A 57671-nucleotide genomic window follows, 5' to 3' on the forward strand; every position below is an offset into this window, starting at 1 on the left:
TTTCAATATCAACCAGCAACTCGTCCCGGGTAACGGAATCCCCAGGTTTTTTATGCCATGTAGCAATATTTCCCTCCTGAACGGATTCAGGGAAAGTAGGTGCCTTAATTTCAATGCTCATTTTTTATCATTTCCTTGGTCAAGGATGGTTTTTGGCGGCTAAAAGCTCAACGCTTCATTAACAAATTTTGCCTGTTCCTCAAGGTGTGCCGACATGTAACCCGCAGCCGGCGCTGCTGAGGCAGGACGACCGACATAACGAAGGGCTAAATCCCCATTATAACGATCGAGTACACTGCGCATATGATGTTGACTGCTGTACCAGGCGCCCTGATTGATGGGCTCTTCCTGACACCAGACCACCTCTTCTAAACTGGTGTACTCACTGAGCACATTTAACAAGTCTTCATCGGGAAATGGATAGAGCTGCTCGATACGCACCATGGCAATATCGTCAATTTTGCGCTCCATCCGCTCCTCCAGCAGATGGTAATAAACTTTTCCTGAACACAAGATTAGACGGCGCGCCTTCTTCGGCGCCACCTCTCGCTCGGGAATCACTGGCATAAAATGCCCATCGGCAAGATCTTCCAGAGAGGAAGTTGCAAGCTTGTGCCGAAGTATCCATTTTGGACTCATGACTACCAGTGGACGACGCATTGGCCTGATCGCCTGACGTCGAAGCATATGGTAGACCTGAGCAGGGGTCGTCGGAATGCAAACCTGAATATTGTGCTCGGCACAGAGCTGTAGAAAACGCTCGAGCCTGGCTGATGAGTGTTCCGGGCCCTGCCCTTCATAACCGTGTGGCAACAACATGGTGAGGCCACACAAACGTCCCCACTTGTGTTCACCACTGGTGATAAACTGATCGATGACGACCTGGGCACCGTTCGCAAAATCCCCAAACTGCGCTTCCCATATCACCAGACCAGAGGGTGCCGTTGTAGAATAGCCGTACTCAAATGCCAGAACAGCCTCTTCTGACAGAAATGAATCATAGATATCGAACTGGGGTTGATTTTCTGAAAGATGCTTGAGCGGCGTGTAGGTTTCGGCATCTTTCTGGTTATAAAGCACTGCGTGACGGTGAGAGAATGTACCGCGGCCGATATCCTGGCCAGTCATACGAATAGGGTATCCCTGCTCTAATAGTGTTGCATAAGCCAGAAGTTCCGCCATGCCCCAATTCAGCTCCAAAGCCCCAGCCGCCATTTTCAGCCGGTCGTCGTAAATTTTTTCCACCTGTCGCTGCAACACAATACCTTCCGGCACCCGACACATTCTGGTTGCCAGATCTTTCAGCTTGGCCAATGGGTAAGACGTATCCGCTGGTGTTACCCATTCGTGCCCCAAATAGGGAGACCAGTCGACAAACAGTGCATCATCTGGCTCTGAGACCAGCTTGTTCACGACGTTATGTCCCTTGTCCAGAATGTTCCGGTAATCTGCAAGCAGATTGTCTGCAGCAGACTCATCAAGCACACCTTCACTTGCAAGCCTGTCAGCATAAAGGGCCCTGGTGGTTTTGTGCTTCTTGATAACCTTGTACATCAGGGGCTGGGTAGAAGATGGCTCATCAGTTTCGTTATGGCCTCTGCGACGGTAGCAGAACAGGTCAATAACAATATCCCTCTTGAACTGATAACGGTAATCTGCAGCTAGTGAGGTAGCGAACATTACCGCATCTGGATCATCTGCATTAACATGAATGATCGGGGCCTGAACCATTTTTGCCACATCGGTACAGTATTCCGTCGAACGGGCATCTTCCTTGCGGCTAGTCGTAAAACCTACCTGATTATTAATTACGAGATGAATGCTTCCACCCGTTTTGTAGGCGCGGGTCTGAGACATCTGGAACGTTTCCATCACCACACCCTGGCCAGCAAAAGACGCATCGCCGTGGACAATGACAGGGACGACCTGGTCGCCCTCTGGATCTTCCCTACGGTCCTGACGCGCTCTGGCCGAGCCCACGACTACCGGAGAGGCAATTTCCAGGTGGGAGGGGTTGAAAGCTAGCGCCAGATGCACTTCTCCGCCCGGCGTCATGACATTCGAAGAAAAACCCTGGTGGTACTTCACGTCCCCCGAGGTATCAACATGCCGCTTGCCCTCAAATTCAGCAAACAGATCAGCCGGGCTTTTGCCCAATACGTTCACCAGAACATTAAGTCGTCCGCGATGGGCCATGGCCAGTACAATTTCTTTGGCACCGTACTCCCCGACCCTTTCAATCAGGCCATCCAGCATGGGAATCAGTGATTCTGCGCCCTCCAGACCAAATCGCTTGGTACCGGGATACTTGGAGTCCAGATGCCGCTCCAGCCCTTCTGCGGCTGTCAGTCGCTGCAATACGTGTTTCCGCGTTTCAGTATCATAAACGGGCTTCGAACGGACGCTCTCAAGACGTTGCTGAAACCACTGCTTTTCGGCCAAATCAGTGATGTGCATCAGCTCAACACCAACGTGGCGACAGTAAGTCTCCTCCAAAGCAGAGATAATCTCCTTCAGCGTGGCTTCCTGCTTACCGATGAACAACGTGCCACATTGAAAGGTCGTATCAAGATCGGCTTCCGTCAAACCATGGTAAGAAAGTTGCAGATCTGGAACCGTCTCCCGCTTCATTATGCCCAAAGGATCAAGGCTTGCTTGCTGATGACCGCGGTTGCGGTAGGAACTAATGAGATGGAGTACTTTAACCTGCTTCCGCTCATGTTCTATATTGACGCCACCGGAACCAGGTGCGGGAACAGGCCTTGCCCTGCGACGACCGAGCAACTCAAAGTGCTCCTGAATAGTCGCATGGGATACATCAAGCCCATTATGTCCGTTAACACCGGGAAGTGAGCTGAAGAAAGAGCGCCACTCGTCAGGCACTGCATTCGGGTCGTGTAGATAGGTTTCGTACAAACCTTCGATATATGCAGCATTCCCACCGGAAAGATGAGAAGTGCGCAAAAATTGCTGCATGATGCTTTCAGGCATCGAAATGTTTCCTGTAGTCAGTCAGATCACAAAATCACCAAGACTCCCCCCCAGGGAAGCCTTGGCAGATTGTACTGTAATGTACTTTAAGTAGCACTTCTCAGTAGCATATTTCTGATATGACCAATTGCTTTAGTTGGGTTCAACCCTTTGGGACAAACCGCCACACAGTTTTGAATTCCGTGACAACGGAAAACACTAAACGGATCGTCCAGATTGGCAAGTCGTTGCTCAGTATCCGTGTCACGGCTATCCACCAGAAAACGATAGGCCTGTAGCAAGCCTGCAGGCCCGATAAACTTGTCCGGATTCCACCAGAAAGAGGGACAACTGGTAGAACAGCATGCACACAGGATACATTCATAGAGACCATCAAGCTTGGCTCGATCTTCCGGAGACTGCAGGCGTTCAATTGCGGGCGCCGGCTGGTTGTTTACCAGATACGGTTGAATCTTTTCATACTGGGCATAGAACTGGCCCATATCGATTACCAGATCCCGAATAACTGGCAAGCCAGGCAGCGGGCGAAGTACCAACTTGTCATTTTTCACTGCTGCCGAGAGCGGCGTAATACAAGCCAAGCCATTCTTACCATTGATATTTACGCCGTCTGAACCGCAGACACCCTCACGGCAGGAACGGCGGTAAGACAACGTTGAATCCTGCGCTTTGAGCTGCTCTAAAACATCTAGCACCATCACATCCTTGCCGGCAGTATCCACTTCATAGTCCTGCATGTATGGGGCTTCGTCCGTTTCAGGATTGTAGCGATAAATACTAACTTTCAACATGGTTCAAACCCTTATCAGTAGGTACGCGCCTTGGGCGCGAAGGCTTCCATGGTTTTGGGTGCAAAGTTCACACCTCGCTTACCAACTTCTTTAGTCTCGGGAAAATAGACAGAGTGGCACAACCAATTTGCATCGTCGCGCTCTGTAAAGTCCTCACGGGCGTGAGCGCCGCGGCTTTCTGTTCTGACCTCGGCGGTGATGGCAGTAGCCTCCGCAACCTCCAGAAGATTCTGCAGTTCCAGCGCCTCAATACGAGCTGTATTAAAAGCATTGCTTTTATCATCGAGACGAACGTTTTCTATCCGGGGACGAAGGGCCTTAAGTTTCTCAATACCCTCCTGCATGTAATCGCCACGGCGGAACACACCAAAATAGTTCTGCATGATACCTTGCAGCTCAGCCCGCAACTCTGCGGTGGTCTCACCTTCAGTCGAATTATTGATTCGATTTATGCCAGACATAGCAGCATCAATATCTGCATCAGTGGCCTCTTTAAGGTCAATCCCCTCACGCAGAGCCTGCTCGATAAACAGACCTGATGAGCGACCAAACACCACCAGATCCAGCAACGAGTTGCCACCTAAGCGGTTTGCCCCATGAACAGACACACAGGCAACCTCCCCGCAGGCATACAAGCCATCAATAACCCGATCGTTACCATCGGCATCAAGGGTAAGCGCCTGACCAGAAACATTAGTGGGAACACCTCCCATCATATAATGACAAGTGGGCACTACAGGGATGGGCTCTTTAACCGGATCCACATGAGCAAACGTACGAGACAACTCACAGATACCGGGCAGACGACTCTCGAGAATCTCTTCACCGAGATGATCCAACTTCAGCAACACGTGATCGCCTTTTTCACCACAACCACGGCCTTCCAGAATCTCCAGAACCATGGACCGGGCAACCACATCCCGACCTGCCAGGTCTTTAGCATTGGGGGCATAGCGTTCCATAAAACGCTCACCATCTTTATTGATCAGATAACCGCCCTCACCGCGACAGCCCTCTGTCACCAGCGTACCGGCACCAGCGATACCGGTCGGGTGGAATTGCCACATTTCAATATCCTGAACCGGGAAACCAGCCCGGAGGGCCATACCGACACCGTCACCGGTATTGATGTGCGCATTGGTAGTCGACGCATAAATCCTTCCTGCACCGCCGGTGGCGAGCACCGTGGCCTTAGATTTCACGTAAACGGTTTCGCCCGTTTCAATATTGATGGCAATAACGCCTACAACTGCATTATCGGCATTTTTCACGAGGTCGACTGCAAACCACTCATTAAAGAACACCGTATTGTTTTTAATATTATTTTGGTAGAGCGTGTGTAACAGCGCATGACCTGTGCGGTCGGCAGCAGCACAGGTTCTTGCCGCCTGCCCACCTTCACCAAAATTTTTGGACTGTCCACCGAAGGGCCGCTGATAAATACGGCCCTCTTCGGTACGAGAAAAGGGAAGGCCCATATGCTCCAGCTCAAATACTGCTTCAGGCCCGACAGAACACATATATTCAATGGCCTCTTGGTCACCGATATAATCTGAACCTTTCACCGTGTCATACATATGCCAGCGCCAGTCATCGTTGGGATCGTCGCTGGCAATCGCACAGGTAATCCCACCTTGCGCTGAAACTGTGTGTGAGCGCGTCGGAAAGACCTTGGAAATCACCGCTGTCTTATAGCCAGACTGGGCCAGTTGGAGTGCGGCTCGCATACCAGCACCACCACCACCGACGATTACGCCGTCAAACGAAATGGTTCTTACACTACTCATGGATTTAGATTCCCCATACGATATCAAGAGCCCATATGACATAAACCAGAGTGACTGTAATCATCCCCAGCTGAAGAAAAATACGCAGCGCTGTGGCCTTTGGACCAAGCAGACGCTCTGTGACGTAATCGGTCAAGACCGCCCACAAACCGATCCAGGCGTGGACAGCGATAGACAGCACTGTCAGGACATTAAAGATTTTCATGGCGATATGGCTGTGCAACCCGAGCCACTGACTGTATTCAAGACCGGAATTAAACAGCAGGTAGGCCGTGATGAATACTGTGTAGGCAGCCATAACCACGGCGGTAATACGTTGCAGCAGCCAGTCTGAAAGACCACTGCGACTGAAGCTTGTAACATTGGTAATCATACCCATACCCATACCCCCGCGAGAATAATTAGAACAACAGCAACAAACAGGACAATTTTTGCGCCCAGGCGACCACCTTCAAGGGTTTCGCCCACACCAAAATCCATAATCAAGTGCCGGACACCCGCAACAATATGGTAGGCCAGGCCCGCTAACGCTGCCCAGACAATCAACTGGCAAATCGGGCTGCCCATCGTTTCCCTGATAGCATTAAATCCCTCTTCAGAGGACAAGCTGGTATCCAGCAACCACAAGAACACAGCGATTGCACCGAACAGCGCAACACCGGAAACACGATGTAAAATAGATACATAAGAGGTTATCGGAAGCTCTATTGTTCCGATATCGAGATTTACAGGTCTTTTCTTGTTCACGATATACACACCTTAAGTCCGCAGATTGGGCAGAATGCAGAAATATAACGCAGGGAAAATCGGCTAAACCGTCGCCGGCATACCGGGCTAAAAATCGGGGAAAAATTATAGAAGTATTGTAACAGGATTACAATTAAACCAGCCCGACATTCAGCATTGATAGAGTTATATCTACAAAAGATAGCCGCTATTCACTCGCTGTATTTGTAGTAAAATTGACAAATCCAGAGAGAAGGCTATAGTTTTGCGCCTCAGAAATAGTTTGCACGCTTGATGCTTGCATCTCGCTCCCTGATTCGTAGGAGAACCCAATGAGCAATAAGAAGGTCCATCTTTCTGTAGAGGGCACGGATATTCATCTTGAATTACCGATACTTAAAAGTACTCTCGGACAGGATGTCATCGATATTTCGAAAGTGCCCGAAACAGGTTGTTTTACGTTCGACCCCGGCTTTGGCGCCACTGCTGCCTGTGAATCAAAAATCACTTTTATTGATGGCGACAAGGGCGTATTGCTCCATCGCGGCTACCCTATAGAACAACTCGCAAAAAAATCCGATTACCTTGAGACCTGTTATCTGCTGCTAAATGGGGAACTCCCCTCTCCCGAGGGAAAAAAGGATTTTGAGCAGATTATAAGAATGCACACCATGGTGAATCGCTCCATTGAGCAGTTCATGTCCGGCTTTCGTTACGATGCACACCCTATGGCTATGCTCTGTGGCGCGGTAGGCGGCCTGTCATCGTTTTACCACGACTCCATGGATATCAATGATCCTGAGCACCGGCTTATTACCGCACATCGGCTGATTGCCAAAATGCCAACACTGGCAGCCATGTGTCACAAACATTTTATTGGTCAACCTTATATGTACCCCGATAACAAACTGGGTTACGCAGAGAACTTCCTACACATGATGTTTGGCACTCCCTGTGAAGAGAGCAACATCAACCCCGTTATTGCGAAGGCAATGGATCTGTTGTTCCTCCTTCACGCCGACCACGAACAAAATGCCTCCACTTCAACCGTCCGTCTCGCTGGCTCTTCCGGCGCCAACCCCTATTCCTGTATAGCTGCTGGCATCGCAGCACTGTGGGGGCCCGCCCACGGCGGGGCCAATCAGGCTGTCTTGGAGATGCTCGAGCAAATCGGCGATGAAAAACACATCGACAAGTACGTAGTACGCGCCAAAGACAAGGACGACCCCTTCCGGCTGATGGGCTTCGGTCACCGGGTCTATAAAAACTTCGATCCTCGCGCCAAGGTCATGAAAGAAGCCTGCGACGCAGTACTGGCTGAGCTCGGCATTGAAAATGACCCATTGCTTAAAATCGCCAAACGACTGGAACAGATTGCACTGGAAGACGAGTATTTTGTTGAGAAAAAACTCTACCCCAATGTGGATTTCTACTCGGGCATCATCATGAAAGCCATTGGCATACCCACTGAGATGTTCACTGTCATCTTCGCTACCGGGCGCACTGTTGGCTGGATCTCTCACTGGAATGAAATGCTGAGCAACCCTTACCGTATCGGTCGTCCAAGACAACTCTACACTGGATCACCAAAACGGGACTATCCCGAGTAAGGTCAGATACACTACCAATCTCTGCATACCCAAAAAGCCACTCTTTGAGTGGCTTTTTTAATTCTATCCAGTTAAAACGCAAGGAGCTTACAGCTACAGCTAATTCGATTATTCTGTAGTAACATCAGAAAAAAGCTAACCTGAACTTGATCTGAAAAATCGAGTCTCAGTAAAAAGGTACATCCGGAGGCTACAAATGAGCATTAAACCAGCGAGCAAACTACTTCTTCCCATCACCATAGTACTGTCATTATTATTCACAGCGACCGCATATGCAGCGGAGAATACACCTGAAGGCGTCGTCAACGGTTACTACGCTGCATTAAAAGCACGGAAATACGAAGATGCTTACGACCTCCTGACACCAAGAATGATCGATGGTCGTACAAAAAAAGAATATGCAGCTGACTGGAAGAATATCGTGGATATGGCATCTGTCATTCTGCACGAATACGGCATATCGTCAGTCGAAATTGACGGTGAAACGGCCAAGGTCAATGCCTGGACCAGAGCCAGTGACGTCTTTAACACCGATGGCATTATTGAAAAAGAAGTTGATCATCTGATCCTGACAGACGGCGTCTGGAAACTGGATGCAACAGAAGTCAGTATGGAAGCGGTCGATATGTAGTATTAACCCTGTCAATGAAACCGCCCTTTTGGGCGGTTTTTTTGTGTCTATTGAATGACATCGGCACGACTAACGTCCAATAGTGCACTGCACCAATTCATGGAAGACTCAGCTGAGGAATATGTGGAAACAGAAGGCAGTCAGATAATGCAAAAAATTCAGGCCTACATCGTTGGTGCACTTCTGATGTTCGGTTCTGCCACATGGGCAGCCATCTACGCAGAGAATGTATCCTCTGTCATCGCCATACTTTCGATCCCATCGCTTCTCGCCGGGTATATCTACGGCACCGCTCTACCACAATATGCATGGGGAATGTTACTGGGGATATGTTCTTATATGGTGCTGGAGTTTTTTATGTATGGCCCCGTATATCAGACAACCGGCCTGGTTTACGGCATTGCCTTCTTCACTTCCCTCGGGTGTGCCACGGTCGGCTATGCATTGCTCCGCTGGAAAACTGGAAGAATGAGCCGCTTCTCCGATTAACACAGTCGCATCCCAGCCTTTCGATTGAATGAACCGAAACGTAGCGCCTGACTCCTTCGTACCGCAAATCCTCCTCTCCCGAGCAATATCCGAAATAGAGGCCACCCGACACATCGGCATGAGACGGTCATGTCTCGCCCAGTCCAGAATAGAAATACCCGGTGCGCCCCCTGAGAGTAAAACTATGGTCATATCGCAATCATCTTGGGACTTTTTTCTGCTGCGATCAGGCCATTTCTATATTCCTCACTCTTGGACCACATAGGTTAACGTTTGAGCTGAGCCGCTTGCCGGTGGAGGTCCGCTTGTCACTTTCGTCGCTCAGCTCAGGCTCTCTCAAACTCAACCCTGTAGGTGCAAAGCCGGCCGTCCATTGGATCGACGGTTTCCGGTGTGGAGTAGATGAGGTTCTCACCTGAAAACGAGAGCAGTCTTGTCTGTTTGGTTCCGGTCCACAGCTCATTCCAGCTACCATCCAGTGTGTGGATAACTCTGTCAGCCAGTACTTCGTACGAACCGACATAGGCGAAGAACGAATCGAACAGCGCGATCTTCTCCTCCGGTGAAGGTGGACTCGATTTCGGCTTGGGGCGTCCGCTCTTGAGAACGAAGACCATCAACCTTCCATCTGGCGCGTAGTTGATATAACCGAACGGGTTGGGCCCAAGCGCGTCTGACTCTTCTCCGGATAACACCAGCACGCGTTTCCAAGACAGCATGCGCCAGGTGCCGAGTAGGCGCGTCGGAAGATCTGAACTAAGGCGAGTATTGCTAGACATTATTCCTCCGAGCGTGTGACGCCTAACGCTTTAAGTAGCGGAAAATAAAAAGCACCGCTTTTAATTTTCCGCTGCCTTTACCTGTTAAATTTCTCACCCAACAACAGAGCAGCCAACAAGAATAATCATCAATACAATGTGTGGAAACGCTAGCGTTGGCCGTATAGCTTGTTTGGAATATTCTAGGATTTTTGATAGACCACTGGTTTCTACTAATTGATATTCTCTGTTGAATTGAAACTCACTTCCTTCAGTTTTTTCTCTAATGTTCTTTTCAATTTTTAATAATCTAGGCTCTATTCGTGATTGAAAGGTTTTCCAGATTGCATCTTGTAACCATAGAACCAATAAGATTAAGAATATTGATGTCATACTGACACTAAATATTTCTGATAAGAATAACATCAGGATGCTGCTTAGCTTTATATACAATGAGTGCTTTTCGTAGCTTTCAAATTGGTTTTGAAGCAAACACCACTCTGCTTCGTATTTCTTTGTTTCCATAATATTTGCTCGGAGCTAGAATGATTTTAACGCTTAGCACGGCGACCGCCGGTACGGCGGTCGTGACTGGTGCGCTTTGTTATGTAAAATAATAGAACCTCGTTATCTTTCCTCGTAAACCTGCAACACTCTGTTTTATTTGGATCATTTTTTCTGAGTGGCAGGATAACGCGTATTGACTGAGTATAAACCGAGAAGGCGATTTAACAGCAACTCGATATTCTGTATAAAAAAACAGCCTATCGGGCGCGTATACCTATTTGACATAGATGGTGTCCCGAAGCCGAGGGCCAAACCAGCACCAAGGTTACTTTTCTAGGGATTTGCAGTGCAGCTTATCTTTTGGCCGCCACTTGCCAAAAGTATTCCAAGATCAAAAAAATTTGGACTTAATAGGGACTTAAACTGAGAAACGAAAAAGGCCCGCTCAAAAGCGGGCCTTTTATGACGTTAAATTACAACGATTTATTGGTGGAGCTAAGCGGGATCGAACCGCTGACCTCAACACTGCCAGTGTTGCGCTCTCCCAGCTGAGCTATAGCCCCGTAAAAGAGGGCGCAATTTTAGGCACAGCCCCACGGAGTGTCAAGCCTGTTCTTCAGGGTGTTCAGTACGGGCTGCAGAGAGAAGACGGTAATCTTTATCCCAGGCCTTTAGCTGCTTTTTAGAAACCCCGCCAGAGGCCTCCAGAGCGCTCCTGATACGCGCCCTGACCATGTCAGGCCCAAGGATAGCCATGGCATCAAACAGGGGCGGAGCCGAGGAAGATCCGGCGACAGCAACAAACAAGGGGGATAAAAAATCCTTCAACTTTAATTCCATCCCCTGTGCCAACTGATTCAGCTCCTCATACAAGCCATCCCGGCTCCAATGGCGCAATCCATCCAGGCGCCAGGAACTGTATTGCAGAATTCTCCGCACCGTTTCGTTGTCCAGTTTTTTATGCTCGAAGTGGGAAGTATCGAGTTTCGGCATGCCCGAAAACATAAATCCAAGTAACGGCGCAATATCGGAAAACTTTTCCACTCTTTCCTTGATCAGTGGAATCATTCTGGCGAGGTTGTCACGGTTTATCGCCCATTCGGCAACACGATTGGCAAATGCCTGCTCATCCAGGTTTTCACGGATCCAGCGACCATTTAGCCAGTCCAGCTTTTCAGTGTCAAAAACCGGCCCACCCAGATGCACAGCACGCAAGTCAAACTGATCAAGCATGTCCTGAAGGCCAAACTTCTCACTCTCGTCCGGCATGGACCATCCCATACGCCCGAGATAATTGACCACAGCTTCGGGCATATAACCCATATGCCGGTAATAGTTGATGCTGGTGGGATTTTTTCGCTTGCTGAGCTTACTTTTGTCGGGATTTCGCAGCAATGGCATATGACAGAGCTCAGGCATCTCCCAGCCAAAATATTGATAGAGGAGAAGGTGCTTTGGTGCTGAGTTGATCCATTCCTCACCACGAATGACATGGGTGATTTTCATCAGATGATCGTCTACCACATTGGCAAGGTGGTAGGTTGGCATACCGTCTGCCTTCAGTAGTACCTGCATATCAACCTGTGACCAGGGAATTTCAATCTGCCCGCGCAACAGGTCGTGAAAAACACAACTGCCCTCATCGGGAATTTTCATACGGATAACGTAAGGTTCTCCCGCTGCCAGACGCTTTTTAACGTCCTCGGCCGACAACGATAAACCACGGCCATCATATTTTGCGGTTTCCCCTCTCGCCACCTGCTCACGACGCATCTCGTCAAGCTCTTCAGACGTGGCAAAGCAGTAAAATGCATGGCCTTTATCAACCAGTTCCATAGCGTGTTGTTGATAAATATCTGTTCGCTCGCTCTGTCGATAAGGACCATAAGGTCCACCAACATCGGGCCCCTCGGACCACTCGAGACCTAGCCAGCGCAAGGAGTCCAAAATCATTTTTTCAGATTCCGGGGTACTACGAACCTGGTCAGTATCTTCAATACGCAGGATAAACTCACCACCCTGGCTTCGGGCGAAACAGAGATTAAAAAGGGCTACATAGGCAGTCCCAACGTGGGGGTCGCCAGTGGGGGATGGAGCAATGCGTGTGCGAACAGACATCAAATAAACATTCCGTTTGGGGTGAATTGGGTCAAAAGGGAAAGAGCGTGATTATACGCAGAACAGGACTAATCAACAGTTCTCAAGGCTGGCGGGCCCAAAAAATAACCCTGGGCAGCATCCACATCCAACTCGGCAAGCTGACCCCATTCCTGTTCGTTTTCAACACCTTCCACCCACAGCTGCAAGCCACTGTTATGGGCAAGCCCAGCGAGTGACTTGATATAAAACTGGTTGTCCAGATTCGTGTCCAGCTCGCGCAGAAAACTGCGGTGAACCTTGAGATGATTCAATGGCAGACTACTCAGATAGCCAAAAGCCGCAGACTCCAGGCCAAAATGGTCGATGCCGAGTGAAGTACCGTGCTTTTGCAAAAGCTGACTAAAAGTCCTGAGAGACGCACCGTTTGCTTTCATGGCATATTCAGGAACCTCAAATACCAACTTCGCTGCCAGCCTCCGCTGAGATGCCAGGAAGTTATCAAGCCACCTCAGAAAACCAGAGGTTTTCACCGATACTATCGACAGATTGACACACAGTTTAGTGGAGGTCTCTTTTTCGCGCTCAGCCGAGGCCAGAGACTCCAGAATCAGCCTGTCAAGGCCAGGCATCAGCCCCAGTCTTTCTGCGATGGGAACCACCACAGCAGCCGCCAGTAAATCCTTGCCATTGAGGAAGCGCACATACACTTCCTGGGCCATTAGCGCTTTATCCTGAATACTGACTATAGGCTGGTAGTGAAGCGCCACAAGCCGGTTTTGAATGGCTTGATGGAGAAATACTTCCCACTCATTGAGGGGTTTTCCCAGTACGGGAACATCACCATTTTGCACATCGGCAAACTTGGTCCAACGGCTGGTACTACCCAGCTTGGCCTGCCGCAGTGCAATATCGGCTTCACCCAGCATTTCGGGACCACTGGTGATATTCGTATGAAAGGTATATCCCATGTGGAAAGACAATGGACACTTCTCGTTATGTAGCCAACTGATATCCTGGACGGCCCCAAATATCTTTTCTGCCAAAACGTCGCCTTCTCCAGGGGTGATATCGGGGATAAACAGGGAGAACTCCGGGCCCTGCCGTCTGGCTACAATAGCCCGGGGATGATCAATCACTGCGCTTTGCAAACGCTGGCCGACAGATTTGAGAATCGCGTTTCCCTCTCCACGCCCGGCATACTCGTTAACGCATGAAATATCGTGCAATGCGACAATAGCCAGAGCGCCGGTATGCATGCCCTCCTCTTGATCGTCGACATAGCTTCGCAGGCGATTGTCAAAATCATTTCGATTGGACAGGCCGGTAACCGCATCCTGAAAAGACTGTTTTTGCAGTCGGTCGATGAGCGACAGCTGATCTTCAAAAACGGCCTTGAGGTGAAGTGCCATCCTATTCATGGCCCGGACGACGCTGCCAAGCTCACGAGTTTTCGGCAGGGGCTCCAGAACAACAAATTTTTTATTGAAAATATCATTGGCTTGCTGCTCAACCCGGGCAAGTGGCACGAGCAACCATTTGAGCGCAATATAGGCCAACAAACAGACAGACAGTGTAATAGCAGCAAACCAGATTAACTGTGTCGTGGTAACCCGCCAAAGTTTCAGGTAAGCCTGACCGGGATGACTGACAACGACCACCTCCCCCAGTTGCATCCAGTCAGACGTTACTTCTGCCCTCCCCTCGTTAATGGGCAGGTCGATGAATGACAAAAACCAGTCTGGAACACCCTCAAGAGAAACCGGAAATTCTCTGTCGATCAGGGTATTCCCGTCGAGATCGGAAAAATAAATACGCTGAAAATAACCGCTGTCAGATACCGCATTGAACATGGTATCCATGGTGGCAATATCCTTTTCCTGCGCCGCTTGGGTCATGGAAAGCCCAAGTGAAGTAGCAGTGTCCTGCGCATGGACTTGCATCTGTTCAGCAACCAGTTGCTGGTTGTTATAAAGACTGACAAGCGTATTGCCTGCGTACAGACAGACAAATAACAAGACAATAGCGATAATCAGCTGGCGGAACAGAGTCACGCAACATTCCTTTTGTGTTCAATTGATCGAGTCTAATCCAAACTGGCCCACTTGCCAATTGAGCACTGGATCACGCTACATCGACTCGCATCATAGCCTTGCCAGGCAATCTCTATGATAAGATCAAAGTCGCTGTAAATAGGCCAATAACGTCGCAAAAAACGGAAAGAAATTGAAGTCTTCATCAGCTCTACAAGCAATTTTTTTCGGTCGCATTGGACTGCTGGCTTCTCTGTTTTTCGTCATATTTACAGGCAACGCTGATCACTCCGGAATCAGTGACAAAATGCTCACCAGCATCCATAAAAAATATGGAGCACCTGCTCAGCTGCGCATTGAATATTGGCAAAATATGACTCACGAATATCGCGGCAAAGCGGATATCGAGCAACTCACGGCAGTGAATGATTTTTTTAATGGCGCCCGTTTTGTCAGCGACATTGAGCTATGGGGCAAGAATGATTACTGGGCGACTCCTATCGAATTTCTTGCCAGAGATGCCGGTGACTGTGAGGATTTCTCTATTGCCAAGTATTTCACGCTCAAAGAAATTGGAATGGATGTTTCAAAATTGCGGATCACCTATGTCAAGGCGACTTTGCTGAATCAGGCACACATGGTACTGGCCTACTATGCCACCCCAACTTCTGTACCCCTGATTCTCGACAATATCAATAAACACATCAAACCGGCCAATGAGCGAAATGACCTTCGACCGATTTACAGTTTTAACGCCGATAATTTATGGCTGGCCAGAACACGTAATGAACAACTCAACGCAGGCAAATCAGACCAGCTCAATCTTTGGCGGGACCTGAATGCAAGAATGGCGAAGGAGTTAGAGTAAAGAATAATAACGACCAATCCAGCATGGACGTTATTGTAAAAAAACCCGGCCATTTGACCGGGTTTTTTAATTTTCAAACGATCAATCTACAACGAGATTATTATTACTAATGAGGCTTTCGATGACTTCTGCCGAAGAAAACTCACCACCATTTGTTAAATCCACACCTTGCAGCACAATTGTTTGGGTCGTAGTCCCCGCCGCGGCACCATCAACATCGGCGACAATACTCGTATCAGTTCCATCTGATGTGATCGTCAGAAAGGATGCATCCAGGGCTTCGGCTAAAGTCATGCCTGATGAATCCAGGCCCACAAGAAGATCTGAGAGATCAAGAATATCGCCCTCTGATGGATCATAGCTGCCACTAGACTGGTTAAAATCAGTAACAGTATCGGTCGTCGCACCTACTCCTTCATCGCCGGCTACCCACTTGAACACATCTGCCCCGAGACCGCCCGTCAGTATATCGTTGCCGGGACCACCTACAAGAACATCTTCGCCCCCGGCGCCATTGAGAACATCATCACCGGCTGCACCGGTCAAATATTCATTCGCTGATGTACCCGTCAGGGAATCGTCTCCAGAAGAGCCGTATATATTCTGATAGCCGGAAATATTAATTTCCAGTGTACTGATAGTGCTACCATTCTGATTGGTAACCGTATATTCGAAGCTATCCACCAGATTCTCACCAACGTCTAGCACGTTCTTGATATCACCATTCAGTATATATTCATAACTGCCATCTTCGCTGACGGTCAGAGTGCCGTATTCACTGGACGTATCAGCCCAAGTGACGACATCATCATTCCCCACCCCGACGGTTCCGGAAACACTATCCAGTACCTGAGGGTTTTCAGATGACGAAGTGAAGCTGCCGACAATCTCAAAGTCATTTACTGCATTTTCATTCGTGTAAATTGCATCAACCAAATTGCCATCAACATCCCGGAATCCCAATACATGGAAATCATAATCGAAGCCATCCATGTTGACAGTGATCATCTGTGGCGGAAGTGAAATAATATCCCGTGGATCACCACTATCATTAGGGGTTTCGTCGTGACTCATCAGCAGTTTCAAGTCTATCGGTTTTTCCAGGTGGACCCCATTGATCACTATATCCATATTAAGGACCAGGTAGACTTCCTGGAGGATTGACGAATTGACAGCAATAGGAAAATTTAAATGCTGGAAGTCCGCGATCTTGAAAGTTGAGCCAACGTCTACTGTTGACCCGGTTTCTGAACTGAAAAGGCTGTTGTCAACCAAAGTGTAACCCGACTGGCCGGTACTACTGACAGGCCTGCCCCAGCCCAACTGGTCAATATATGGATCGGAATCGGTATTATATTCTGAAGTATCTGCCGTGCCATTTCTAAAAGTAGCATCTACAAAACCGACTTGAAGATTTTTGATAACCAGCTCATCAAGACCAACGTATAAATTTTTTATAACACCAAGTTCTAATGGAGGCGGAGGCGGAGGTTGATCCTGGTTCTGACCATTCACTGTAATCGTCAATGTTGATGAACTCTCTGCACCGCTTGAATCAGAAACCGTATAGTCGAACACCTCATTCAACTCTTCTCCGGTATTCAGGCTGGCTAACAGAGGGTTACTGTCATCCAGATCGTATGCATATGAACCATCAGCGCCAATGGTCAAAACACCATATAGGCCGGCAAGTTGAGTTCCATTAGCCGCCGTTGTTCCCAAACTGACTGACTGGTTATTTATACTGACTATCCTCAGAGTATCGCCAAGATCTATATCTGTGTCAGCGACATCGGCATATTGCTCGGCACCAGCAAATGAATCTGCCGAATCTATGCCGTTATCACCACCTGCTATGACATTCCCATAAATTATTGGAGCGTCTGATTCAACAATACTTTTATTTACAAAATTGGTATCAGGATTCGCCACGGGTCCATCGTCTGTACCATTGATGGTAATCGTGATGGTGCTCGTGCCACTGCCGTCCACAGAGTCAACCGTCCAGGTCTGAACCACCGTGTCGCCCGCCGCCAGATACTGCACCGCCGCATTGTCCACCGCAAAACTGTAGTTGCCCTGGTCATCCAGCAGCGTCAGTGTCCCCAGCTCAGTCGTGTCGGTGTCCAATGCGTTCGAGTTCGTCCGACCCCCAAACGACAGCGTCGCCAGATCAAAAGCCCCTTCGCCCGGGTCGTCATCCGACACACTGATCGCGCCGGCCACACTCAGCACCGTATCCGGAACACTGTCCACCGGATTCAGATCCTGATCCTCCGTTACCGAACGCGCATCATTCGTGACCACCGCTACATTGTTATTAGTGCCGCCATCATCTACGCCATTGATGGTAATCGTGATGGTGCTCGTGCCACTGCCGTCCACAGAGTCAACCGTCCAGGTCTGAACCACCGTGTCGCCCGCCGCCAGATACTGCACCGCCGCATTGTCCACCGCAAAACTGTAGTTGCCCTGGTCATCCAGCAGCGTCAGTGTCCCCAGCTCAGTCGTGTCGGTGTCCAATGCGTTCGAGTTCGTCCGACCCCCAAACGACAGCGTCGCCAGATCAAAAGCCCCTTCGCCCGGGTCGTCATCCGACACACTGATCGCGCCGGCCACACTCAGCACCGTATCCGGAACACTGTCCACCGGATTCAGATCCTGATCCTCCGTTACCGAACGCGCATCATTCGTGACCACCGCTACATTGTTATTAGTGCCGCCATCATCTACGCCATTGATGGTAATCGTGATGGTGCTCGTGCCACTGCCGTCCACAGAGTCAACCGTCCAGGTCTGAACCACCGTGTCGCCCGCCGCCAGATACTGCACCGCCGCATTGTCCACCGCAAAACTGTAGTTGCCCTGGTCATCCAGCAGCGTCAGTGTCCCCAGCTCAGTCGTGTCGGTGTCCAATGCGTTCGAGTTCGTCCGACCCCCAAACGACAGCGTCGCCAGATCAAAAGCCCCTTCGCCCGGGTCGTCATCCGACACACTGATCGCGCCGGCCACACTCAGCACCGTATCCGGAACACTGTCCACCGGATTCAGATCCTGATCCTCCGTTACCGAACGCGCATCATTCGTGACCACCGCTACATTGTTATTAGTGCCGCCATCATCTACGCCATTGATGGTAATCGTGATGGTGCTCGTGCCACTGCCGTCCACAGAGTCAACCGTCCAGGTCTGAACCACCGTGTCGCCCGCCGCCAGATACTGCACCGCCGCATTGTCCACCGCAAAACTGTAGTTGCCCTGGTCATCCAGCAGCGTCAGTGTCCCCAGCTCAGTCGTGTCGGTGTCCAATGCGTTCGAGTTCGTCCGACCCCCAAACGACAGCGTCGCCAGATCAAAAGCCCCTTCGCCCGGGTCGTCATCCGACACACTGATCGCGCCGGCCACACTCAGCACCGTATCCGGAACACTGTCCACCGGATTCAGATCCTGATCCTCCGTTACCGAACGCGCATCATTCGTGACCACCGCTACATTGTTATTAGTGCCGCCATCATCTACGCCATTGATGGTAATCGTGATGGTGCTCGTGCCACTGCCGTCCACAGAGTCAACCGTCCAGGTCTGAACCACCGTGTCGCCCGCCGCCAGATACTGCACCGCCGCATTGTCCACCGCAAAACTGTAGTTGCCCTGGTCATCCAGCAGCGTCAGTGTCCCCAGCTCAGTCGTGTCGGTGTCCAATGCGTTCGAGTTCGTCCGACCCCCAAACGACAGCGTCGCCAGATCAAAAGCCCCTTCGCCCGGGTCGTCATCCGACACACTGATCGCGCCGGCCACACTCAGCACCGTATCCGGAACACTGTCCACCGGATTCAGATCCTGATCCTCCGTTACCGAACGCGCATCATTCGTGACCACCGCTACATTGTTATTAGTGCCGCCATCATCTACGCCATTGATGGTAATCGTGATGGTGCTCGTGCCACTGCCGTCCACAGAGTCAACCGTCCAGGTCTGAACCACCGTGTCGCCCGCCGCCAGATACTGCACCGCCGCATTGTCCACCGCAAAACTGTAGTTGCCCTGGTCATCCAGCAGCGTCAGTGTCCCCAGCTCAGTCGTGTCGGTGTCCAATGCGTTCGAGTTCGTCCGACCCCCAAACGACAGCGTCGCCAGATCAAAAGCCCCTTCGCCCGGGTCGTCATCCGACACACTGATCGCGCCGGCCACACTCAGCACCGTATCCGGAACACTGTCCACCGGATTCAGATCCTGATCCTCCGTTACCGAACGCGCATCATTCGTGACCACCGCTACATTGTTATTGGCCTCTCCATTATTATTCCCATTTTCACTGATATCCGCATTAGCAGTAGGATCAGGCAATGGAGGCGGCACATAGTCGGGGTCAATACCCGCCGTCGGAGTCACTTCTCCGCCGAGCAAGGAGAACTGGAGGCCCTGACCGATTTCATCACCCGTTCCAGAAGCACCGTCCTCAGCACCAGCGGCTGTTGCTTCCTGTTCTTCCGATATATCCTCACCAGCGGCGAGTGTAGCCAGCAAGTCCTGGAATTCGGGGTTTTCCTCTTCTGCAGACTCGATAGCTGCCAGCTGTTGATAACTGTCTAGGCCGACAACAAAAGAATCACCACTATTTAACTGGCGAACAGAGCCATCGGCAAAATTAATCGCGACATGGCTACCATCAGTTACCTGGAGGATATCGCCCTCATGAATGGGATCACCCATTTTGAGCTCGCGGAGGGTACCGTCTGGAGAAACAACTACCACTGTGGCGCCTTCAGTCGATGCAACAAACCCGAGAATTTGCTGGTCTTGACCGGACTCGACGGTGCTTGCTTGTGAAGTTTTCTCGTTCATGATTTTAACCCTCTCGGCTCAAACTTGGTCGCATCTCTTATTTTGATATGCGTCCTGCTATTAGAGTTCTACACCAACGGTGTAGAGCAGTTCTCCAATGGCGCGAAATATCCTGTATTCATTGTAGAGAAGATCCTGCCTGGCAGTGACCAGAGACTGTTTAGCAGTGATCATTTCATTTTCAGTATTCAAAAGATCAAGGAGCGTGCGGCGACCAAGATCGAACTGCTGAATATACGCTGCTTTTGTTGATTCAGAATCCCGAACATAATCCTCAAGCACCGGGATTTGATCGCGAACGGCCTCATAGGCAACCCACGCCAAGCGTGTTTCCTGTTCTACTTGACGATAGGTGTTGTTACGTACTTCTTTTGCCTTTTCCACCAGGTGGGCAAATTGCTGTTTCTTTGCTTCATCGGAACGACCTCGATAAAGGTTATAGCGCATACGCAACATGACCGTCAGATCATCAACCTGCTCGTCCACGCCATCGATATTCTTATTCAGGTCACGCTCCAGCTCCACATGAAACTGGGGGTAAAAGGTACTTTTTGTCTGTTCGTACTGAAAGTTCACAGCTTTGACATCTGATGCAGCGGATTTCAGCAACGGATGTGCCTCGATAGCTCTGGCAATAGCTTCATCAACTGTAGCAGGCAAATATTTACTGTAGGTGCCGGGCGCAACCAACTCACCTTCCTGGGGATAACGTCCAACTACCCGCTGAAAATTTGTTTTAGCATCCAGTAGATTTGCTGTCTGATTAATCACGTTCGTTTTTGCTAAGGCCAAACGACCGGATATCTGATCAAAATCAGCGGTACTGCCCACCCCGGAATCGGCACGTTTTTTCATCTTGTCATAAATATTTTCATGTGTAGCCAATGTTTGCTTAGCCAACGCAAGGATGTCTTGCTGCTTGATGACCTCCAGATAGGACCTGACTACCTCTAGAGCAATATTCTCGCCCACCGAATAGGCACGATGCTCAGCACTTTCGTGCCTGGCCATCTGATTTTTGTGTTCATTTGGAGTGCTAAATCCGTCAAACACCAGTTGTTTGACGTTTAACTGAGCCTCATGCCTCTCCAGTTCATTTCGTGTGCGGTCAGGGTCAGAAAACTGACGCGATGTGGGGTCTCTCTCCTGATATCCAAACCCGGCCAATAGGTCAACAGAGGGATAATAGCCACCCAACGCTTCCCTTATTTGTCTTTCCCGTGCATCAACTTCACGAAGTTCGGCTTGAACCTCCGGATTGGATTGCAACGTTTCGGCAATAGCATCCCGCATATTTATTGTTTGTGCATTCAATTGCATCGAGAAGCAGGCAGCCCCGGCAATAGAAAAAAATGTCAGATATCGGTTAAAAAACATTATTACTTCCTGTCCTTCTTGTATTGCCTTAAGAATATAAAATCATAGTGATTATATATAGTTAGATTTATAACACAGAATTTGAGTGAACCAGTTACCGTTTGGATCTGTAAAATGACCACTTAAGTAGTGATCTATTTCAATTACGGCAACTAGCGTTCCCTGAATGCCAACTCTTTGGTTTTCAGAATGGGTTTGAGCAGATAGTCCAGAATCGTTTTTTGACCGGTCAGGATATCGACCTGAACAATCATCCCCGGAATAATTGGCAAAGGATCATTTTCGTTGCCCAAATGGCTGTTGTCCGTTCGCAACCTGACTTGGTAGTAGCTGACGCCCTCCTCATCCACAATCGTGTCCGGACTGATCCTAATCACCTTGGCCGGCAAACCACCGTGAATCGAAAAATCGTAAGCCGTAAACTTGACCGTTGCCTGCTGCCCGGGATGAATAAAAGCAATATCGGAAGGCGATACACGGGCATCCACCAATAATGAATCATCAAACGGCACAATCTCAACCAGATCCTCCCCAGGCTGAATGACGCCGCCGATCGTTTTAACTTTAATCTGCTTGACGATGCCCTTCATGGGCGAACGAACCAGTGTCCGGGTCACCCGATCTTCCAACGCCTGGTTACTTTGGCCGATACGACCAAGTTCAGCCATTACCTCATTCAGTTCTGCCCGGGACTCGCTGGCAAAGGTTTGTGAATAGCTTTCGACATTTTTAATTGCCTCCTGGTAAGCAGATTCCAGCTGGGGAATAGATATTGTCGCCCTATCCAGCTCACCTTTAAGATCGTTGGCCTGACGCTCCAAGCGAAGTAATTCCACTTGGGAAACGGCACCCTGGGAAACCAGTGGACGGGTAAACTCGAGCTCCTGGCGAAGCAGACGGTAGCTGTCAGACAGGCTTTGTCGATTGACCCGCATTGAGGACAGCTCCTGCTTCTTTTGTGAAACCTTCTGATTGAGGCTATCCAGCTGCGAATGATGAGCCTGTTTGCGGGATTCGTATAATGCCCGCTCGCTGGCAACCAATATTTCATTGTGAACATCGCCCAGCTTTTCCAGCTCTTCATCAAACTCCGTGCTATTGGCCTCAGCCCGCAACCGGGCAGCTTTGACCGTCAACTGTTCGACTTGTAGCGAGCGCTCCCGGTAAGTCGATGCAAAAATGGTGTCGTCAATCTGTAAAAGTGGTTGGCCGCGATCAACAACCTCGCCCTCAGTGACAAACAGCATCTCCAGTATGCCACCCTCCAGGTTCTGCACTACCTGGATATTACTGGAAGGGACAATTTTACCCTCCCCGCGGGCAAACTCATCAATTCTGGCCAGGCTCGCCCAAATCATCATGATGACCAGAAATGCTGCGATCACCCATAACAACACCTGAGAAACAAACGGTGACTGCTTCAGTACCGCCTCTGAGGAGTACGACATGTACTTCAGGTCGACAGCAGAGGTCTTGTCCAGTTGACGGCGCAATTTTTCCAATTGTTTCTTCGGCATCAGCTTTTCCCTCTGATTTTGCCTTCCTTGAGGGCCGCCAGCACTTCCGACTTTGGGCCGTCGCTAATGATCACACCCCTATCGACCACAATCAGGCGGTCAACCAGAGTCAACATGCTCATCTTATGGGTAATGATCAGCAACGTACTGTCCGAAAAACGGGTTTTTATCTGCTGGGTCAGGCGCTCTTCTGTCCCCTGATCCATGGCCGATGTCGGTTCATCCATCACCAGCACACGGGGTTTGCGAAGAAATACCCGAGCCATCGCAATGGCGCTGCGCTGACCCCCGGAAAGTGTTTCTCCCCGCTCGCCCACCGGCATTTCAAAGCCCAATGGATGGCTATTGACCAGCTCCAATATACCAGCCTGCTCTGCGGCATCGACCACCTGCTGATCTGTAATACCATTCAGGCCAAACGTTATATTGTCTCTCAGCGTGCCAAAATACAGTTTTGCATCCTGTGCCACATAGGCCACGTTATGACGCAAATCTGCCGGATCAAGCTGATTGATATCGAAACCGTCCATCAGCACAGACCCGCTGGTGGGCTCATACAAACGTATCAGAAGCTTGGCAAGGGTCGATTTACCAGAGCCAATTCGACCGATGATCGCCACTTTCTCACCGGAGTTGATCGTGATATTGACATTTTCAAGTGCCGGCCTGGGTTGCTCAGGGTAACTAAACGTCACTTGCTTGATACGGATATCCCCGTGAAAGACAGGGCGCGTCAGATAACGTTTTTCCGGTTCGCGCTCAACCGGCAGGGCCATCACCTCATTCAAGGACTTCAGGGTCGCCTCCGCATGATCATAACTGACCAGCAAATTAGCAATCTGACTAAGCGGCGCCAGTGCACGTCCATTCAAAATCACACAGGCAATCAGCCCCCCGAGTGTGAGGTTCTGATCAGCAATCAAATAAACACCCCACACCACAATGGCGACCATGGCTACCTGCTGCAGAAACTGGACAGCCTGAAGTGCACTGTTGGATGTCAAACGCGATTGCAGACTCCATTGGGAGACATAACCCACCGCCTGTTCCCAGCCTCGCTGGATTTGACTTTCGGCACCCAGTGTCTTGATGGTCTCGATACCTACCAGACTTTCGATTAATGTGGCATTTTTCTTGGCACTGCCCCGCATGACATTTTCAATAGTGGGACGAAGCTTTTTCTGGGCTCGAAGGCCGAGATACAGCGCTATCGGGAAGACCGTTAACGGGACAAAAATCAGCCAGCCACCCAGGTACCAGATAAACACCATGAAAAGAATAACAAAGGGCAGGTCGATCAAGGTCAGTATGGTGGAAGAGGTGACAAAATTTCGCAGCATATCGAAATCGTGTAGACGGGACGCAAAGGCACCGGTGGAATTGGGCCTAGCAGACATCTTCAGGTTAAGTACCTTTTCGAGCAGTTGTGCAGAGAGCACCACATCTGAACGCTTTGCGGCCAGCTCTACCAGGTAGGCACGCAGCAGTTTTAAGAGCAGATCAAATGTGTAGACAATGAGCACGCCGACAGCCAGTGCCCAGAGAGTCTCTACTGCATTGTTAGGCACCACCCGGTCGTAGACATTCATGACAAACAGGGGTTGGGCCAAAACAAAGAAATTAATCAGGAAGGACGCCAGCAGGACATCGCGATAAATCTTCCAGGAACTGCGCATGACGCCCCAGAACCAATGGTCTCCAGTTTTCTGATAAATTTTTGGTGTGCGGGAATCAAATTGCTGCATCGGCCTGACATAGAAGACATGGCCACTGTGGAGTTCTTTCAGTGTTTCATAATCCACTTGCTCTGAAGTATTGTTTTGAGGATCGGTTAATACGGCCAACTGCAACTCAGCATCCAGGCTGGACAAAACCACGGCCTGACCACTGTTAAGTAGCAGCACACAGGGTAAAACTTCCTGCGGAATATTATCCAATTGTCGAGCAAGCAGAATCGAGGCCAGGCCCGCCCGGTTTGCCGCCCGGTTAAACAACTCCGGCGTCAGTTTTCCATCTACCAGCGGCAAGCCGGATGACAGGGCAGAAAGTGAGGTCGGGCGACCTTCCAGTCCAGCCAACAACAACAGGCAATCCATAAGCTCATGGCTGTTAATCTCTGCCGTATCCTGATGATATGCTGCTTTTTGCTCAGGCGTAGTCATAAATATTATTCTTCGTGAATGGTCAGTATCAATGGCTGGGCAATGCTAACATGCCGGTGACTGAACACCCAGCGGGGTTATTTCGGTGGTTTTTGCCGATATAATTCCAGCCCACACACTTACTTTACAGACAAATCAGTTGCACCCATGCCAACCAGCAGCAGTCTTTTAACCAACCCGGTAAACCGTCGGTTCTCTATCGCACCCATGATGGACTTAACCGATCAATACTGTCGTTATTTTCACCGGTTGCTGAGCAGGCAAAGTGTCCTCTATACAGAAATGGTCACTAGCGGAGCATTGATTTACGGCGACCGGCCAAGACATTTACAATTTCACTCAGCGGAACACCCCGTGGCTTTGCAGCTTGGCGGTAGTGATCCCGCTGAGCTGGCCACGGCCGTTAATATTGCCAGTAGTTACTGTTACGACGAAATCAACCTGAACTGCGGCTGTCCCAGCGACCGGGTACAATCAGGAAAATTCGGCGCAATTTTAATGAAAGACCCTAGGCTGGTTGCACAGTGTTTTCAGGCCATGCAGGAAGTGAGTGCCGTTCCTGTCACGATTAAACACCGCACCGGGATTGATGAACAGGACAGTTATGCCTTCTTATGTGACTTTATCGGCACTGTTGCAGAAGCAGGCTGTCAGACCTTTATTGTCCATGCACGCAAAGCCTGGTTAAAGGGATTAAGTCCGAAACAGAATCGTGATATTCCGCCGCTGGAATACGAGAAGGTTTATCGCCTGAAAAAGGACTTTCCACAACTGGAAATTATTCTAAATGGTGGCGTCACAACACTAAATGATACCAAGGCACATCTTAACCACGTAGATGGTGTGATGATGGGCCGCGAGGCTTACCAAAACCCTTATTTACTCGCTGGGGTCGATCGAGAGCTCTACCACGATAACCGTTCATCGCCTAACAGGGAGCAAATTCTGGAGAACTTCGCTGTTTTTATGACAGAGGAACTGGCTAAAGGCACCAGACTCAGTCATATGACCAGACATATTCTTGGCCTCTATCAGGGTATGCCTGGCGCGAGAAAATTTCGGCGTTATATCAGTGAACATGCTCACCGGCCAGACGCCGGTATAGAGGTTCTTTACGGTGCCATGGCGGCAATGCAAAGCACTCAAACCCATATACAACTAACCGAGCCTATTTAATATGATCAGCAAACTGGATCAATTGCGCGAAATGACTGTCGTTGTTGCGGATACTGGTGACATCGACGCCATTAACCACTATCAGCCCATTGATGCCACCACAAACCCATCCCTGATCCTGAAAGCTGCCGAACTGGAAAGTTATCGCCCCCTGCTGGAACAATCAGTCAACCGCGCCAGGCAGTCACATCCGGACTGGTTGCCGGAATGCATGGACATGCTGGCGGTAGGCATTGGCCGGGAAATACTTCAGCTGATTCCCGGTCGGGTCTCAACAGAAATTGATGCCCGCCTCTCGTTCGACACGGAAGCAACCATCGCCCGAGGTATGAGCCTAGTAGAGAAATACCAGAATGCCGGTATTGCTAGCGACAGGATTCTGCTGAAGATAGCAGCAACCTGGGAGGGTATACGCGCCGCCGAACAACTGGAAAAATCTGGCGTCCAATGTAATTTGACGCTCCTGTTCAGTTTTGAACAGGCAGCGGCAGCAGCAGATGCAGGCGCCTTTTTGATTTCCCCTTTTGTGGGTCGTATTCTCGACTGGCATAAACGTCACAGCGGCAAGACAGATTATCTGCCTGAAGAGGATCCCGGTGTTCTCTCAGTGAAATCAATCTACAATTTTTACAAGCAGTACGGTTACGACACTATTGTCATGGGTGCCAGTTTTCGAAATACGGATCAAATCGAAGCACTTGCAGGCTGTGATCGCTTAACCATAAGCCCACAACTACTGGAAGCATTAAACAATGATAGCGGCCACCTGGCACGCCAGCTCCATCCGGACAACACTGGGGAACCAATTGATTGCGATCAGTTAAATGAAGCAAGCTTTCGTTATCAATTAAACAACAATGCAATGGCCACCGAAAAACTCGCCGAGGGAATACGCAATTTCATAGCTGATCAGGACAAACTGGAGAAACGGCTGATGGGAGAAACAACTCGATGATAGACCAGATCAAACAGTTTTTTTCTACCAGAATTGATGAGCCCGACGGCGAACCTGTTCATCAGAGGCAGCTTGCGGCAGCCGCGCTAATGGTCGAAATCATGGTCATTGACAGGACTCTGAGCGAAGACGAACAAAAGATTATCCGACAACTACTGGAAAACCAGTTTTCCCTGTCACACGAAGAAATCGAGACGTTAGTCCGTCTCGCTCACAGCGAAGTTAACGATGCCACATCACTGTTTCAGTTCACTCGATTGATCAATGATCATTTTGCCGTGCACGAAAAAAGGGAGCTGGTCGAAAACCTATGGCGAGTTGCCTTTGCTGACAATCAATTGGACAAGCACGAAGAAGCGCTGATTCGGCGAATTTCAGAGTTACTGTACGTCTCCCACACAGATTTCATTCAGGCAAAACACCGCGCCAACCAGAACTACGGAAATTAACGGGTCTGCTCGAGAGAGCGTATCAAATCGATGAATTCCTGCTGATTTCTCTCATTTAACACAGACAACAACCGGTGTGCTTCAAGCACACGATCCCGAACCTCTTCCACTTCCACATCTGGGCTAATATCAGGCAACTCCTGATAGTCCGCCGCAGATGACGATGATTCCTGGATGATATTGAATATCTCATCCAACCCCATCACAGCAAGCACCTGATAAAGGCTTTCATCATTACAGAACACAGTAGGTTTGATACCAAAATGGTCATGGCTGTAGATAGCGAGCTTGGCCAACAAACCCAATGTCGTGCTATCGACGGCAATAGTATCAAGCATGTCGATCACCACCTCAGCGACATTACCGGTCTGAAAAATGGCTTCAATATAATTGTTCAGCGAAGTGCACAGAGTAACGCGTACATCACCAACCAGCTTGATAAGGTAAACATCATCGTCATGAGAAACCAGAATTTTACCCGGTTGCACTAATACCCCCTGCGCACGGTCAAAACAGTGACATCGTCGGGCGCATCTTTCAGCTGGTTGATACACAAACCTTCACAAATCGCCTCTATGGATCCGTCTGATTTGGCCACCGCATCTGCAATAAACTGCTGTTTTTCACTGTAGGAGTTTCCCGGTAAAAATTCCAGTACACCATCCGACACCACAGTCAGAACAAACTTTTCTGGCAACTTGATTTCCTCTACTGCCCAATGACCTTCAGGAAAAATACCAATCGGTTTACCTTTGCCCGGCAACAGTGAAACCTGGTCATCGGTAACCAGCACCGGCATCGGCATATGGGCAGCAACTGAATACCGCAAAATATTCTGCTCCATATCAATAGATGCAGAGAACATGGTCAAATGTTTATCGAGCCCCAGTGCCATAATCTGTTTATTGATGTGCTCAATAAAGCCCTCTGGAGCTCTGGTCATGGCCCCATAATCATTGCGACTGATATGCCTTCGCAAAATACGATTAAGAATGAATTTCAACAGGACAGTTAAAAATGCAGAAGAGGCACCGTGCCCCGACACATCCGCGACATAAAGCACCATATAACGATCAAAAATGACGTTGTAGCCGACAAAATCTCCGCTCAGAAACAGCGACGGGACAATCCGATGAGCAATTTCGTAGTCGCCATGATAGAGCGGGGTCACCGGCAACAGGCTGCTCTGCACCTGCCGACCTGCCATTTGATCAACTTCCAGTATCCGGAGACTCTCTTCCAACTCACGGTTTGCTTTTTCCAGCTGCTCACGGTACTGGCGGTTTTGCACCATCAGGCTTTTACAATGTGACGCGCGTTCAACAGCCTCTCGAAACCGGTCGCCATCAAATGGTTTGATAACCACGTCCGCCGCATAGTTATGGAAAAGTGCAACCACATCCCGGGGATCCGTTTCCGGGAGCACAACAACATAGGCAATATCCACATCCTGAGAGGGAAGACAGGCAAACTTTTCTCGAATCACCGAGAGAGGGAAATCGATCACCACGACACCGGGGTGGTCGATTTTGATTGCTGCGAGAGCATTTTCAGGATTATCAAAAATTGAAACGCGCCAACTGGTGTCGACCAGATGCGCGTTCAAGGCATGACATTTTTCCTGACTGTCGGCAACAATAAACAGTTTGCCGTTCTTATCCATAGGTTACTCGGAACTGATATCCAGTTGATCAGGTATAAGCTCCATGCCCTCTTCGATAGTTGCTTTCCCGGGCAACTGTCGATTAGCAAAGAAAAATGAACTGGGGTTAAAAATCCTTATAGTCCCCGAAGTCATCTTCCACACCGCCATCCGTCAGCAAAAATTTACGACGCTGTAAGTATGCATCGCGGATAAAGCTGTAGCGCTCGCCGCGCACGAACTTTTCAGCCTCGAGGAGATCGGCACGGGTAGAAATCACCTCGGCGCCGTAGATCTGATTTCGGGTTGGGACATGGTCTATTTCGTTAATAGGGTTGATAAACCGATCGACGATCCGGGCCGGGCCGTCACGAACAGTGCTGGGACCGATCAACGGCAACACCAGATAAGGGCCACTATCTACACCCCAGACACCCAGTGTCTGGCCGAAATCTTCCCCATCATTTTTTGGCAGGCCAAAATGATCGGCCACATCAAAAAAACCCACCAGACCGATAGTGGTGTTGATGACAAAGCGTCCAGTGTCATTCCCTGCCTGACGGAATTTCCCCTGCAACAGATCGTTGAAAACGTTCACCACTTCACCAACATTGGAGAACATCCTGCTGACTCCACGCTCAACCGGATCAGGCGTGACTGCCCGGTAACCCTTGGCGATAGGCTTCAGCGTATAAGTATCCACGGTATCGTTGAACGCAAACATCTTGCGGTTGAAGCCTTCCCAAGGATCGTCGGGGTTCCCCGCAGCAAATACATGGGTAGATAACATAACGCCAGTCAGCAACAGCACTATTTTTTTCATCTGGGGTGTTCTCCCTGCTTTTTATAATCTGATAACAACAAATTCTCGCAATTCTACACGCTGAATTTTTTCAGGTATACCGTAATCATCCAAAACTACCCGCCACAAGTCTCCCGACCCTACCGCTCAGCAGATAACAACCTTGTGTCATAAAACTGACATATTAAGATACCAACACCCGTTTATGTCTGTTTCGGAAAAAACAGCAACTATAAAGCAAGCATCGACGATATCGAGATATCAAGTATTAAATAAACAAGAGTGGAATCATAACTATGAAACGAACTGCCATTTTCCTAGCTGTTAGCGGCTTTACCCTGTGCCCTGCCCTGTTCGCAAATGCAGACGAAGCAACCCTGCAGGAATTGAGAGCTCAGGTTGCCGTCCTGACTGAGCGCCTCAATGAAATGGAGGCAAAAACCAAAGTAATGGAGGAAAAAACCAATCAGGTGGTTGCCACCGCAAAACCAGCCACCTCCTGGGCCGACAGAATCCAGTGGCACGGCGATGTCCGGTACCGCATCGAACAGACTGATAAAGACAGCGCCTATGATGATATCAACCGCAACCGGATACGTGCGCGTATTGGTCTCACTGCCCAGGTTTCCGATGACTTCAAGGCAGGCGTAGCACTGGCCAGCGGTAGTGAGTCTCCAACATCCGCCAACCAGACCCTCGGAGGTGGCGGCAGCTCGAAACAAATCAACCTGGACATGGCCTGGATTGACTGGAATTTTGCCGAAAACCTGAACCTGGTGGCCGGCAAGACCAAAAATCCTTTCTATACCCCTGGCGGTAGCGGCCTGGTATGGGATAGCGATTATCGCCCTGAGGGCGGGCACCTGTCCTATGACAATGGCTCGGTTTGGGCCATCGCCGCCTATCACTTTCTGAATAGCTACGATGGCAGCAAAGGGACAGACGATATCGAGGAGATGTTTGGTGCCCAGCTAGGCTATAACGCAACAGTTTCCGACAAAACATCTCTAAAGGTGGGTACCAGCTACCTTTATATACCGGTTGCCGGCAGTGCCGCTTTTTTTGAGGATAGTGATGATAATGCCGAGTTCTTCGGTAACACAGGGATTGGCGGATCCCATGCACTGGATTATGAAGTTGCCGAAGTTTTTGCCGAGTTGAATACCAAGCTCGCCGGGATATCAACCATGTTGTTTGCCGATTACGTCAAAAATACCGATAGCGACGCCGATGAAGACACGGGCTACTCAACAGGATTCAAGCTTGGCAAGATCAAGGGCAGGGGCGACTTCGCCTTCAGCTATCTGTATCAGGACCTGGAGGCTGATGCAGTCTTCGCCGCTTTCGCTGACTCGGATTTCGCCGGTGGTGGCACCGATGTGAAAGGACACAAATACGGCGCCTACCTGGGCCTCAGCAAGAACACCACCGCAAGCCTGTCCTACTACGACACCGAAATCGGCAAAGTCAGAGGTGATGGCAAAAAGAGTGACTACGACGCCATCAAGCTTAACGTAGAGGCAAAATTCTAACCGATCGTCCCGCCAGGCATCAAAAAAATGGCCCTACCGGGCCATTTTTCTGGTTACCTCCAATAGCCTTCACACCCTCCAACTGGGCCAATCTCGCTCAGAGAACAAATTATCCAAAACCCTGACTGTCACCAAATTGTCACGAAACTATCACGGCGCTGAAACAATCGCGACATAAGGTTCTCCTGTCTGAAGCAATCAGGCTAAACGCGTTTAGTTATTTGAGGAGAACGATTCGATGAAATCAAAAACATCTGCAATTTTAATCACCGGCGCCATGCTGAGTGCCGCTGTTTTGCCTGTTCAGGCGGACCCAATGCTGGATCTGCTGAAAGTGTTGCGGGATAAAGGCACCATCAGCGCCGAAGACTACAACACCATCGCTGATGCGGCCAAAGCTCAAGAAGAAAAAATGGACAAGATGGTCGCCACTGCCAAACCAGCAGCTTCCTGGGCCGACACGGTAGTATGGTCAGGTGATGTTCGTTACCGCTACGAAGGCATCGACGATGATCGCCGCGACGACGAACGCAATCGCAACCGCCTCCGTGCTCGCATTGGTGTTACCGCTCAGGTGACCGACACGGTCAAAGCCGGTGTAGCACTGGCCAGCGGTAGCGATGACCCCGTTTCATCCAACCAGACACTGGGCGGCGGCGGCAGCTCCAAAGGCATCAACCTGGACATGGGCTGGATTGACTGGAATTTTGCCCAAAATATGAATCTGGTGGCCGGTAAAACCAAAAACCCTTTCTACGCTCCTGCCAAACACGGCCTGGTATGGGATGGCGATTACCGCCCTGAAGGCGGCCACCTCTCTTACGATAACGGCACTATCTGGGCCATAGCCGCCTATCATTTCCTCAACAGTGATAATGGCAGCAACGGCACCAATGATGTTGAAGAAATGTTCGGTGCCCAACTCGGGTTTAACGGCAGCATCTCCGATACAACGTCCTACAAAATTGGCGCCAGCTACTTTTACATCCCGGTTGAAGGCAGTGCTTCTTTCGTCGACGGCGACTTCTTTGGTAACTCCAGCGTTGGCGGCTTACACGCACTTGACTATGAAATCGCTGAGGTGTTCGCCGAACTGAACACCAATCTGGGCGGCATTCCAACCACCCTGTTCGCTGACTTCGTACAAAATACCGACAGCGATGCCGATGAAGATACCGGTTACGCGCTGGGTGTTAAGCTGGGTAAAGTCAAAAACAAAGGTGACTGGGACTTCGGCTACGCTTATCAGGACCTGGAAGCAGATGCCGTATTTGCAGCCTTCACCGATTCTGACTTTGGTGGCGGTGGCACGGATGTCAAAGGCCATAAATTCAGTGCGGGCCTCGGTCTGAGCAAAAATACCAAACTCGGCCTCACCTACTTCAAAAATGAATATGGGGATTTCACCCGCGGCGAAGAATTTGACTATGACCGCATCCAGCTGGACCTGAGCACCAAGTTTTAATTTGTTGCACACGGGTTAGCCGATGTCTGTCGGCCAACCCACAAAATCTCTCACTCTAAACGGCCCCGCAGGGCCGTTTTTTTATGGTGCCGGGGTGGAAACAATGATGTCCAGTTGATAAAGCCGCTCAAGCAACTCAGCACCATGGGCGATAATGACCTCGGGATTGTCATGCTCCAGCTCCTCGGCAACAGTTTGTAGTGCATCCAAGCCTGTACAATGGGGGGGCTCCAGCAACTGCAATAGTCGGATTGTCACGGCGTTGCTCTCAAGAAACTTCACGCTCTGTTCCCGGTTGCGGTACACCACCAGAAACGTTGGCTGCTCGGGCGGTTCTGTTGGCTGGTATTCCTGTCCAATCAAATGAACCGGATATTCATAGGATAGCCGCCACGCCAGTGGCGAAACCTGCAGCGACTCAGCCATCACGTCAACAGGAACAGGGGGCAACTCCGGTAGATCACCCTCGGCGACATCAAGTGCCAGCTCTACCCATTCATAATGGGCAAGCTCTAGCATGAATGGCGGATCCGATACCAGAAACTGGCGCTCTTCCTGAAGGTACTTGAGGAACTCCTGACTGATCTCCAGAAAATAGGGTGAATGACTGCAGTGTCGGCTGACAAAGTCGCGAACCAGAGCATGCCAGTGCTGGTCGGCGATCAGCTGTCGCAATACGGGAAAACCGGTTGCGATGAAAGATTCTATGTTGTTGTAAACCAGCTCCCGATAGATCTTCATACGCCGGTCTTCAATATCCGGAGGAGCCGGATTGGCATCCGGGTCCCGCAGGTGCGCAGCAAAGGCATATTGGGTTCGCTGGAATGTCGGCAGAGTTGATGAATCGAGGGATGATTCAGACATTGGCTATTTTTCCACGCTCACCGGTCTGCAGGGCTGACTGCTGCGACTGCCGGATACGCGTCACCTCCTCAAGTAAAACAGGCACAGGTGGCATGTTGAAGTCCCGCTCCAGCAGAGTTGGCACAACGCCAAACTGTTGGTAGGCCATATCGAGGAGATGCCAGACAGGGTCAATAACATCCGCGCCATGGGTATCGACCCGTAAATCCTCCGCTTCTTCATAGTGACCCGCGATATGGGCATAGACCACCCGCTCACCCGGTAATTGCGCGAGGAACTCCTCCGCGTTGTAGCGATGATTGATACTGTTCACGTAGATGTTGTTCACATCCAGCAACAGATCACAGTCGGCCTCTGCAATTACCGCATTGATAAAGTCAATTTCTGACATTTCCTGTTGGGGTGCCGCGTAGTAGGAAACATTCTCCACTGCGATACGCCGACCGAGAAAATCCTGAACCTGACGAATCCTTCCAGACACGTAGTGAACAGCCGATTCAGTGAAGGGAATGGGCATCAGGTCATAGAGATGCCCGTGATCACTGCAATAACTCAAATGTTCAGTGTAGTAACGCACCTGATGTTGATCTAGGAAGGTTTTAACTCTCGACAGCAGTTCAAAATCAAGCGGCGCGGGGGAACCGATTGACAGAGAGAGACCATGACAAACAAAAGGGTAGCGCTCCGTATAGGCGCGGAACTGATGGCCAAGGCGACCACCCACTCCGATCCAGTTTTCCGGGGCCACCTCCATAAAATCGATATTTTCAGGTGATTGGGACCACAGCGAGCCCATCAGTGCTCGCCGCAATCCCAGCCCTGCCCCTTGAACGGGGTATTGGCGATTAGACATGGTCGTACAGGCTACTCAACTTAGCCTTGGCCACCGCATTTGCCTTCACCGCACTTCCCTTCTTTGTCGCCTTTATCGCCTTTATCACCTTTTTCGGCTTCGCCACACTTGCCCTCACCACATTTGGCTTCTCCGCACTTGCCCTCACCGTGGTCACCGGCCAATTTATAGCCTGCACCCAGCTCAGTGGCCTGAAAGGGATTCTCGGTGGCGGATGCCATTGGGGAAAGCGTGACAGATGCCATAAATGCAGCACCCACCGCCGCTGCCAGTGGATTCAGATTACGTTTACTCATCATTAATCTCCATTTGGGTTAGTTGGCCGAAAAAATATCCGGCCGTAAACGAAAGGCTCTAAAATCAGACTGGATGCCACAGAATAAGTTTCCCGATCTATTTTTAATACAGGATTATTCAAAAAACCACACCAAATCAGGTCCCTGCCAGCATTGACTCCAACTCGAACCAGTGGGCAGTTATCCGTTTCTCTGAAACAGGCATACGCGTACCCAGTTGCTGAGCAAATAGTGAAACACGGTATTCCTGCAACATAAAGTAGTGTTGCCACATCTCTTTGCGAACGTCATCGGCGAGATCGTCCCATTTGCCAAAGCAGGGATAGAGACGATCCTCCAGTTTTGTCAGCTGCTGTAGTGTCTGTCGATCTTTTTCCGGCTGGCCCGGCAGTTTTTCCAGTCGAGCCAGGATTGCCTTTAAATAGCGCGGGTATTGCTGCAACCATTCCGCAGGCACATCCAGCAAAAAACCGTCGCGGAACAGACCATCAATCTGCCGATTTATATCTGACACCGCGGGCAAAACAACGAACCCGAGTTTTTTAATGACTCGATACACACCTGCCCGCAGGGGCAAACAGCTGAGAACCAGCTGTTCGAGTTGCAGGGCGGCACTGGCAATCTCTGCTTTGCCCTCCAGAAGCTGCTGTTCAAAGTCTTCGCGGTTTCGCGGCACGGCATGATGTTCAACCAGTGAGTGATAATAGGCTGCATCGATTAGTGAATTGAGCAGTTGCTCGCGACTTTGGAAGTGGGCAGCTTTCAACGACAAGTCGCACCCCTTCAGTAACGTTTTACGCAGGTCTTTCACCCCCTGTGGATAACTCAGCTGATAGAGCTTCAACAACCCCCTGACCGTTTCATTGGCAGCTCTCGCCGGATTATCCAGTAACTTCAAATCCACCCGGTTTCCATCACAAACCAGCGCCGGGTAGGTGCGAATAGCCAGCCCCTGCTGCCGGATGGTGAAACTCGTCGGCAATTCATCAAATGTCCAACCGGTAAGGTCTGTTTGCTCAATGCTGTCGACCGAGGATTCATTGATCGTTCGGGAGACCCGCCCCCGGTAGGTCGCTTTAAGCTCGGTCAGGTTGCGGCCCATCGCCAAAAGCTCGCCCTGTTCATCGATCAGGCGGATATTAATGGAATAGATGGGCTCCAGCTCAACCTGTTGCCACTGCTCATCGGCAACCGTCACACCGGAGAGCCTTTTCAGCTGATGTCCAAGGGAGTCGGCAAGCGGGACATCACCCACCTTCAAGCCCGCCAGTGCCTTGTCCACAAAACCGGGAACCGGCACAAAATGGCGACGCAGTGATTTCGGCAACCCCTTGATTAAAGCAATACATTTATCCCGCAGCATACCCGGCACCAGCCACTCAAAACGGTAGTTTGGCAACTGGTGGAGGATACTGACAGGAACCGTCACACTCACCCCGTCTTCGGGATGTCCCGGCTCGAAATGGTAACTCAGTGGATAGACTGTACCCTGCCACTCCAGATGATTCGGGTACTGAGCCTCAAGGTCTTCGTCAAGCTCCCGCTGGATCAACAGAGACTCGTCCATCCACAATAATCTGGGGTCCTGCTTTTCGGCCTCGGTGCGCCATTTTTCAAAACCTTTCAGATTAACAATATGGGCGGGCAACCGCTCCTGATAAAACTGGTACATCACCTCGTCGTCCACCAGCACATCGCGACGACGGATTCGTGATTCCATATCCTCGAGATTTTCCTGCATTGATTGATTGTGGTCGAAAAATGCACCCTTCCCCCGATACTCGCCCTCCACCAGTGCGGCACGAATGAAGATGTCGCGGCACGCGGGTGGATCAATGGCACTGTAGTTACAGGGTTTTCTACTGAGAATCGGCAGTCCATACAATGTCTGCTGCTCAAAGGCCATCACCTGCCCTCGCCGGGCACTGTAATGAGGCTCGCTGTAACTTTTCTTAACCAAGTGTGCCGCCAGCTCCTGCAGCCATTCAGGTTCAATCGCGGCGTTGACATGGCTGTACAGTTTTGACGTCTCAATAATTTCTGCTGCCATTAGCCACTTGGGCGGTTTTTTAAACAGTCCCGAGGCGGGAAAAACATGAAACTTGCGATTGCGCGGGCCGAGAAATTCCCGATCATCGTGGCGGAATCCTACTTGTCCCAGCAAACCGGTTAACAGGGCTCGGTGGATCGCTGGATAGTCCGCTGGATCACGGTTTTCAGGTAACTTCAGCTCACGACAATAACGGTGCAGCTGGTGATGCAAATCCCGCCATTCCCTGATTCGCAGTGGTGATACAAACTGCTGTCGGCAATATCTGTCAAACGGGTTGCGACCCAACTCCTGACGCTGGGCTTCCATCGTATTCCAGAGGTTTAACAGCGCCGTGAAATCCGAGTGTTTATCCTGCCACTGGCGATGCTTTTCGTCGGCAGCCTGCTGCTTGTCGGCGGGCCGCTCCCGGGGATCCTGAACACTGAGTGCGGAGACGATAACCAACAATTCACGCAGGGCCCCTTCTTTTCCGGCTGCAAGCAACATCCTGCCCAACCTGGGGTCAGCCGGGATACGGGAGAGTTGCCGCCCTGTCTCGGTCAACTCACCTTGCGGGGTGACCGCGTGCAGCTCCTGTAACAGGCTGAAACCGTCGTTGATCAGCCGCTGGTCCGGTGCCTCCACAAACGGAAAGTCACGAATATCACCAATTTTCAATTGCAACATTTGTAAAATGACTGAAGCCAGGTTGGTGCGGACAATTTCGGGATCTGTATAGGCCGGACGGTTATTGAAGTCCGCTTCGCTGTACAGGCGGAAGCAAACCCCTTCACTAACCCGGCCACAGCGTCCCTTGCGCTGGTTGGCACTGGCCTGGGAAACCGGTTCTATTGGCAGTCGTTGTACCTTGGTGCGATAACTGTAGCGACTGATTCTGGCCGTGCCCGGGTCAATCACATAACGGATGCCGGGCACTGTCAGGGAGGTTTCCGCCACATTGGTGGCCAGTACCACCCGCACACCCTTGTGAGGCAAGAATACCCGGCCCTGCTCCGCCAGACTCAAACGGGCATAGAGTGGCACCACCTCGAGGTGAGGCAGTTGCGCCTTGCGCAACAGATTGGCCGTTTCGCGAATCTCGCGCTCGCCGCTGAGGAACACTAGGATGTCACCCCGCTTTGGCAACGTCAGAATCTCTTCTACCGTATCCAGCACCTGCAGCGACAGGTCCCGGTCTTCCTCGGCGGGACGATATTCAACGTCCACGGGATAGGTGCGGCCGGATACCTCGATAATCGGCGCATCATCAAAATGCCGGGAGAAGCGCTCCACATCAATAGTCGCAGAGGTGATAACCACTTTCAGGTCGGGACGCTGGGGGAGAATATTTTTCAGATAGCCGAGCAGGAAGTCGATATTCAGGCTCCGCTCATGGGCCTCATCAATAATCAGGGTATCGTAGCGGTGCAGCAGTCGGTCATGCTGAATATCGGCGAGCAGAATACCGTCCGTCATCAGTTTAACCAGCGTGTTATCACTGCTTTGCTCACTGAAACGAACCTGATAACCGACCGTTTCGCCAAGTGGTTGCTGCAACTCCTCGGCGATACGGTTGGCCACCGTCCGGGCCGCGATACGGCGCGGCTGGGTGTGGCCGATCATGCCGGCGACGCCCCGACCGAGCTCAAGACAGATTTTGGGTAATTGGGTGGTTTTACCGGAACCGGTTTCCCCAGCCACAATCACCACCTGGTGATCGGCAATCGCCTTGCGAAGGTCTTCCCGACGGGCCGCAATGGGCAGATCGTCCGGATATGTCAGCGACGGCACACTGGACAGACGTGCTTGATACCGTTGGCTGGATTTTTCCAGCCGCGCCAAAAAAATCTTCAGCTCCCGGTCAAACGGCTTGCCCTGCGCAGCCCGCTGGGCAATCTTGTCCAGTTGCCGGTTCAGCGGCTCACGATCAGCCCCGAGGCACAGCTCAATCCTGTCCCGCCATTGTGAAACATCATCCGTCATCGTTGCGTTCGTGCTATCCGGTCAGCTGTCACGCAACTCTCGACGCAAAACCTTACCCACATTGGAGAGCGGCAGCTCATCCCGGAACTCAATGTACTTTGGTAATTTATAGCGTGCCAGCTGCTTCGCACAGTAATCGTGCATATCGTCCGCAGTCAGCTTGGGGTTGGTACTGACCAGATACAGTTTGACCGCTTCACCCGAGTGTTCGTCTGGCACGCCAACGACCGCGCAGTAACTGATGTCGGGATGGTGCGACACCACGTTTTCAATCTCATTGGGATAGACATTAAAACCCGACACACTGATCATGTCTTTTTTACGGTCGTGAATGCGGAGAAATCCATCCCGATCCACTGATGCGATGTCACCGGTTTTCAGCCAACCGTCGTCAGTAATGGTTTTGGCTGTCTCTTCAGGGAAATCCAGGTAGCCGGACATCACCTGCGGACCCCGCACCCAGAGTTCGCCGTGTTCATCAACGGTTAATGCCTTTCCCTCGTCATCGACAATTCGTAACTCTGTCTCAGGAACGGCAATACCTACAGAGCCGGCCTTGCCTGAACCCCGTGGAGAAAATGACACAATCGGCGAAGCCTCAGTTAGCCCATAAGCTTCGCTGATCTCGCAGCCGGTCTTGTCCTGCCAGGCTTTGCCGGTGCCACTGGCCAGAGCGGAACCGCCTGACAGGGTAATTTTCAGGCCTGAAAAATCGATGCGGGTAAAATCGGGATGTTTGAGCAAGGCCACAAACAGGGTGTTCAGACCGGAAAACAGTGTCGCGGGCCAGCGCCTCAACAGCTTGACAAACCCCTTGATATCTCTCGGGTTGGGCACCAACAGGGAGTGGGCCCCGATATACACACCCGTGGTTACTGAAAGCGCGAAGGCATAGATATGATAGAGCGGCAATGGTGAAACAATCCGTTCCTTACCCCGCTCCAGACCCGACATCTCAAGCAATGCCCAGGCCTGGCGAGTGACATTGACCATATTGCCATGACTGATGATGGCGGGCTTGGAAACACCGGTTGTTCCGCCGGTGTATTGTAACAGCGCCATATTATCCAGTGTCAGCTCAACGGGTTGATATCCGGTATCGGACGCCTCCGTAAATACCTGCTGCAAAGGGATTGCACGGCCGGGTTTCACCGCTTTACCCATCAGTTTAAGCACCACGCTCATCAGCCGACGTTTAAAGGGTGGATGAAGATCGAAGGGACTGGTGACAAACACGGTTTCCACCGGTGTCTGATCACGTACAGCTTCCACGATACCCAGGAAACGGTCAAACACCACCACGGCCTTCACCCCGGCGTGATTGAGTTGATAGTCGAGCTCCACCTCGGTATACATTGGGTTGATATTCACCACCACCAATCCGGCTTTAAAAGCACCGTAGGCCACCACCAGGTACTGGATCAGGCTGGGCATCTGAATGGCCAGACGGTCACCGGGCCTTAGCTGGGTGTGTTGCTGCAAATAGGCGGCAAACCGGGTAGAAAAGGTATCCAGCTCAGCAAAGCTTAACGTGCCACCCAGAGATGTTGCTGCCGGGTTATCCGGAAAGTGCGATACCGCATCCTCCAGCACATCCAGAAGTGACTGAAAATCACAGGGCGGCAACTCCGCAGGCAATCCAAAGTGTTCCCACGATTTTCGTACTGCTTCGTTCACATCCATTGGCTGCTGATTCTCAGACACTGCTCACCCCCGGGATTTTTATGTTTTTTACCGCACGGGTCATTCTGCAATGGTTTTAGCCCGATAACCAATGCTAACCAAATGGCTGGCAGACGTACAACAGAACTTGTGGCAGTTTGCTGACCATCACTGAATTAATTGCCACAAGCACGACAAACGACGTCCGCCAATGCGGCTTAAAGACCACAAATCCGTCATAATGCCGACCATGATCATTATGGAAAACATTACCCTGCAGCGGGGCACCAAACGGCTACTGGAAAAAACCAGCGCAACCATCCACCCAGGTCGGAAAATAGCGTTGATTGGCGCCAATGGCGCTGGTAAATCGAGCCTTTTCAGCCTGCTTCTGGGGGAGTTGACGGTAGAGGAAGGCACTCTACAAATCCCCGGCCAATGGCGCATGGCCCATATGGCACAGGAGGTTCAGACAACCGACCGGGCTGCGCTGGACTTTGTCATTGATGGTGACCAGGCCCTGCGCAAGCTGGAGGCAGACATCGCCCGGGCCGAAACCGATCAGGCCAACGACCGGCTGGCCAACCTGCATCAGGCACTGGACGAGATCGATGGTTATACCGCTCCGCTACGGGCGGAACAATTGCTGGAGGGGCTGGGCTTTTCTGCAGAGGAAAGAGCTTCCCCAGTGAGCCGTTTTTCAGGTGGCTGGCGGATTCGCCTGAATCTGGCCAGAGCATTGATGTGCCCATCCGATTTTCTGATGCTCGACGAGCCTACCAACCACCTGGATATGGATACGACTCTCTGGTTGGAACGATGGCTGCAGAATTACCCGGGTACCGTTTTGTTGATTTCCCACGATCGAGATTTTATCGACAACGTCTGCGAAGAAATTTTTCATATCGAACACGCCAGCCTGCTCAGCTATCGCGGCAACTACTCGGCATTTGAGCGCCAGCGCAGCGAGCGACTCACCCAACAGCAGGCTGTTTATGAAAAGCAGCAACGCCGTATCGGAGAAATCAATCGATTCGTCGCTCGCTTCAGGGCTCAGGCCACCAAGGCCCGACAGGCCCAGAGTCGCCTTAAGGAGCTGGAGCGAATGGCAACCGTCGCGCCCGCGCATATTGATTCACCGTTCGACTTTGAATTTTTCCCTCCGGAACGAATCAGCGATCCGCTGCTATCACTCAGTAAAACTGTGTCGGGTTATCCCGACAAACCTATCCTCAGCGAAGTCAACATGACCTTGCATCCGGGTAGCCGAATCGCACTGCTCGGCGCCAACGGCGCCGGCAAATCGACGCTGATTAAAACCCTAGCCGGTGATTTACGGCCTCTCGGTGGTGAGCGCGTTGCGGGGGAACACCTCTCCATCGGCTATTTCACCCAACACCAACTCGATGCTCTCGATATATCCGCCAGTCCCCTGCTGCATTTACAGCGACTGACGCCGAGCGCCACAGAGCAGAGCATGCGCAATTTTCTGGGTCGCTTTGATTTTCGTGGCGACATGGCACTGGATGTGATCGAGCATTTCTCAGGTGGTGAAAAGGCACGACTGGCTCTGGCGATCATCGTCTGGCTAAAGCCCAACCTTCTGTTACTCGACGAACCCACCAACCACCTGGATCTCGAAATGCGCCATGCGCTGACCATGGCGTTACAGGACTTTGCCGGTGCTGTGGTACTGATATCCCATGATCGGCATTTGATCCGGAATACCGTTGATGAACTATTGCTGGTAAACGCTGGGGAAGTGGCGCCTTTTGCTGGCGATCTCGACAGCTACACCCACTGGCTGCTGTCACGACTGCGCGACAAAGGCGAACAAACATCCTCCGCACCCGGGCCTGCTATACACCGAAAACAGCAACGCCGTGAAGGGGCTGAAATCCGGCAACAGCTGCGTCCGCTCAAGAAGGCCCTGAGTGAAGCAGAACTTCGCATGAACAAGCTGGATGTGGCGGTCAATGATGTTGAAAATCGTCTTGCCGACCCGGCAATTTATCAACCCGAGCACAAAGAGGCGTTGCAGTCACTGCTGTTTGAACAGAGTCAGCTCAAACAGCAGCGAGAGGCAGTTGAGATTCAATGGCTGGAACTGGCCGAGCAGCTGGAAACACTTGAAGCCGCTTTGACTCTCTAGGAATTCACTTCGTGGTCTGCAGTCCTGGAGGATCGAACAAACTGACCGGCAATCAGCTGCCCACCCGTATAAACCAGCAATGCTGCAAAAAAGCAGACGAAGATGGGCAGCGCGCCACGCAAATAACCCTGATCCGAAGCACTCGTTAGCCCCTCATACAAGCTGACAAACCAGGCCGGGGCCAGATAATGGAGGTCGGGGTAGGCCTTGATAGGCACCAGCAAAGTGGCACTGATCAACAGCAGCAGCACATTGCGAAAATGCCTACCGGGTAACAGCTCGCGGAACCGCCATAAAAACAGCAACACCAGCCCACTACCGACATAATAGGCGACCAGTCCCCAAAGATAGTTTTCGTCTGAATACATAAATACGCTCCTTTCCCTTTGATACGTCCGTTATTCAATCCGTGATCGGCGAGTATAACCTATTGCCCAGGATGTTTTGACTCACCCTCTGAGAAGCAGAGGCCGCCACTAAAAACCAGTTGGCAGAAGATGTCAAAGAGAACTCAAAAAAACCGGATCAACTGCTCACCCAGTGGATCACATGGTCCTCCATATCCTGCTCTGCGACTGCAAATTCTTCAACCACCCTGCCCCGGACTGAAATGCCTGCCCGGTGTACTGATTCAGGATCGCCGGAAACCAGCGGATGCCAGGCTTTCAATCGACGGCCAGCAGCCAGTAGGCGATAGGCGCAGGTATCTGGCAACCAGTGAAATTGATCTATTTTTTTGGGTGACAGGGCTAGGCAATCCGGCACTTTTGCCAGCCGATGCCGGTAATCGACGCAACGGCAGCTGGTCTGGTCGAGCAACTGACAGGCAACATCTGTATAAAAGATATCGCCATTCTCCTCATCTTCCAGCTTGTGGAGACAACATCGGGCGCAACCATCACAGAGCTGCTCCCATTCATCCCGACTCATCTCTGCCAGTGACTTTTCTTCCCAAAAAGGTTTTTTGCTCAATCACTTACCCTTTAAAGCTTATCGTTTTTATTACGCAATTCCTGCATATACGCCTCGGGACCTGGTGGCAACTGGAGATAATAACCCTGCTCTCTGATCGCTTCGAGTACCTTGGCTATATCAGCTCTGGCCAGCTTTTTATCCAAAGAGAGTGCCAGGGTCATTGCCAGTTTGGGTTTGCCGAATCGCTGCATTAACGGTTCGGGAATTCGATCCAGATCCTCCTGATGATCAACATAGAGATACATGGCTTCGTTTTTCGAGCTGCGATAGATTTTGCAGATTTGTTTACTCATTGACGGCACTCGGATTGGATGACAAAAGACGACTGACTTCTGCAAGAAGCGCCTGCCCGATCAGGTCATAGCGCCAGCCTTCCCGCAATGCTACGGAGAGACTGGGCTTGCCCGTATCGACCGCCGAACGCACCAACTCCTCGATATCGCGCTTTCTGACCAGCATTTCAACCGACAGGTTCCGGGATTCTGCGCATTCGCTGGCCACCGCCTTAAGCTCCTTCGCCATATCCCTGGCCGCTTTTGGCAAAGGCGCATCCAGCGGCGGCAATGGCTTGGGGTTTGATACATGATCACTCTGCGCCCGATGAACCAGTGACAGAAGATCGTCGCCATAACGACGTAAAAAACCCGGAAAAATGCCTTCGATACCGGCCAGTGACTGCTTGCTGGCCGGTTGCGCGATGGCGATATCCAGCAGGGTCCGATCAGCTATCAGGCGGTTGCGCGGACGATTGCGCTGCCGCGCTTCAACTTCCCGCCACTGGCAAATTGCCTGCAATACCTGCAGCGCTTTCGCTTCCAGCTTCCAGGCACCCTTAACCTTGCGATAATAGTCTGCGGTGTCATCAGTCTGAAGCGAACGACCGACCAATGTCGTCATTTCCTCTTCCATCCATGCCGTCCGATCGAGTTTTTCCAGGGCCGCCACCAACAAATGGTAGACAGGCAGCAGGAAATAAACATCGGAAGCCGCATAACCCAGTTGCGCTTCACTGAGAGGCCGCTGCAGCCAGTCTGAGCGGGTCTCGCCCTTGGGCACGTGATGACCCAGCATGTCATCCACCAAGGCAGCATAGCCCCGGGAAAACCCAAAACCGGACAACGCCGCTGCAACCTGGGTATCAAACAGGGGTTGAGGCAGAGTACCCATCACATGCTGCAACACCTCCAGATCCTCAGAACAGGAGTGGAATACCTTGATGATTGCCGGGTTTTTAAAAACACTGCCCAGCTCATCGAGTGAATCCAGTGCCACGGGATCAATTAGCCAGCATTGCTGTCCGTCAAATATCTGGATCAAACCCAATATCGGGTAAAACGTATCGGTCCGCATAAACTCGGTGTCAACGGCCAGCACATCGGATTTTTGCAGCGCTTCGACGCAGTGGCTCAAAGCGGCACTATCAGCCACCAGAATTGGTGACGGCATTTGTTCAGACATCAGTGCTTCCCGTTACAAAGGTCATTAAGAAATCTACGGCATGGATTGGCAGACCCACTATAATTGTTTGCGGCTGGTAAAGGCATGGGACAGAGTTCCGCCATCCACATATTCAAGCTCGCCACCCATCGGCACGCCGTGGGCGATACGGCTCACTGTCACATTGAGCATTCTGGCTCTTTCACTGATGTAATGGGCCGTGGTTTCACCCTCGACGGTGAGATTCGTAGCCAGAATCAATTCATTGATCTCTTCTTCAGCCAACCGGGACATCAGATGATCTACACCGATGGCATCCGGCCCGATACCATCAATTGGCGAAAGATGGCCAAGCAGGACAAAATAACGGCCCCGATAACTGCCACTGTGCTCAATAGCAAACATGTCGGCAGGTGTTTCCACCACGCATAACTGATGAATATCGCGACGTCCATTACTGCATATCTCACACAGGTCGGCTTCCGTCAGGGTCCGGCACATTCGGCAACGCCGCACGTGTTCTGCGGCCTGATTCAGAGCACTGGAGAGACGCACTGCCCCATCACGATTGCGCTCCAGCAGTTGCAGCGCCATCCGCTGGGCGGACTTTGGGCCCACACCGGGCAGGCAGCGCAAGGCATCAATCAATTCGTCTATCAAAGGGCTGAACACAATCTGTTTCCAATCTCCGGGGAATCATTCGAACGCACCCTTCAATCAAGGTGCGTCCTGTCTTGCTACCTGAGCAACGGCTCAAAAAGGCATCTGGAAACCCGGCGGCATCTGCATGCCACCGGTAAGTTTTTCCATCTGTTTGCGCTGGTCTTCCTCGACCTTCCTGACGGCATCATTGACAGCTGCGGCCAACAGATCTTCCAGGAACCCCTTTTCTTCACTGAGCAGGGATGAATCCAGATTGACCTTGCGCACATCGTGGCGACCATTCATCACCACCTGAACCAGACCGGCACCCGCTTCCCCGGTGACCTCTGTTTTGGCTGCCTCGGCCTGCAGTTGCTGCATCTTTGCTTGCATGTCCTGGGCTTGCTTCATTAATTCATTTATATTCATAAAGTTACCGAAATTTATTAATCTATTGGTTTAATTGTGTTTTCCAGCAAAACCCCATTGAACAGCTCGGTGATTCGCCGGACATTGGGATCCAGTCGCAGCTGCTCCACCGCCTGCGACTGGCGTTCACGGCGCAGTCTTTCAGTGCGAGCCAAAGGTGTTTCAGTAGCGACTGCACCCACTTCAATCTGCACAGTCACCGGCTCGCCAAAGTATTCTGTGAGGACATCGGCGAGGCGCTGCTGATGCGATTCCTCGTACAGGGAGCTACTGGCGATATCCAGCACAAAGTGCAGCACTGGACCATCGATATCCACCAGGCACAAATTGGCGGCAATATTTTGCAACAAACCAGCCACCTGAAGCCCCTGGTAAATTTCAATCCAGCGATCCGGCACAACCTCAGCCAAGGGCAACGCATTCACCGCCATTGGAGGATTCGCACGTTCAGCAGCCTCAGGCGCCACCTCAATCTCGGGGACCGATTCAACTGATGATCGATCCACAGCTGGCTTGAATGTTTCGACAGAACCCGCCCGCACAGTTGCTGACAGCGTGCTGTCGCGATCACTGGATAGGGACTTTTTTGGCGACTCCTCCGCCCCCTCTGCGGTCGGAGCGACAGACACATTAGACAAACCCGCTGGTGCCGGAGGGGGATGTACAGCACTGTCTGCCACCGGCTGAAATGCCAGCATTCTCAGCAGAGCCATTTCAAAGCCGATTCGGGGTTCCGGTGCCAATGGCAGATCCCGTCGCCCCAACAGGGCTATCTGGTAAAATAACTGAACATCTTCGGGGCTGAGCGCTTTTGCCAACTCACGCACCAATGGGTCATCACCATGTCGATTATCCAGTGCATCGGGAACGGTTTGAGCGATGGCAACCCGGTGCCAGACTGAAAGCAGATCGGCCAATGCGACACCAAAATCCGGAGCATGCTCCGCCATACGCCCTACCACCGCAAGGAGATCCACCGCATCCCCGTTGGCCAGCGCTCTGGCGATATCGGCAATGGCCCCAAGGTCGATGGTGCCAAGCATGTCATAGACTTCCGCCTCGGTGATTTTGCCACCACCATGAGCAATGGCCTGATCAGTTAGACTCAGGGCATCGCGCATACTGCCGTCGGCAGAGCGGGCTAGAGCCCAGAGACCAGCCTCTTCACAAGGGACTTTTTCCTCACCCAATACAAACTGCAGATGCTCCACAATTCGTTCAGGACTCAGATGCTTGAGGTTGAATTGCAGGCAGCGCGACAGAATCGTCACCGGCAGTTTTTGCGGATCCGTGGTGGCCAGCAGAAATTTCACGTGAGGTGGTGGTTCTTCAAGGGTTTTCAGCAGTGCGTTAAAGCTGTGACCGGAGAGCATATGCACTTCATCAATCAGGTAGACTTTAAAGCGCCCCGCCGTCGGTGCGTATTGAACGTTATCCAGCAGCTCCCGGGTGTCCTCGACCTTGGTACGCGAAGCTGCATCCACTTCTATCAGATCAACGAATCGATTCTCTGCGATCGACACACAGGCACTGCATGTACCACAAGGATTTGAGCTGATGCCCGTATCACAATTGAGGCATTTGGCCAGAATCCGGGCGATGGTGGTTTTCCCCACACCCCGGGTACCGGTAAACAGGTAGGCATGGTGTAGCCGATTGTTATCGAGGGCATTGATCAGGGCCCGCAACACATGCTCCTGCCCAACCATCTCGCTGAAATTGCGAGGGCGCCACTTGCGGGCCAGAACCTGATAACTCATGGGGCAGTATCCGCCTTGCTGAAAGGAATGATTATAGGGTGATCACTCCGGCACCGAAAGCTGTAGCGCATCAGGCAGGCTCGCGGACAGCATCGCTGTCGGCATCCCAGAGATTGACCGCTCCAATGCGCGGCGACCGATCCAGCTTCAAATCTGCGAAATCAAACAGGGAGGCATCGGCCAGCTGTGAGGGCTCAACGGACTGAATGGCACTAAAAATCGTTTCCAGACGTCCGGGATGCTCTTTCTCCCAAGTTTGCAGCATGTCCTTGATGACCTTGCGCTGCAAGCCATCCTGAGAACCACACAGGTTACAGGGAATAATCGGAAACTGCTTGGCTATGGCATAGCGCTCCAGGTCGCTTTCCTTGCAGTAGGCAAGTGGGCGTATCACCATATTCTGCTTGTCATCGCTGAGCAGTTTTGGCGGCATGGACTTCAGTTTTCCACCGTAGAACATATTCAGAAACAGGGTTTCAATCATGTCATCGCGGTGGTGGCCAAGGGCAATTCTAGTGGCACCAATCTGTTCGGCAAAGCCGTATAGGGTGCCGCGCCGCAACCGCGAACATAGACTGCAGTACGTCTTGCCTTCCGGGATCAACTCGGTGACAACACTGTAGGTGTCCTTTTCAAGAATATGAAAGGGAACCCCCAGTTCGGTCAAATAGCGGGGCAACACCTCCGGCGGAAAGCCGGGTTGTTTCTGGTCGAGATTGACGGCGACCAGCTCAAAGCTGACCGGTGCGGTTTTCTGCAGGCCGAGCAAAATATCCAGCATACCGTAGGAATCTTTCCCGCCGGACAGGCAGACCATCACCTTGTCACCCTCTTCAATCATATTGAAGTCGGCAATGGCCTTGCCCACATTGCGGCGCAGGCGTTTTTGCAGCTTGTTGAATTCCAGTCGCTGTTTGCGAGTATCGAAATCGATCATGATTGTCTTGTAAAAGTTTTTTGGGTTGTGGAACCACTCAGAGAAGAGGCCATTCTATCGGTTTTAGCACAGACGCCCAAACTGGTCAGGCGCTGTCGGCATAGCGGTTCTGCAGGGCCTGATAGAGATCATCCTTGAATTCAGGGCAACGATGATCAAGTTCCGCAACCGCTTCCACCAAGTGCTCATTATCTTCCTTGCTACCCCACTGCTTGCGGTAGCTACCATCCTGGTAACCGTGGTCCTGGCGAAAAAAGTTCAGCACATTTTTACCGACATAGCGGGTGTAAAGCTCATCAAAACTCAACCCCACCCCCGCCATCAAGGCACCGAACCCGGCCACATCAAACTTTTTAGTTTGCAGGGTGCTCAGGGTAAATGCCTCGAGGTCTTCACGAAAATCACCGGAAGGCTTGGCATCCGCCAGCTGCCGCTCCACCAACCGGGCTATATCTCCATGGTGGTTCCGGGATTCCAGCAGCAGAATACTGAGGCCGAAATGCCAGATATCCACCAGCTCCAGTTTTACCTGGTTTGCATCCGGCGTCTGTTTTTTCCACCACTTCCAACCATAGTGATCAAGCAATTCGGCACATTCCACCCATATCGCCCGATACCATGCAAAATGCTGCTCGGCCCAGTTCTCATTCACCCTGCTATTCATCGCATTCTGCAACTCCAGCATCGCCAGTATCTGTTGCTTCATAAGCACTCCGTCTCTGTTGGGGGAAGCAGGCATTCAGGCCCGCACGAACCTGTTGTGGTACTTCTCATCACCAATCGTGGTACCCGGCCCGTGCCCGGTGACCACGGCCACATTGTCATCCAGGGTATAGAGCCGCTCGCGAATGGATTTGACGATCTGACCGTGATTGCCACCGGGCAAATCGGTGCGGCCGATACCACTGCGAAACAGGGTATCTCCGGCGATCAACAAAGCGGCCGGCTCGAACCAGAAACTGGTAGAACCCGGTGTGTGCCCCGGCGTATGCATTGCCACCCCGCCACAACATCCCAGATCATGGTCATCCTCAAAATAATGATCAGGATCGGGAAGGGTCACCAGCGGCACGCCAAACATGGCACATTGTTCCGCGACACCACGCCACAGAAACATGTCCTGACGGTGCAGATAAATGGGTGCACCAGTGGTCTTTTTGATCTCACCGGCGGCGAGGATATGATCCAGATGCGCGTGGGTATGAATAATTGCCACAACCACCAATTGCAGTTCTGCCAGAATGGCCTGAATATCTGCGGCATTGCCACCGGGATCAATCACCAGAGCCCGACGGGTGGCCGGGTCACCTATGACCGTGCAGTTACACTGCAACGGCCCCACTGGAAAGGTTCGAACGATATAGGGTGTCGCTTGGCTCATAACAGGCTGTATTCATCAATCGCAAACCCCGCATCTTAGCATAGTTGGCACTATTCATTGAGAACACGGCAATCCTGAAAAAACAGAGCCCACTCGGACACTGCTCGGTTTTCGTTGATCCAGATAGCCATCCCCCACGTAATAATTATCCACGAAAAGTTCTTGCACCAGCCGCAATGAAAATTGCCCTGTTCAGGAACCATCGATAGCTGAAGTAATCATAGTTGCCAATGCGTCGATAACAAACGTGCTTAATCGTACGACTAGCAGAACGGCCATAAAGACCATGTTGAAACGTTTTACAGTAATAAACAGGTTGAAATGCATGGGCAAAAGCGCAAGCATACCGACCACTAAAAAATCAACGCGTCAAGTACTCATCAATACCATGGAGTCACACATGAAAATAATTCCACAGATCCTTGCCCTGCTGGCACTGGCTTCCCTGCAGGTACACGCCGGCTCAAACAGTGAACCTGTCTCCCAGGAATCTTCCAAAGAAGCCAAAATCAATTGGCAGTCCCCGGAGGAAATCAGCACCCTGATCGAATACAAAATGGATCCGGTGAACGGTGAAATCACCTACGGTCCGAACTTTGCCCTCTCGGAAAAAAAGCTGTCCGAGAATTTTTCCGAGATCTATCTGGTGCGCGCTGTAGATCTCGAGGGTGAAGACCAGTACATTCTCTACGTCACAGCTCAGTACAATGATGAAGGCTGGCGTTCCTACAGCAAGGCAACCACCAAGGATGGCGAGCTTCGCCTGGTACCCATGTCGAAAGATGAAAATGTCTGCGAGGCAGCCAATTGCCGTTACGAAGAGCGAATCGCCCTGCCGATCTCGTTTATCAATTTCTTTGACAGCGCCAATATGGGAATGGATCTTACGATCACGGGCAATCGCACTTACCAGATCAAACTGCCCAGCAGCTACTTCAAGGCAATCCTGAATGCCGCGCCCGATGACGAGGTCTATGAGAATCTCCCGAAAGGTCAGAAAATCTGATGTAATACTGACTCAAATATCATAAAAAAGGGGCTGTATGCCCCTTTTTTATCCCTATTGCTGTTTGAATGACACTATCTGCTTCCCCAGATTTTCACCACGGCCCCATCGCTGCCCAGCAGGGCAACCACAAGACAAACAGTGCCAGCAACCAAAAAGCCTATTACAGGAATCAGCCCACCCATGACTGCTGCTGCAATCACAAAATAGAGGGATATGCCGGTCAACATCAAAAAAAGAATGCCCACAAAAAGCAGGATTTTTCGATTCAATGGGCGGTAGCCCTGCGAAGGTGCATTGCGCTCGAAAATACGCAGGATAGGCCAAAAGATTTTGCGAAATACCGTTTTCATAAAAACAACCTGTTCAGAGTGTGATAACAACTTTCCAGTTTCGGCAGTCCACTGCCGTTTCTGCGCCAGTTAATAACGTTTTGTCAATTAAAGTCGCGAGGTGTCACCACCGTCTATCGGTACGGCACTGCTCACAAAACTTGCCCCCTCAAGGGTAAGCTTCAGGATAGTAGCTTCCCCCAACCCGGAAGTTGCACCAGTGACAATCACGACTTTTCCGACAAAAGTCTTCATCAATATTCTTCACTGTGTTTTCACATCATCGGGCCATACTTATCCGATTATGTCCTTTTGATTTAGTCTACCCGCCGGCAAAGACAATTGGCAGCGCTGTTTACCTGTCAATCGGTTCCGTTAAACATGAACAGTGCCGATTGTCTGTCCTATACTGGCATCATGAAACTTTTGTCATGTTGCCCGAGTTACCTCCCTCGCAGTTGTCTGCTTATATGCCTTTTGCTCTTCTCTGCGGTTCTCCGGGCAGAAATATGGGTGATTGATATCGAAGGAGCCATAGGGCCAGCAACAGCTGACCATATGGAACGGTCTATGGAGAAAGCCGTCACAGCTGAGGCCGGCCTGATCGTACTGCGTATTGATACGCCGGGCGGCCTGGATATGGCCATGCGGGAGATGATCAAGGTCATCCTGGCTTCTCCTCTGCCAGTCATTGGTTATGTGTCTCCCAGTGGGGCAAGGGCCGCCAGTGCTGGTACCTACCTGTTGTATGCCACACATTTGGCAGCCATGGCACCCGGCACCAACCTCGGAGCGGCAACGCCAGTTCAGTTGGGCGGTGGATCACCGGGATTGCCGAGCATGCCGGGTAACGATGATGCCAACGATGGCAAATCTGAGGGAGAAAGCAAGGAACACACAGAAGCTGCCCCGCCGGGCGATGCCATGGAACGAAAGGTGGTGAATGATGCCGTGGCCTATATCCGCAGCCTGGCACAACTCAGAGGCCGCAACGGTGACTGGGCGGAACGCGCAGTGCGGAAAGGGGTCAGTCTCTCGGCAAACGATGCCCTTGAACAGGGCGTTATCGAGTTGGTTGCAGACTCCATTGAAAACCTGCTGACGCAACTGGATGGCCGTCAAGTGACGCTGGATAAAAAATCCGTGACACTGTCCACTGCCGGGGAAACCGTCCACTACCAATCTGTGGACTGGCGCAGCGAATTCCTGGCAGTTATCACCAACCCCAATATCGCCTATATCCTGCTCATGGTCGGTATCTATGGCCTGATTATAGAATTTTACAATCCGGGTATTGGCCTACCGGGCATTGTCGGAGCAGCTAGCCTGCTGATTGCCATGTATGCCCTGCAAATGTTACCAATCAGCTATGCGGGGATGGGCTTGATTCTGCTGGGCATCGCCCTGATGACAGCAGAGGCATTTGCCCCCAGTTTCGGTCTCATGGGGATCAGTGGGGCAATCACCTTTTTGACCGGCTCAATCATGCTGATGGACACCAACTTGCCAGCCTACCAGATTGCCCTACCGATGATCATTGCATTGACAGTCTTCAGTATCGGCCTGTTAGTGTTTGCCCTGAGCATGCTGGTTAAGGCACGACATCGCAAAGTGGTCACGGGCACGGAGCATCTGATCGGAAGCATGGCAACGGTGGGACGGGTCGATGGTGTAAATGCCTGGGTCTGGCTCGAGGGAGAACTCTGGCATGCCCGGTCAGAATCGCCCCTGCAATTGAATGAACAGGTACGGGTAACGGCTATTGACGGGCTGACCGCTGTGGTCAGCAAACCCACTGAAGGAGAATACTGATGTTCGAAATGCAAACATTTTTTGGGATACTGCTGGTATTAGTGGTCGTATTACTGGCGTCCATGTTCCGTATCTTGCGGGAATATGAACGCGGCGTGGTGTTTATGCTGGGCCGCTTCTACAAAGTGAAGGGCCCCGGTCTTGTCATCATCATCCCTGTACTGCAACAAATGGTACGGGTGGATTTGCGCACTCTGGTGATGGATGTACCCACTCAGGACGTTATCTCCAGGGATAATGTCTCTGTCCAGGTCAATGCGGTCATTTATTTCCGGGTTATGGACCCCGAGCGCGCCATCATCCAGGTGGAAAATTACCTTGAAGCCACCAGTCAACTGTCGCAGACCACCCTTCGCTCGGTGCTGGGGCAGCACGAGCTCGATGATATGCTGGCCGAGCGCGACCGCCTCAATGCCGACGTGCAGACCATTCTCGACAAACAGACCGAGGCCTGGGGCGTCAAAGTGGCCAACGTGGAAATCAAGCATGTGGATCTGAACGAATCCATGATTCGCGCCATAGCCAAACAGGCGGAGGCCGAGAGAGAGCGTCGCGCAAAAGTCATTCACGCCATGGGTGAAGCCGAAGCAGCAGAGAAACTCGCAGAAGCAGCAAAGATACTGGCCACAGAGGAATCCGCCATTCAATTGCGCTATCTGCAAACCCTGGTGGAAATTGCCGGTGACAAGAGTTCCACTATCGTGTTTCCACTGCCCGTCGATATCATGAAGAAATTTTCGTCCTGAGGCTGGCAACCGACCAACATGCAGTCGACATCCGGAACGATGTTGAGGTCATTCGACAATATTGTGGAATGGCCATTGTAATGTCATTGCCGGAGCGTTGTCCGGCCGACAGTGAGAAACCACCGTGCCAGAACAAGACATTGATGTATTGATTATCGGGGCCGGACTGTCCGGTATCGGCATGGCCTGCCATCTCGCCCGGCAGCTGCCGACCAGGCGCGTCAGACTTCTGGAACGCCGCGATGCGATTGGCGGCACCTGGGATCTGTTTCGCTATCCCGGCGTACGCTCTGACTCCGACATGTTCACCATGGGCTACGATTTTCAGCCATGGATGAAACCTGAAATCCTCGCCGGGGGCTCACTGATCCGCGATTACATCAGGCGGACGGCCGAGCAATACGGCGTTGATCAACACATCCACTTTGGACTCAAAGTCACCGCCGCCGACTGGTCCAGCAGCCGATCCCAGTGGACTGTTACGGCGCTCAATGAAACCACCGGTGACATCGCAACCTACTGCTGCCATTTCCTGATCAGTTGCGCCGGTTACTACAACTACGATGCTGGCTATTCACCGGAATTTCCCGGCATCAGGTCTTTCAAGGGGCAGTGTATCCATCCCCAATTTTGGCCAGAATCCCTGAATTATCGCGACAAAAAAGTGGTGGTTATCGGCAGCGGAGCGACCGCAGCCACAATCGTGCCAGCAATGGCTCAAGATGTCGCCCAGATCACCCTGCTGCAGCGGTCGCCGAGCTACTATCTCAGCACCCCCCGCTACGACAACCTGATCAGACTGCTCGAAAAAATACTCCCCCGGCAGTGGCTCTACCGCGTTCTGCGCTCTGCCAACACCTTTCTCCAACGCCTGCTGTACAAAAGTGCCATGCGCTGGCCTGAGCAAATGCGCAAATACCTGCTGTGGAAAGTCAAAAAATCGATTGGTAGTGATGCCGACATGCGGCACTTCACGCCGCATTATCCACCCTGGCAGGAACGACTTTGCGTGGTGCCCGGCGGGGACCTTTTCAAAGCCATCAAATCCGGTAAAGCCCGGATAATAACCGACCAGATAGATCACTTTACCGAGCGGGGTATTCAACTCAAATCCGGGCAGAGGCTGGATGCGGATATTGTGATTACCGCTACCGGTTTACAGTTACAGACCTTTGGCGGCATGGCCCTGAGCATCGACAACAGGGTCATACCGGCAAACAGACTGCTGAGTTATAAATCTGTTCTTCTGCAAAATATGCCCAACATAGCCTTTATCCTTGGCTATACCAACGCCTCCTGGACACTCAAATCCGATATCGCGTCCCGTTACATCTGTCGCCTGTTTGAATACATGGACAGCAACAACATCGCCACTGTGACACCCCGTGCACCCGACAACGAAGCAACTGAAGAGAATGTCATGAACGTATTGAGTTCGGGCTATATACAACGGGGTATGGATCATCTCCCACGCCAGGGCAGACATGCTCCATGGCGAGTCTCACATAGCCTTGAAACTGACCGGACCATGTTGCTCAGCGAACCGATTAACGACCAATTACTGGAGTTTACTGCCAGATGAATACAGCCCATCCCCACAAACCCGTTGAGGTGATTTGTCAATGAACCCGGTATTTGCCTTTCTGCTCGCGATCTTTGCCCTGGTCATTGCCTGGGTCATGTTGAACCGGGTATTCCCCCGTCAGGCGGCAAAAGCTGGTATTGGCCTGGAACGCTGGCGTTCATGCCTCGACAGCAAAATAGCCACTATTCCGGGTGCCACCATGCCCTATCTGGAAGGAGGTTGCGGTGAGCCGTTGGTACTGATTCACGGCTTTGGCGGAGACAAGGACAATTTCACCCGTATCGCACGCTTTCTCACCCCCCATTATCACCTGATCATCCCGGACCTGCCAGGCTTTGGTGACGCCAGTCGGGACCCGGAGGCCAGCTATCAGGTCACCGATCAGGTGAAGAACCTGTGCGAATTTCTGAATGTACTCGGTCTCAAGCGGGTTCATCTGGGGGGTAACTCCATGGGCGGCTTCATTGCCTGTCAATTTGCCGCCGAACAGCCCGAACGGGTTGCCAGCCTGTGGCTACTGAATGCTGCCGGTACCGAGCCCGCCTACGAGTCAGACCTGCTGAAACACTATCTCGCCACTGGTGAGCTCCCCATGCTGTTGCACTCGGCGGGTGATTTCAAAAAACTCATGCAAATGACCACACATAAACCGCCTTTTCTGCCCTACTCCATAAGAAGCACACTGGCCCGGCGCAGCGTTGCCGATTTCGATTTGCACAGCGAAATCATGCGGCAAGTCACTGCATCACCCATGCTGGAAACACAGTTTAAAACCATCGACACGCCGACACTGATTGTCTGGGGAAACGAGGATCAGATTCTGCACCCTGCCGGGGCGGCTGCTCTGCAATCCCTGCTGCCGAATAGCGAAGTTCGAATGATGGCCAACATTGGTCATCTACCCATGCTGGAGGCGCCCCGTCGCACAGCCCGAGATTACATTCGCTATCGCAACCGATTCTAAGCCAGAAAAAAGTCAGACCAAAATGTATCGAAAATTGCGCTGCATCGTGGCTTGCTAGAGATGGATTTCTGCTTCCATAAAAGTGACGGCTGAACCCGTTAGCATCACCCTGTCACCACGCACCTCGCAGCGGATATCACCGCCACGGCGAGACAGCTGTTTCGCCGTCAGTGAGGACTTGCGAAACCTCTCGGCCCAGAAAGGTGCCAGCGCACAGTATGCAGAGCCTGTCACCGGATCCTCCGGTATACCCAATTTGGGCGCAAAGAAACGGCTGACAAAATCAACGGTATCACCGGGCGCAGTGATGATAACACCGCGCAAACCCACCTTGCTGAGTAGCACCTGGTCGGGTTTGACAGCACGAATCACTGCTTCGTTATCGAACACCGCCAGATAGTCATCAGCTGCCAACAACTGAACCGGTTTTTGTCCCAGGGCCTGGTAGAGCAAATCAGGTAGTTCACAGGGTTTTGGTACGCAGGCCGGAAAATCCATTTGCAACCAATCACCCGATCGCTCAACTGTCAGCTCACCACTGCGCGTGGCAAACGTGATCCGGTTTTGCCGGTAGTCACTGTGCACAAAAATCACGTGGGCTGCCGCCAATGTG

General features: G+C 51.4%; 50 protein-coding genes and 1 tRNA gene (2 of these 51 running past the window's edge). 15 read left to right on the forward strand and 36 right to left on the reverse strand.

The features are described 5' to 3' along the window. The 6 genes from odhB to sdhC form a co-directional block, all read right to left on the reverse strand. Positions 1-121 carry the 5' end (the start) of a 2-oxoglutarate dehydrogenase complex dihydrolipoyllysine-residue succinyltransferase gene (gene odhB / locus U740_RS09360; RefSeq protein WP_036860388.1) on the reverse strand. 1118 nt of this gene lie to the left of the window's left edge, so only the first 121 of its 1239 coding nucleotides appear in the window; its start codon is at positions 119-121; its stop codon lies beyond the left edge, outside the window. A gap of 38 nt (positions 122-159) precedes the next feature. Continuing rightward, entirely contained in the window at positions 160-2991 is a 2832-nt protein-coding gene (locus tag U740_RS09365) for a 2-oxoglutarate dehydrogenase E1 component (RefSeq protein ID WP_036860389.1), read from the reverse strand. 86 nt (positions 2992-3077) lie between these two features. Next, the gene (locus U740_RS09370) at positions 3078-3782 is read right to left on the reverse strand and encodes a succinate dehydrogenase iron-sulfur subunit (protein WP_036860390.1); all 705 of its coding nucleotides are present in this window, start codon (positions 3780-3782) and stop codon (positions 3078-3080) included. A gap of 14 nt (positions 3783-3796) precedes the next feature. Then, the gene (sdhA, locus tag U740_RS09375; RefSeq protein WP_036860391.1) at positions 3797-5569 is read right to left on the reverse strand and encodes a succinate dehydrogenase flavoprotein subunit; all 1773 of its coding nucleotides are present in this window, start codon (positions 5567-5569) and stop codon (positions 3797-3799) included. 4 nt (positions 5570-5573) lie between these two features. Further along, entirely contained in the window at positions 5574-5948 is a 375-nt protein-coding gene (gene sdhD, locus U740_RS09380; RefSeq protein WP_327078594.1) for a succinate dehydrogenase, hydrophobic membrane anchor protein, read from the reverse strand. Then, positions 5939-6316, reverse strand: a complete 378-nt coding sequence (sdhC, locus tag U740_RS09385; RefSeq protein ID WP_036860392.1) for a succinate dehydrogenase, cytochrome b556 subunit — start codon at positions 6314-6316, stop codon at positions 5939-5941. Before sdhC ends, sdhD begins: the two co-directional genes overlap by 10 nt. Before the next feature lie 311 nt (positions 6317-6627). On the opposite strand from sdhC, the gene gltA reads away from it, so the two are divergent. From gltA to U740_RS09400, 3 genes are all read left to right on the forward strand, one after another. After that, entirely contained in the window at positions 6628-7905 is a 1278-nt protein-coding gene (gene gltA, locus U740_RS09390; RefSeq protein ID WP_036860393.1) for a citrate synthase, read from the forward strand. A gap of 196 nt (positions 7906-8101) precedes the next feature. Beyond that, positions 8102-8536, forward strand: coding sequence for a nuclear transport factor 2 family protein (locus U740_RS09395; protein WP_036860394.1), 435 nt, complete (start codon positions 8102-8104; stop codon positions 8534-8536). Between the two features lie 99 nt (positions 8537-8635). Beyond that, complete coding sequence (locus U740_RS09400) at positions 8636-9025, forward strand: hypothetical protein (protein WP_036860395.1); 390 nt, start codon at positions 8636-8638, stop codon at positions 9023-9025. A 326-nt stretch (positions 9026-9351) separates the two neighbouring features. Here the strand turns inward: U740_RS09400 and U740_RS09405 are convergent, their stop codons facing one another. From U740_RS09405 to U740_RS09425, 5 genes are all read right to left on the reverse strand, one after another. Then, positions 9352-9804: a lipocalin-like domain-containing protein gene (locus tag U740_RS09405; protein ID WP_081890906.1), complete on the reverse strand. Its 453-nt coding sequence runs from the start codon at positions 9802-9804 to the stop codon at positions 9352-9354. Between the two features lie 93 nt (positions 9805-9897). Then, the gene (locus U740_RS09410; RefSeq protein ID WP_036860397.1) at positions 9898-10308 is read right to left on the reverse strand and encodes a hypothetical protein; all 411 of its coding nucleotides are present in this window, start codon (positions 10306-10308) and stop codon (positions 9898-9900) included. Between the two features lie 469 nt (positions 10309-10777). After that, a tRNA-Ala gene (locus U740_RS09415) sits at positions 10778-10853 on the reverse strand. A gap of 40 nt (positions 10854-10893) precedes the next feature. After that, entirely contained in the window at positions 10894-12408 is a 1515-nt protein-coding gene (gene gltX / locus U740_RS09420; protein ID WP_036860398.1) for a glutamate--tRNA ligase, read from the reverse strand. Between the two features lie 68 nt (positions 12409-12476). Continuing rightward, positions 12477-14441: a bifunctional diguanylate cyclase/phosphodiesterase gene (locus tag U740_RS09425; protein WP_036860399.1), complete on the reverse strand. Its 1965-nt coding sequence runs from the start codon at positions 14439-14441 to the stop codon at positions 12477-12479. A gap of 352 nt (positions 14442-14793) precedes the next feature. On the opposite strand from U740_RS09425, the gene U740_RS09430 reads away from it, so the two are divergent. Next, positions 14794-15288, forward strand: coding sequence for a transglutaminase-like cysteine peptidase (locus tag U740_RS09430; RefSeq protein ID WP_200877073.1), 495 nt, complete (start codon positions 14794-14796; stop codon positions 15286-15288). A gap of 81 nt (positions 15289-15369) precedes the next feature. Here the strand turns inward: U740_RS09430 and U740_RS09435 are convergent, their stop codons facing one another. The 4 genes from U740_RS09435 to U740_RS09450 all read right to left on the reverse strand — a co-directional run bounded on the left by U740_RS09435 (position 15370) and on the right by U740_RS09450 (position 25189). Next, positions 15370-20133 carry a retention module-containing protein gene (locus U740_RS09435; protein ID WP_036860400.1) on the reverse strand — a complete coding sequence of 1588 codons (4764 nt, stop codon included), beginning with the start codon at positions 20131-20133 and terminating at the stop codon, positions 15370-15372. 60 nt (positions 20134-20193) lie between these two features. Next, positions 20194-21510 carry a TolC family outer membrane protein gene (locus U740_RS09440; protein WP_081890907.1) on the reverse strand — a complete coding sequence of 439 codons (1317 nt, stop codon included), beginning with the start codon at positions 21508-21510 and terminating at the stop codon, positions 20194-20196. Between the two features lie 152 nt (positions 21511-21662). After that, positions 21663-23027 (reverse strand): HlyD family type I secretion periplasmic adaptor subunit, encoded by a 1365-nt coding sequence (locus tag U740_RS09445; RefSeq protein WP_200877074.1) that lies wholly within the window; start codon positions 23025-23027, stop codon positions 21663-21665. Then, the gene (locus U740_RS09450; RefSeq protein ID WP_081890908.1) at positions 23027-25189 is read right to left on the reverse strand and encodes a type I secretion system permease/ATPase; all 2163 of its coding nucleotides are present in this window, start codon (positions 25187-25189) and stop codon (positions 23027-23029) included. Before U740_RS09450 ends, U740_RS09445 begins: the two co-directional genes overlap by 1 nt. 147 nt (positions 25190-25336) lie before the next feature. Here U740_RS09450 and dusA point away from each other — a divergent pair, with 147 nt between their 5' ends. Genes dusA through U740_RS09465 form a run of 3 tightly spaced genes read left to right on the forward strand, consistent with a single transcriptional unit; the run spans position 25337 to position 27769 of the window. Next, positions 25337-26365, forward strand: a complete 1029-nt coding sequence (dusA, locus tag U740_RS09455) for a tRNA dihydrouridine(20/20a) synthase DusA (protein WP_036860403.1) — start codon at positions 25337-25339, stop codon at positions 26363-26365. Position 26366: 1 nt separating this feature from the next. Beyond that, positions 26367-27320 (forward strand): transaldolase, encoded by a 954-nt coding sequence (tal, locus tag U740_RS09460; RefSeq protein WP_036860405.1) that lies wholly within the window; start codon positions 26367-26369, stop codon positions 27318-27320. Continuing rightward, positions 27317-27769 carry a tellurite resistance TerB family protein gene (locus tag U740_RS09465; protein ID WP_036860406.1) on the forward strand — a complete coding sequence of 151 codons (453 nt, stop codon included), beginning with the start codon at positions 27317-27319 and terminating at the stop codon, positions 27767-27769. Before tal ends, U740_RS09465 begins: the two co-directional genes overlap by 4 nt. On the opposite strand, the gene U740_RS09470 is transcribed toward U740_RS09465, so the two are convergent. From U740_RS09470 to U740_RS09480, 3 genes are all read right to left on the reverse strand, one after another. Next, positions 27766-28257, reverse strand: a complete 492-nt coding sequence (locus tag U740_RS09470) for an STAS domain-containing protein (protein WP_036860408.1) — start codon at positions 28255-28257, stop codon at positions 27766-27768. The genes U740_RS09465 and U740_RS09470 overlap by 4 nt on opposite strands. Further along, positions 28257-29432 carry a PP2C family protein-serine/threonine phosphatase gene (locus U740_RS09475; RefSeq protein ID WP_051921382.1) on the reverse strand — a complete coding sequence of 392 codons (1176 nt, stop codon included), beginning with the start codon at positions 29430-29432 and terminating at the stop codon, positions 28257-28259. The genes U740_RS09470 and U740_RS09475 overlap by 1 nt, the downstream gene beginning before the upstream one ends. 106 nt (positions 29433-29538) lie before the next feature. Then, positions 29539-30234 (reverse strand): MlaA family lipoprotein, encoded by a 696-nt coding sequence (locus U740_RS09480; protein ID WP_036860412.1) that lies wholly within the window; start codon positions 30232-30234, stop codon positions 29539-29541. 275 nt (positions 30235-30509) lie between these two features. Between U740_RS09480 and U740_RS09485 the strand changes: the two genes are divergently transcribed. Both U740_RS09485 and U740_RS09490 read left to right on the forward strand, forming a co-directional pair. After that, positions 30510-31745, forward strand: a complete 1236-nt coding sequence (locus U740_RS09485) for a putative porin (RefSeq protein ID WP_036860414.1) — start codon at positions 30510-30512, stop codon at positions 31743-31745. A 238-nt stretch (positions 31746-31983) separates the two neighbouring features. Beyond that, on the forward strand, positions 31984-33210 hold the full coding sequence (locus tag U740_RS09490; RefSeq protein WP_036860416.1) for a putative porin: 1227 nt from the start codon (positions 31984-31986) through the stop codon (positions 33208-33210). A gap of 81 nt (positions 33211-33291) precedes the next feature. Here the strand turns inward: U740_RS09490 and U740_RS09495 are convergent, their stop codons facing one another. From U740_RS09495 to U740_RS09515, 5 genes are all read right to left on the reverse strand, one after another. Then, positions 33292-34074 (reverse strand): HvfC family RiPP maturation protein, encoded by a 783-nt coding sequence (locus tag U740_RS09495; RefSeq protein WP_051921385.1) that lies wholly within the window; start codon positions 34072-34074, stop codon positions 33292-33294. Then, entirely contained in the window at positions 34067-34927 is an 861-nt protein-coding gene (locus tag U740_RS09500) for an HvfB family MNIO-type RiPP peptide maturase (protein ID WP_036860419.1), read from the reverse strand. The genes U740_RS09495 and U740_RS09500 overlap by 8 nt, the downstream gene beginning before the upstream one ends. Positions 34928-34947: 20 nt before the next feature. Next, complete coding sequence (locus U740_RS09505; RefSeq protein ID WP_036860420.1) at positions 34948-35223, reverse strand: HvfA family oxazolone/thioamide-modified RiPP metallophore; 276 nt, start codon at positions 35221-35223, stop codon at positions 34948-34950. A gap of 136 nt (positions 35224-35359) precedes the next feature. Further along, positions 35360-39238 carry an ATP-dependent RNA helicase HrpA gene (hrpA, locus tag U740_RS09510; protein WP_036860422.1) on the reverse strand — a complete coding sequence of 1293 codons (3879 nt, stop codon included), beginning with the start codon at positions 39236-39238 and terminating at the stop codon, positions 35360-35362. A 21-nt stretch (positions 39239-39259) separates the two neighbouring features. Beyond that, the gene (locus U740_RS09515) at positions 39260-40942 is read right to left on the reverse strand and encodes an AMP-binding protein (protein ID WP_235189854.1); all 1683 of its coding nucleotides are present in this window, start codon (positions 40940-40942) and stop codon (positions 39260-39262) included. 208 nt (positions 40943-41150) lie between these two features. On the opposite strand from U740_RS09515, the gene U740_RS09520 reads away from it, so the two are divergent. Further along, positions 41151-43052, forward strand: a complete 1902-nt coding sequence (locus tag U740_RS09520; RefSeq protein ID WP_036861833.1) for an ATP-binding cassette domain-containing protein — start codon at positions 41151-41153, stop codon at positions 43050-43052. Here the strand turns inward: U740_RS09520 and U740_RS09525 are convergent. The 10 genes from U740_RS09525 to U740_RS09570 form a co-directional block, all read right to left on the reverse strand. Continuing rightward, the gene (locus U740_RS09525; RefSeq protein WP_036860423.1) at positions 43049-43420 is read right to left on the reverse strand and encodes a hypothetical protein; all 372 of its coding nucleotides are present in this window, start codon (positions 43418-43420) and stop codon (positions 43049-43051) included. The genes U740_RS09520 and U740_RS09525 overlap by 4 nt on opposite strands. Before the next feature lie 157 nt (positions 43421-43577). Continuing rightward, on the reverse strand, positions 43578-44024 hold the full coding sequence (locus U740_RS09530) for a YcgN family cysteine cluster protein (RefSeq protein WP_036860425.1): 447 nt from the start codon (positions 44022-44024) through the stop codon (positions 43578-43580). Between the two features lie 11 nt (positions 44025-44035). Beyond that, complete coding sequence (locus U740_RS09535; RefSeq protein WP_036860426.1) at positions 44036-44320, reverse strand: YcgL domain-containing protein; 285 nt, start codon at positions 44318-44320, stop codon at positions 44036-44038. Beyond that, a complete protein-coding gene (gene rnd, locus U740_RS09540; RefSeq protein WP_051921387.1) occupies positions 44313-45485 on the reverse strand; it encodes a ribonuclease D in 1173 nt (390 codons plus the stop codon). The genes U740_RS09535 and rnd overlap by 8 nt, the downstream gene beginning before the upstream one ends. A 57-nt stretch (positions 45486-45542) precedes the next feature. Continuing rightward, positions 45543-46136, reverse strand: a complete 594-nt coding sequence (recR, locus tag U740_RS09545) for a recombination mediator RecR (RefSeq protein WP_036860428.1) — start codon at positions 46134-46136, stop codon at positions 45543-45545. Between the two features lie 81 nt (positions 46137-46217). After that, complete coding sequence (locus U740_RS09550) at positions 46218-46535, reverse strand: YbaB/EbfC family nucleoid-associated protein (RefSeq protein ID WP_036860430.1); 318 nt, start codon at positions 46533-46535, stop codon at positions 46218-46220. 17 nt (positions 46536-46552) lie between these two features. Further along, on the reverse strand, positions 46553-48295 hold the full coding sequence (gene dnaX / locus U740_RS09555) for a DNA polymerase III subunit gamma/tau (protein ID WP_036860432.1): 1743 nt from the start codon (positions 48293-48295) through the stop codon (positions 46553-46555). A 70-nt stretch (positions 48296-48365) separates the two neighbouring features. Then, positions 48366-49229, reverse strand: coding sequence for a tRNA 2-thiocytidine(32) synthetase TtcA (gene ttcA / locus U740_RS09560; protein WP_081890964.1), 864 nt, complete (start codon positions 49227-49229; stop codon positions 48366-48368). 88 nt (positions 49230-49317) lie between these two features. Further along, positions 49318-49938: a dUTP diphosphatase gene (locus U740_RS09565; protein ID WP_036860434.1), complete on the reverse strand. Its 621-nt coding sequence runs from the start codon at positions 49936-49938 to the stop codon at positions 49318-49320. A 33-nt stretch (positions 49939-49971) separates the two neighbouring features. After that, positions 49972-50613: an MBL fold metallo-hydrolase gene (locus U740_RS09570; RefSeq protein ID WP_036860435.1), complete on the reverse strand. Its 642-nt coding sequence runs from the start codon at positions 50611-50613 to the stop codon at positions 49972-49974. Between the two features lie 400 nt (positions 50614-51013). On the opposite strand from U740_RS09570, the gene U740_RS09575 reads away from it, so the two are divergent. Further along, positions 51014-51619 (forward strand): hypothetical protein, encoded by a 606-nt coding sequence (locus U740_RS09575; protein ID WP_152556820.1) that lies wholly within the window; start codon positions 51014-51016, stop codon positions 51617-51619. 74 nt (positions 51620-51693) lie between these two features. On the opposite strand, the gene U740_RS09580 is transcribed toward U740_RS09575, so the two are convergent. Further along, positions 51694-51972: a hypothetical protein gene (locus U740_RS09580; RefSeq protein ID WP_036860441.1), complete on the reverse strand. Its 279-nt coding sequence runs from the start codon at positions 51970-51972 to the stop codon at positions 51694-51696. Positions 51973-52059: 87 nt separating this feature from the next. Beyond that, positions 52060-52206, reverse strand: a complete 147-nt coding sequence (locus U740_RS12210) for a hypothetical protein (protein WP_160172066.1) — start codon at positions 52204-52206, stop codon at positions 52060-52062. Positions 52207-52368: 162 nt separating this feature from the next. Here U740_RS12210 and U740_RS09585 point away from each other — a divergent pair, with 162 nt between their 5' ends. From U740_RS09585 to U740_RS09600, 4 genes are all read left to right on the forward strand, one after another. Then, entirely contained in the window at positions 52369-53763 is a 1395-nt protein-coding gene (locus U740_RS09585) for an NfeD family protein (protein ID WP_036861841.1), read from the forward strand. Further along, a complete protein-coding gene (locus U740_RS09590; protein ID WP_152556821.1) occupies positions 53763-54509 on the forward strand; it encodes a slipin family protein in 747 nt (248 codons plus the stop codon). Before U740_RS09585 ends, U740_RS09590 begins: the two co-directional genes overlap by 1 nt. A gap of 124 nt (positions 54510-54633) precedes the next feature. Next, the gene (locus U740_RS09595) at positions 54634-56091 is read left to right on the forward strand and encodes a flavin-containing monooxygenase (protein WP_036860443.1); all 1458 of its coding nucleotides are present in this window, start codon (positions 54634-54636) and stop codon (positions 56089-56091) included. Positions 56092-56131: 40 nt separating this feature from the next. Beyond that, on the forward strand, positions 56132-57058 hold the full coding sequence (locus U740_RS09600; protein WP_051921391.1) for an alpha/beta fold hydrolase: 927 nt from the start codon (positions 56132-56134) through the stop codon (positions 57056-57058). A gap of 54 nt (positions 57059-57112) precedes the next feature. Here U740_RS09600 and U740_RS09605 read toward each other — a convergent pair whose 3' ends face one another. Next, positions 57113-57671, reverse strand: partial view of a PhzF family phenazine biosynthesis protein gene (locus tag U740_RS09605; RefSeq protein WP_036860445.1) — the 3' portion only. The gene runs 221 nt beyond the window's last position; the window shows 559 of its 780 coding nt (coding positions 222-780); its start codon lies beyond the right edge, outside the window; the stop codon is at positions 57113-57115.

The organism is Porticoccus hydrocarbonoclasticus MCTG13d (assembly GCF_000744735.1).
GTDB classification, from domain to species: domain Bacteria; phylum Pseudomonadota; class Gammaproteobacteria; order Pseudomonadales; family Porticoccaceae; genus Porticoccus; species Porticoccus hydrocarbonoclasticus.

Bases quoted from the DNA above. Each gene is read 5' to 3' on its own strand.
- U740_RS09370 (WP_036860390.1), bottom strand. From the start codon at position 3,782: ATGTTGAAAGTTAGTATTTATCGCTACAATCCTGAAACGGACGAAGCC.
- U740_RS09365 (WP_036860389.1), bottom strand. From the start codon at position 2,991: ATGCCTGAAAGCATCATGCAGCAATTTTTGCGCACTTCTCATCTTTCC.
- dnaX (WP_036860432.1), bottom strand. From the start codon at position 48,295: ATGAGTTATCAGGTTCTGGCCCGCAAGTGGCGCCCTCGCAATTTCAGC.
- U740_RS09580 (WP_036860441.1), bottom strand. From the start codon at position 51,972: ATGAAAACGGTATTTCGCAAAATCTTTTGGCCTATCCTGCGTATTTTC.
- hrpA (WP_036860422.1), bottom strand. From the start codon at position 39,238: ATGACGGATGATGTTTCACAATGGCGGGACAGGATTGAGCTGTGCCTC.
- U740_RS09395 (WP_036860394.1), top strand. From the start codon at position 8,102: ATGAGCATTAAACCAGCGAGCAAACTACTTCTTCCCATCACCATAGTA.
- tal (WP_036860405.1), top strand. From the start codon at position 26,367: ATGATCAGCAAACTGGATCAATTGCGCGAAATGACTGTCGTTGTTGCG.
- gltA (WP_036860393.1), top strand. From the start codon at position 6,628: ATGAGCAATAAGAAGGTCCATCTTTCTGTAGAGGGCACGGATATTCAT.
- U740_RS09520 (WP_036861833.1), top strand. From the start codon at position 41,151: ATGATCATTATGGAAAACATTACCCTGCAGCGGGGCACCAAACGGCTA.
- U740_RS09410 (WP_036860397.1), bottom strand. From the start codon at position 10,308: ATGGAAACAAAGAAATACGAAGCAGAGTGGTGTTTGCTTCAAAACCAA.
- U740_RS09565 (WP_036860434.1), bottom strand. From the start codon at position 49,938: ATGAAGCAACAGATACTGGCGATGCTGGAGTTGCAGAATGCGATGAAT.
- U740_RS09445 (WP_200877074.1), bottom strand. From the start codon at position 23,027: ATGCCGAAGAAACAATTGGAAAAATTGCGCCGTCAACTGGACAAGACC.
- U740_RS09475 (WP_051921382.1), bottom strand. From the start codon at position 29,432: ATGGATAAGAACGGCAAACTGTTTATTGTTGCCGACAGTCAGGAAAAA.
- U740_RS09500 (WP_036860419.1), bottom strand. From the start codon at position 34,927: ATGTCTAATCGCCAATACCCCGTTCAAGGGGCAGGGCTGGGATTGCGG.
- U740_RS09550 (WP_036860430.1), bottom strand. From the start codon at position 46,535: ATGAATATAAATGAATTAATGAAGCAAGCCCAGGACATGCAAGCAAAG.
- U740_RS09525 (WP_036860423.1), bottom strand. From the start codon at position 43,420: ATGTATTCAGACGAAAACTATCTTTGGGGACTGGTCGCCTATTATGTC.
- U740_RS09440 (WP_081890907.1), bottom strand. From the start codon at position 21,510: ATGTTTTTTAACCGATATCTGACATTTTTTTCTATTGCCGGGGCTGCC.
- U740_RS09400 (WP_036860395.1), top strand. From the start codon at position 8,636: ATGGAAGACTCAGCTGAGGAATATGTGGAAACAGAAGGCAGTCAGATA.
- U740_RS09575 (WP_152556820.1), top strand. From the start codon at position 51,014: ATGAAAATAATTCCACAGATCCTTGCCCTGCTGGCACTGGCTTCCCTG.
- U740_RS09430 (WP_200877073.1), top strand. From the start codon at position 14,794: ATGACTCACGAATATCGCGGCAAAGCGGATATCGAGCAACTCACGGCA.
- U740_RS09570 (WP_036860435.1), bottom strand. From the start codon at position 50,613: ATGAGCCAAGCGACACCCTATATCGTTCGAACCTTTCCAGTGGGGCCG.
- U740_RS12210 (WP_160172066.1), bottom strand. From the start codon at position 52,206: ATGAAGACTTTTGTCGGAAAAGTCGTGATTGTCACTGGTGCAACTTCC.
- U740_RS09405 (WP_081890906.1), bottom strand. From the start codon at position 9,804: ATGTCTAGCAATACTCGCCTTAGTTCAGATCTTCCGACGCGCCTACTC.
- U740_RS09505 (WP_036860420.1), bottom strand. From the start codon at position 35,223: ATGAGTAAACGTAATCTGAATCCACTGGCAGCGGCGGTGGGTGCTGCA.
- U740_RS09435 (WP_036860400.1), bottom strand. From the start codon at position 20,133: ATGAACGAGAAAACTTCACAAGCAAGCACCGTCGAGTCCGGTCAAGAC.
- dusA (WP_036860403.1), top strand. From the start codon at position 25,337: ATGCCAACCAGCAGCAGTCTTTTAACCAACCCGGTAAACCGTCGGTTC.
- U740_RS09450 (WP_081890908.1), bottom strand. From the start codon at position 25,189: ATGACTACGCCTGAGCAAAAAGCAGCATATCATCAGGATACGGCAGAG.
- gltX (WP_036860398.1), bottom strand. From the start codon at position 12,408: ATGTCTGTTCGCACACGCATTGCTCCATCCCCCACTGGCGACCCCCAC.
- sdhA (WP_036860391.1), bottom strand. From the start codon at position 5,569: ATGAGTAGTGTAAGAACCATTTCGTTTGACGGCGTAATCGTCGGTGGT.
- U740_RS09535 (WP_036860426.1), bottom strand. From the start codon at position 44,320: ATGAGTAAACAAATCTGCAAAATCTATCGCAGCTCGAAAAACGAAGCC.
- U740_RS09585 (WP_036861841.1), top strand. From the start codon at position 52,369: ATGAAACTTTTGTCATGTTGCCCGAGTTACCTCCCTCGCAGTTGTCTG.
- U740_RS09480 (WP_036860412.1), bottom strand. From the start codon at position 30,234: ATGAAAAAAATAGTGCTGTTGCTGACTGGCGTTATGTTATCTACCCAT.
- U740_RS09485 (WP_036860414.1), top strand. From the start codon at position 30,510: ATGAAACGAACTGCCATTTTCCTAGCTGTTAGCGGCTTTACCCTGTGC.
- U740_RS09490 (WP_036860416.1), top strand. From the start codon at position 31,984: ATGAAATCAAAAACATCTGCAATTTTAATCACCGGCGCCATGCTGAGT.
- U740_RS09600 (WP_051921391.1), top strand. From the start codon at position 56,132: ATGAACCCGGTATTTGCCTTTCTGCTCGCGATCTTTGCCCTGGTCATT.
- sdhD (WP_327078594.1), bottom strand. From the start codon at position 5,948: ATGGGTATGATTACCAATGTTACAAGCTTCAGTCGCAGTGGTCTTTCA.
- U740_RS09590 (WP_152556821.1), top strand. From the start codon at position 53,763: ATGTTCGAAATGCAAACATTTTTTGGGATACTGCTGGTATTAGTGGTC.
- rnd (WP_051921387.1), bottom strand. From the start codon at position 45,485: ATGTCTGAACAAATGCCGTCACCAATTCTGGTGGCTGATAGTGCCGCT.
- U740_RS09465 (WP_036860406.1), top strand. From the start codon at position 27,317: ATGATAGACCAGATCAAACAGTTTTTTTCTACCAGAATTGATGAGCCC.
- U740_RS09495 (WP_051921385.1), bottom strand. From the start codon at position 34,074: ATGTCTGAATCATCCCTCGATTCATCAACTCTGCCGACATTCCAGCGA.